Here is a 56,035-nt window from a genome sequence, read left to right as displayed (position 1 = left end):
ATGACATACCAACAGGAGAGTCTGCGACATGTCATTGCACTGCCCTAACTGTCACTCGCTCAGGATCGTATCTGCAAAAACTATCATGAAGGCCGGCATCATTGTCGGAACTCTCTGTGGTGCAGCCCGCGGTGCTTCTGCCGCGCTGACAGCAAATCGAACAAGCATGGCCGGTCCCGTTGCCACACCTTTAACCCTCTCCGTCAGGTCGCTGTCTGCGGTCATTCTCCGAGGTTTGACCGGCGCCCTCAATGCTTGCGCACTCGGCGCACAACTCGGTGAGCAAATCGACGGTCACTCACCTGCCGACCATATCTGCTTGAACTGCGGCATTAGCTTCAACCTTTCGGCCAATTCAGTCTCCACCACCTCCACACACCTCAATTAAACATCTCGCCGGTGCTGCGTGCGGCGCAACGCTCTATGCCGGCTAATGCTAAAAGGAACTTCATCATGGCTCATCTCGTAGAAAGCATGGCTTACGTTGGCGTAGCTCCCTGGCACGGCCTGGGTAGCCGCCTGTCTCAACGCCAACCTCTCGAGGTCTGGCAGCGTGAAGCAGGCATGAACTGGCAAATCCGGGAAAGCCCGGTTCACTTCAATTCGGACGCCGCTGGCCACCTCGGCAGCATCCACTCCTTCCCAGAACAGAAAGTGCTCTACCGCTCCGATACTAAGGTCCCTCTCTCCGTTGTCTCTCAACGCTATCAAGTCGTGCAACCACGAGAGGTGTTGGAGTTCTACCGAGACCTCACACAGGTCTCCGGCTACGAGCTTGAAACCGCCGGCGTAATCAAAGGCGGTCGTAAGTTCTGGGCACTGGCTCGCACCGGACAGAACACCTCGCTGAAGGGCAACGACCTGGTTAACGGTTACTTGCTGTTGGCTACGTCCTGCGACGGGACTCTGGCTACCACTGCAACTCCGACAACCGTGCGGGTCGTGTGCAACAACACCCTCACCATCGCCGTCGACGGCGCCACCCGGGCGATCAAAGTCCCGCACAGCACCCGCTTCGACGCTCAGGCTGTGAAGAAACAACTGGGCATCGCAGTCTCGCAATGGGACGAGTTCATGTACCGCATGCGCATCTTGGCTGACACCAAGGTGCACCCGCGCCAAGCAACGAGCTTTTTCATGAACGTCCTATGCGATGTGAGAACGAACCAGGAGATACCCGACAAACTCGTAAACGAGCGCGCACTGCGGAAGGTGCACGAACTATATGAGGGTGCGGGGCGCGGTTCGCATCTGGAAGCAGCCAAGGGAACCGCGTGGGGACTGCTCAATGCAGTCACTGAGTATGTGGATCACGAGCGGCGTGCGCGCAGCAATGAGTACCGCATTGACTCGGCGTGGTTTGGTCAGGGTGCTGCGATCAAGCAGAAAGCACTAGACGCCGCTCTAGAGCTGGCGGCGTAGAAAACTCGAGGCGGATAGAGCTGAAACAGGTGCCATCTGCCTATCCGCCGCGACACGCAATAGTGTTGAACATGAGCTATTGCAAGAACTCAAGCACCAGCCTGCTTGATTGCATCCTCTAGCTCTTGAGCCAAGCTAACTAGATCGGTCTTGAGGACCTTACTTAAATCGCGAATTTGAATGATGTCGAGCCGTCGAGAGCCTCGCTCAACATCACTCATAAACGACTGCGGATGACCTAGAGCTTTAGAACACTCCACCTGAGTCAGACCAGCCGCTATGCGATGGCGCTTCAAGATCGCTAGAAAATGCGCGTACTCAGGGCGATAAATTGCTTTAGCCATGGTGGCTGACCATCTGATGAGCAGCCTTGCAAGCTATATCTGGTTTTCGGATATCTGAATTTCAGATAATCTTACCAAGCGAAGTCTAGCGCGCCCCACACCCCACGTAGCCTGAACGCATCGATGCCGCCGAAGCGGGTAAGGCTCCAACGATGCAGGCGCGGAAACTACGCAATTGGGGAGCTGAGCCCCCTCAACAGATCCATCCAGTAGGGAAATTTCAGAGAGGGAATCCCATGAAAATCGCAGTACTCGTAGCCATGCTTTTGGCTACTGCAGCAACGGTCACTCAGGCGGGTAACAACGTCATGCCCTGCTCAAATCCGTGGAGCCTGAAAAGCTCGCCATTTGAGGGTCTATTCACTGCCGCCGAAGGGCCGGCCAGCACGTGTTTACCGCTCGATGCCCCTAAAGTCTCTCGCCTCGTCATGCCCAATGGTGAGGTGCGGTTCGTATCTGGCTTCAAGCCGGTCACCTGTGGTGATGATGGAATCTGCGCCCTGGGCAAGGATTTCTATGGCAATGCGCCCAAAGGAAACTATGTCGTCGCAGCAGGTTGGTACATGGGCGTCGACACAGCCGGCAACCCGGTTTCCTATGCCAATGGCACAGGCCCTGGCTTCAATGGGAAACGTCAGACCGCCAACTCTCTCGGCAAGCGAGAGCCTGGTGAAAAATTCCATGCCGTCTGCCCTATCAACGACAGCGACTACTGCACCGTCGATACGGCCTTGGGCCTTGTCACTGTGAAACTGGCCAGCCTGCCAGTCATTGGCATTCCGGCCGTCAACGAAGCGGATGTGGCAGCCAAAGGAGGGAACTGTGACTCCCTGCCCATGTGCTACGACAAGAACGGCAATCAGATCGGCGTAAATGCCGACATGCTCCCGAAAAAATAACCCCCTAAATCCCCCCAATGCCCTGTGGAAGCCAACTTCCGCAGCGGGCCGGCTCACCCTAAGGAAATGTCATGAGCACCAGTTTTGATAACGCCCAATCCAACGGCGCTGACGCAGTCGGCAATCAATGGCACTACGAGCAGAACGGCGAACGCAAAGGCGGCTTCGATCAACAGCAGATCATCGATTTGATCCGCAGTGGAACGCTGACCTACGGCTCGATGGTTTGGAAGAAAGGCATGACCGCATGGGCCAAGATTGAGCAAACAGAGCTTCGCCAGCACCTGGATGAGTTCGGGCCGCCCCCCCTCACCGGATCCGGCGTGAACAACAAAATTGTTTGGCTGATCGCGTTCGCTCCGATCATTGGCTACCTGCTGGAGTCTTTCGTCGCCGGCCTGTTCGGTGCGAATGAAGCGCAGTGGGAGCGAGCCATGTCGGAGAACCGCTACTGGTACGTCACCCTGGCATTGAACATCGGCCTCTCGGTCCTCGACTCCAAGCACCTCAAGCAAGCTGGCCACGATGTCAGCCGCTTCAAAGGCTGGGTATTCGTGGTACCGGTCTACCTGTATCAACGCTCCAAACTGCTTAACCAAAACCTTGCCTACTTCATCACCTGGATCGTCTGCTTCTTCATCAGCATTGGTGCTCATCAGGGCTAAACCCCACGCGCCAGCTACAACTCTCCCTTCTCGCCCGGCCGGTGGAAACCAGCCGGGCTTTTTTGTACCCGGAGGCCCACATGGCTCATGTTTATTTCACCCCCAGCACAGAACCGACACGCCCGGCTTTGCGCCTGGTTAGCACCAAAGATCTGTCTCGCGACGACTGGCTTGCAGTTCGTAAAAGAGGCATTGGCAGCTCCGATGCCGCTGCAGCCGTCGGCCTCAACCCCTACAAATCACAGTTGGAATTGTGGCTGGAGAAAACCGGCCGCGATTCGGGTTTACCCAAGAGCGATGTGAACGATGAGGAGAGTCCGACTTACTGGGGCAACATCCTGGAATCAATCGTCGCGCGGCATTACACCCAGCGCACCGGCAATCGAGTACGCCGCATCAATGCCGTGTTGCAGCACCCTGACACCAAGCTCGACTGGATGCTGGCCAACATCGATCGCGAAGTCACCGGTGCTGAGGACGTGCAGATCCTTGAGTGCAAAACCGCAGGTATCAACGGTGCTCGTCTCTGGAAGGAAGGCGTACCGGTCTACGTTCAACTGCAGGTAATGCACCAGTTAGCGGTTACTGGAAAGCAGGCTGCCGATGTGGCTGTACTGCTCTGTGGTCAACATCTAGAGATCCACCGAATTGAGCGCGATGACGAACTCATCCATTGGCTGATTGAACTGGAGAAAGAGTTCTGGGGCTACGTCGTTCGTGACACTCCACCACCGGCAGATGGGTCTGAATCGGCGGAGCGTGCATTGCGTTGTCTTTATCCCCTCGACCAGGGGCGCACATTGGATTTCTCTGAAGACGCCATCCTGTCATCGGCGTTCGATGAATTGAAATCTGTGCGCGCCACTCTCGAACGTCAGAGCAAGCGCGAGGCGGAGCTGAAGCAGCAGTTGCAGCAAGCCATGGGCGATGCCAGTCGGGCAGTTTTCGCCAATGGCATGGTGTCCTGGCGCAAGGCAAAAGACAGCGTAACGCTCGATGTTTCCCAGGCGCTCAAAGAAAAGCCCTATCTACTCGCACGCTACCCCACCACCAAAACCGGCAGCCGTCGTTTTTTGATTCTCTGAATTCGATTCCCCCATTGGCCACCCCCGTGCAATTGCGCACCTGGGTGGCCTTTTTTATTCATCCACTGGAGAACCACCAATGCTCAAAGGCTTGGCTATCACCCCGCCGGTGCTCGGGCGGATTTCCATCGGTAAGGTCGTTGAGAGAAATGGCAAACGTCTACCGGAGAAGGACGACCAATTCACCATCACTACACAGATCCAATTGCGCGATCACTGGCTAACGCATCCGCTCGACGAGGAGCTACGCAAAGCCCAAGGAGGCAAGATTCGTAGCATCCCGATTCGCCTGCTGTTCAATGCTCCTGATTTGAATTTTCGCGCTGAGTACTGCCTGTTCGATCGTCAAACCGGACGGCCGATCTGCGTGGGCAATGGCGACAGCTGCAAGCGCCGTAGCGATAAAGGAATCGAGTCACTCCCCTGCCCTTCACCTGACGGTTGCCCACTGGCTAAGGGAGGCGCCTGCAAGCCCTACGGACGTCTCAACGTAGCTATTGGTGATGAGGATTCGCTGGGCAGCTTTGTGTTTCGTACTACCGGCTTCAACAGCATTCGCACCTTGACGGCTCGGCTGCAATACCTCCAGGCAATCTCCGGCGATCGCTTGGCTTGTCTTCCACTGGAACTACGTCTTCGTGGGAAGTCGACACGGCAGAGCCATGGGCTACCGATTTTCTATGTCGACATCACCGTGCGTAACGGCATATCGATGGAAGAAGCCCTTCTGCAGGCTCGCGAGATCGACGAAGCACGGCAATCATCTGGATTTGATCAGAACGCTTTGGATGCAGCGGCACGCTCAGGCTTCGCTAACGGGGCGTTTGAAGACAGCGAAGAAGAAGGCGAAACCGTCGTGGAAGAGTTCTTTCCTGAGTTCCCGCCTGCTACGACAACTTCACCGGACTCCCCCACACCAACCGCCAACGCCACGGCACGCCCAGAGCTCTTGAGCGTACTGCGAGATCGCGCCCAAGCACCCAACCACTAACTCACCAAACGTCAGACAGGTACCGAGTTCCGCTTGGAACCGGCTAAGCCTTCAGGAGTAACGAGCAATGCTCAGCCTTACCCGCACCGTCGGCAAAACCATTCGCATCGGCGATAACATCGAGATCGTCATTCTTCGCATCAGAGGCAACCAGGTGCGAGTCGGGATTTCAGCGCCGCCCCACATCACGGTCCATCGCGATGAGGTTTATCAGCGTATTCAAGGGAACCAGAATCAGCCTTCCTAATCGCTCAACTCAATGGAGACACGCCATGGGGCTATTGCGATTTTTGGGCCTTCTGTTTCTGTTGATCAGCATTTTCGCGGGGACGGCAGTCATCGTTGCGCTGGTGATTCTGGCTGCGCGCTATTGGCCGCTGATGCTGGTCATCCTTCTAACCCTCGTCATTTTTCAGTTGGCTTCCAGGCGGGCACACGCGTCTGGGCATTAGCTCGTCATAAGCAGGAGCCCGTCGGGCTCCTGCTACGTTTTTTTTTGCTGACGGTCAGGCAGCCTCCGGCCAATCGCGGACTATGGCAGCAGCGAATCACCCATGCCTGCCGTTCGCTACTTCGGCTAACACCGGCTGCTTTGCCTCAAGTGACAAGTCCCCACCAGTCGACCAGGACATACTCCAAGGCTGAACCAGTTGAGTCATGCACCCAAGCGCTGTAAACCCATGGCGAAACAATGGCGCGCGCAGGTACTCTTTGAGCTGGTAACTTCACCCTCATCGGAGGTTGGCTGCACATCACTCTAAGGAAAGAAGATGATCTCGGTTTCAGTCTCAAGGTTTCTAGCAGTCGCAGCATTCGCGTTTTCGTTGGTGGGCTGCATGGACTCGACTCACTTCGTCAAAGACAGCAAGTCGACCGGCCTGCCCGCCCACTCCAGCTACTACGTGGCTCTCCCAGAAGATGGGCAGTACGGACCGAAACCCTACCCTGGCTCGGGCAAGATGACCTCCAACATCATTAAGTCCGCGCTTCAGAAAAACTCGCAGAAGGTGACGAGCTCAAGTCGCGTTGAAGACTTCGATCAAGCCCTCAATAGCGCCCGTATCGGCGGCTACAGCTACCTGGTTTTTCCGACCATCCTGCATTGGGAGGACCGCGCCACCGAGTGGAATTTCATGCGCGATAAGGTCGAAGTAAAGATCGACATCGTAGATGTCTTCTCCGGCGAAGCGGAGAGCTCCACTGTGATTGATGGTAAAAGTGGGATTGCCACTCTGGGTGGCGACCATCCTCAAGACCTCCTCCCGGATCCGATCAACGAGTATTTCCGCTCAGCGCTTTATGGCACCGCTCAGTAAATCGCTACCCGCAGGATCATTAGGTCACTCGCACGCTTTTAGTGGGGGGCAGCAACTGACTACCTGAAAGCTTAGCCTTACTCCATTCGCACACTAAAGATCACCGGCGGGCGGGTACCAATCTCCGCGGATCTCCGTCATTGCGCTTTTAACCGGATGATGGACTGGACTCTCCAGCGCTTCTGCTGGGCAGAAAGAATGGGCTCCCCGGGGGAGCGGAGCGACCCTATGATCCTCAGTACCGCAGCGTCGGCGGCGGTGTCTCCGGAACTTTCGAGCAAGGTTAGCCCGGGCGCCGAAGCTTCGTTCGAAAAGTCGATCTGGACCCGGATTGGCTTGCTCGCCTGAGTGGACCTGACGTCCTCCTCGGCTTTCGAGATCACGCGGTTGAGCACGCCTCTCATGCCGTATAACCAAGCCTGGTTATAGCGCAGGGCCTGTTGTGAGTCGAACCTGACTCCCAGGGAGCGCAGGCGCTGTGCCCCCTCCCAGGCTTCGCCCTGTGATCTCTTGAGATTCCCAGTGTACAAGCTCAAGGCTGTGTCGAGGTCCTGGGGGCCACCCTTGCCGTTCTCCAGGAGCCTTGCCAGTCGCAGAGCCGCTATCGGGTTTCCATCCTGTGCCCCAGCGCGTAAATACAACTGCCTGGCTTTCGCGTAGTCGACGTATTCGCCAATGCCTTCCTCGGCCAGCCGGCCAAGTTCGATATAGGCTGTGCTATCGGCGCGCGCCGCCGCCTGGTAGATATCCCGGGCCTTGGCGAGGTCCTGCGGCACACCGATGCCATTTTCATAGAGGCGGCCCAGGGCAATTTGGCAATCGAGGCTGCCGTTCTCGCTCTCGGCCTGGAAGGCCCGCAGGTTCCTTGAGGTGATCGTGCCGATATGACCAGTACGGTAGGAAAAACAGAGCAATGTCACCCAGTTTTCATGGTCGTCAAGTCCGCCCTGGCTGCGAGGTCCAGTTGTAGGCGCATCGGACTGGCATCCTGCGAGAAGGACTGCCAGTAATAGAACGGCGGAAACACTACGCATGTTTTACGTCCATGTAATTGCTCACCCTGAAGGGCAACGTGGCGGTGGATCGGAAGGCGGTACGTTGCTGGAACTCGGTGCGACGGTAAAGCGAAAGGTGGCGGCCACCGACACGAGTCCTGAGTCGGCTCACCGCAGAGATAGCGGAAACCGGTGCGCTTTCGTAGCTGCATGCATAACAGAACAGGCCTCGAAGGGGGCCCTCCTGCTGGTTCAGCGTTCGCCTTAGCCCCGTTGAGCCTGTCGCGGAAGTAGGAAATGACCTTCTCGCCGATGCTCTTCAGCGTCTCCCGAAGGGCAGCTATGGGTCGGCAACGGAATCATGGGGACGTCAGTTCGACACGCGGTAACGCTCTGTTTAAGCTGCCGCTTCCATTCAAGGATCGATGGCGGAATGACTGAAATTCTCCAAGGTAGCTGCTTGTGCAGATCGGTCAGGTATGAATTGGAGACGCCACCAAAGGCTGTCAGCCATTGCCATTGCAGCCAGTGTCGGAAAGGCCACGGCGCGGCGTTCGCCAGCTACGGTAGCGTGCCGCGTGGCAATCTGCGGGTTGTGGCCGGTAATGATGAGCTCAAGTCCTACTCATCCTCGACCGGCGTCACACGCCAGTTTTGCGCCAGCTGTGGTTCTTCTCTGTTCTGGTCAAAAAGCCAAGGGGATTTTTCCGATTGGGTTTCGATAGCCCTGGGCACCTTGGACACAGCCTTCACACCCCAGAAGCAAAAGCATGTTCATGTCGGCAGCAAAGCTTCCTGGTTCGTGTTTCAAGACTCCTGGCCCAAGAGCACCTAACCGGTTCTGCAGGCAGCTACCGGCCAGAAGCGGTCATTCAGTCCCGTCGTCGACGCGCAATGACAGGCCCGCAAAGGCCGACCTGTTTCTCCTACTCGGTCAGGCCCACGCGCCCCAGCCGCTTCAATAGCTGTACTTGACCGACAGCATCATGTTCCTTGGCTCCCCATACACATTGCTTGGCACCGTGACGGAGGAGCTCAGCGAGTTGTAGTACTTCTTGTCGAACGCGTTGTTCAGGTTCAGTTGCGCATCAATATGGGGAGTCGGCTTGAACCCCACCATGAAGTCCACCAGTGTGAAAGCGTCCTGCTCGACCATGTAGGTGGTGCCTTTGTTGTAAATGCGATTCTGCCGGTACAGGGAGCTACCGATGCGCCATTGATCGAGCATGCCGGGCAAGGTGTAGGTCGTGCTCATCTTGAACAGGTGCCGCGGTATGTCGGTATCGAACAGACGCCCTTCGTTGGCCTTGTTCGCATCCTTGCGATATTTGGCTTCGGTGAAGGTGTAACCGGCGCCCAGCTGCCAGTTGGGTGTGAGCTGCCCTTGCAGTTCCAGCTCGAGGCCTTTGCTGCGCACCTCGCCGGCCGCCTCGTAGCACGAGGTTGTCGGGTAGCTGGGGCAAATGCTCTGGTCGGTGATGGCCTTGGCGCGGTTTTCCTGGTCCAGCTGGAAGATGGCGGCCGAGGCGTTCAGGGCACCCTCGAAGTACTCGCCCTTGATGCCCAGTTCGTAGTTCTTGCCGGTGATGGGCTCGATGACCGAGCCTGAGGTATCGAAGTAACTCTGCGGCTTGAAGATGTCGGTGTAGCTGACGTACACCGAGTGATACGCATCCAGGTCATAGACCAAGCCGGCGTACTTGGTGACGTGACGGTTGACCTTGAGTTCAGTCTCGGTGCCTTTGTAAGGGGCGCTGGTATCGTTTTCGTACCAGTCCAGCCGGCTGCCCAGAATTAGCTTCAGCGGGTCGGCCAGGCTCAGGCGAGCAGTCGCATATGCGCTGTTGAGCTTGGCGTTGGTATTCTGCCAACCGTACTTGGTCTGGCTGGCAACTTTCGGGGTGTCGCCGTTCCAGTTGTAGATATCGATATTGCTGTGCAGCAGCACGTTCACTGGCACATCGCCATTGAACACCACGCGACGATGGCTGGCGCCGACCACCAGTTCGTGGTCGCGATCCAGCAGTCGGAACGGGCCGCTGGCGTAGGCATCGAAGCTGTTCTGGCTTTCCCGGTAGTGGCCGGCGCCGACGTACTGGTCATAGGTCTGGGTGGCGGTGCGCCCCAGTATGTAGGTGCCCAGCATGTCCAGGTCTGCCCAGGTTTTGGTGGCCGACAGATTGAGTTTCCAACCGTTGTCCAGGGCATGCTCGACGGCGGCATAAGCGGAGGTGCTGGTCTTGTTCCAATACTCCCAGTCATTGCTCAGGGAGGTGGAGCGCGACAGCTTCAGGTCGCTGCCGTCGAAGCCCACGGGAAGACCGGTCCAGCCGTTGCCGTTGTAGTCGTCCTGTTGGCGCGAAGCGCTGACGGTCAGGGTGGTGCTGTCGTTCAGGTCGGCTTCCACGATCCCATAGAACAGGTTGCGCTCGTTATCCAATGAATCGCGGAAGCTACCCTGGGTCTGATAAGCGCTGACCAGCCGACCGCGCACGGCGCCGTTGTCGGTCAGCGGACCGGACACGTCGAGGTCGGTGCGGTAGCGGTCCCAGGTGCCTGCGCTGCCCTGGATGCTGGCCTGGAAAGTTGCCGTCGGACGCTTGCGGATCAGGTTCATGGCTGCGGCCGGGTTTCCGGCCCCCTGCATCAGGCCAGTGGCCCCGCGCACCACCTCCACCCGGTCGTACATGGCCATGTCTGCGGAGAGCAGGTCCTGGGACAGCTGAGAACTGTCGAGGCTGGTGGGCAAGCCGTCGTACATGATGTTGTCGAGTGCAAAGCCGCGGGCGTAATAGGTGGAGCGCTCCGGCCCAGTGCGCCGAATGACCATGCCCGGGGTGTTCTGCACAACGTCATTGAGATCGGCCAGGGCCTGGTCGTCGATGCGCTGGCGAGTCATTACCGTGACCGACTGCGGTGTTTCGCGCAGCGATGACGGCAGCTTGGTAGCCGTACTGGTGCTACCGGTGGTGTAGGAGCCGGTGAGTTCGGTGGTTTCCCCCAGGCCCTGGCCGATCACTGAAGTGGCGTCCATCTCCAGCGCGCCTTCGGTCGACACCGCCACCAGGGTAAAGCGGCCATCACTTTCCCGCACGGCGCGAATGCCCGTTCCGGCCAGCAGGTTGCGCAGCCCCTCCTCCACCGGGAAGCTGCCATCCAGACCCTTGCTGTTCATACCGCGGGTCAATCGAGAGTCGAACGACAGCACGATTCCCGACTCGGCAGCAAAGCGCGTCAGCACCTGCCCCAGATCGCCTGCGGCAATCTGGTAGCGCTGTGCGGCGGCCGTATCGGCCAGCGCCGGCAGTGGCGCCAGCAAGGCGGAACAGAGGATGGCCAGCCGCACACGAGCGCGCAGCGGGTGCAGGGAATTTGCCTGGGGAGTATGCGGGGAATTCATCGTCGTCCTTCTCTCATGGTCACCGACCGTTCAAATCGGCCGTCTTTCATGGGTCGAACGAAGATGCGAATTGATATCACCCGGCATGAATTATTTTTCTGATCAGGCCGGTGTGACCGTGATCCAGAAACGTGTGCGACGCTCCACCCGCACCGGCAACGCGCTGGTCAGCGCACGGAAAGTCTGTTCGGGGTCGTCCAGCTCGAAGGTGCCGCTCAGGCGCAAGTCCGCCACCTGCGGGTCACAGCGCAGCAAACCGGGCCGGTAGCGACCCAGGTCGGCCAGGAAATCCGCCAGACGTTGGTCGTTGGCGATCAGCAGCCCGCGGGACCAGGCATCTGCGGCGTAATCCAGTGCCCGTATGGAGACCACCGCGACCGCATCGAACAGACAGGCCTGCCCCTGCCCCAACGCGCTGACAGCCAGTGCGCTCTTCGGCTGCACCTGCACTTGTCCGCTGAAGACCTCCACCTGGGAGGCAGCATCGAGCTGGCGCACCGAATAACGCCCGCCCACGGCGCGGACGTCGCCCTGCCTTGTCGCCACACGGAGGCGCGAACCCGCCAGAGCGTTTACCAGCACTTCGCCACTGCGCAATGTCACCCGGCATTGCCCGTCGGCATAAGCGACGTCCAGGGCGCTCTGGGTATTGAGCAGCAATTGGCTGCCATCGGCGAGGGTAACCGGCAGCCGCTCGCCAACGGCGCTGTGGTAATCGGCGAACAGCGCTCCCTGCTCGAACTCGCGGTAGCCGCCCAACCCAAGCGCGCCCGTCCCCAGGGCCAGCAACATGCCCTTGAGAACGGTACGACGGCTGCTGCGCCGGTCCTCGCGCGCCAGGCCAAAGACACGGCCGCTGAAATCGCCGGGCATCCCCTGCATGCGTCGCTGCAATTTCTCAGCCTGCTGCCAGGCCCAGTCGTTGTGTGGAGAGGCATCCAACCAGCGCTGCCAGGCTTCGCGGTCCGCGGCGACAGCGTCGCCACTGGCAAACAGGCTGAACCAGTCCGCCGCCTGCTCGATGGAGTCCAGTTGCGCAGCGCTGATGCCCGCGCCGCTCACAAGCCGTGCTCCAGGCTGTAGAGCATGCAATGACGCGAGGCCTTCGCGATGTAGCGGTTCACCGTGACGAGCGACACTCCAAGGGTCTGGGCAATGCAGCGGTAGGTCATGCCATCGAGCTGGGACAACAGAAAGGCCTGGCGCACCTTGTCGCCGAGCGCGGCAAGCATGGCGTCGAGCTGGACCAGGGTCTCCATGAGGATCAGGCGATCCTCGGCAGATATGTCCAGGGGCTCCGGCACCTCGGCCAGGGCTTGCAGCCACGCGCGCTCCAGGCGCTGACGGCGGTAGTGATCGATCATCAACCGGCGCGCGACCGTCGCCAGAAAGCTTCGCGGCTCACGCATGGCCTCGATACGCCCCTGCCGGTCGGTACTGCCGAGCAGGCGGACGAAGACGTCCTGCACCAGGTCAGCCGCCAGTTGGCTGCAATCCACACGGCTGCGCAACCAGCCACGCAACCAACGGTGCTGTTCCTTATAGAGGTCGCCCACCTCCAGCTGCCGAATCGGGCCCTGGCTCGTCATCGCCAATCGTCTTTCGAGTGCAAATAGGAATAATTATCATATCAATCCCATGGGAAGTAGGGCAATCGTCCTGAATGCGCGGCAAGGTTGATTGCTGCGGTATTCGTCTGAGAAGTGCTGGTGAGGGCTTCTGACCAGATTGTTTGCTCAGCCACAGGGCCATGGGAGTGCTTTGCTGAAGAAAGGCGCCATGGGATCGAAATGGCGCCTCACTGGTGTGAGCGCCACTATTCATGAGGAGGCTGCGATGCCACTGGACTACTCGACTCAACAATTGCGGGTGACCTTCGCTGAGCTAGCGTTTCACAGTGAATCGATCGCAATGGCTCTTGACCAGGCGATACAAGAGTTGCCGGCGGGTTACGCGGCGAATATCGCCGACGTGATAGCCCTGCTGAAAGATGACGCCGAGAACCTCCGGACGCTGGCTGAGCGAACCCAAGGAGGCAGCATTCAAGTACTGGATTGAATAGCACGGAGAAGCAGCAGATTACTGCGCTTCGCACTACTTCATTCAACAACGCCTCGGTAGCCGATCGGTTGAATGCGCTGGCCCTTCAAGTGCTCGAAGTTAGGACTGAGTTGCGCACCATGGCCAGTCAGCTGGAGCAAGATGCCGACACCCTGGAGGTGTTCTTCCAGGAGATTCATGAGGGGCGGATTGTCAGGTCTCCGTAGGGGCAGCCAGCAGCCAGAGGCGGACATATTACCCGCGCGGCCGTGGACGAGGGCTAATTTGCTCAGACTTACTGCGCGTGTAGCTTTCTCCATTCACTCCAACAGTCCTACGCAACAACATCCGCATAAAGCTCAACGAACTGAAGTTGTTCGAAACCTCACTGATCACTCATCTGGCTTGGCGCAATCCCTTGTCGAGGGCGGCGACGCGGCCCTTGCCATGGATGACTTCACGTTCTGAGCGGATATGCCCACCCGTCGGAAGTCTCGGCGGCGGGCGTCATCCGTAACGACAGCTTTACACCTGCCTTCGATCCTACCGGCCGTGGCAACAACAGGCCGCGCCCCTGGCGGGTGTACGCTTGGCTATTGCAGGGGGGCGCCGTTATGCAGGAATGCTCATTGACAGTCGTCCGCCGCTTAAGTGTGATGGCCTTTCGTTCAGGCAAATGGCATTGCTGGCCGACTGTGTGTGCGTTGTGTCCTGCAATGCCGCGATGACGAAACTTTGGCGATCCCGACTCGCTTACGAAAGTTTTCTCGTTTCATCGACACAGGAGATGCCGGCGATGTTGAACCAGGCACCCCGCGATACCCAGGACGTTGAATTCGACGAGCAATTCTTCCTCGCCTTCGAGATCCAGGTCCTGCAAAAGGCCCTGCCGGCCTTCGAAGAGGCTTCGCGCTTCGCCCGCGACCGAGGCCTGCGCTGCAGCGTGGAATTGATCACCAACGCAGACGGCCACCCCGAACTCAGCCTCAGCGCCACCCAGCGTGACGACCTGCCGGACAGCTGTTATCGCCTGATTGCGGACCCGGCGTCCCAGGGCATAGTCCACGAGGAGTTCACCGCGGTGAACCGCCGCACGCGCCGCCAGGGCGTACGCCTGGCGACGTTGACCTCGCGCTCGCTGGAGCTGCAACTGGAGGCTTTCTTCATGCACGCCTTTGGCATGCGGCTGGACTACAACGTCCTGCGCCTGGACTACTCTTACGAGCATGCTTCAGGGCTCTAGGCCCTTTCCGACGCCGCCGGTCGTCGGTTCGGCCGGTGGCGGAACGAGCGTTCCGTCGGACAGTTCCTGCAAAGGATGATTTATGGCAACGATGAACGCGTCGAAGTCGCTATTATTCGCGCCCTGTGCGCCACCTCGTGCGTGTTTCCTCGTTGTCGCTTCGCCATGAATGAATTCCTCGTGCATTTTCAGGACGGTCACTGCCTGGGCAAGACCGTACTGCGCTCGTTTTCCCGTCAGATGACCCTCTCCGAGGCGCGCGTGCGCCTGCAGGCCTGCTACCCGCTGCGCGTTCCGCACCTGCTGAACATCCTGCACCTGACGCCGATGCTGCCCGGCCGCTGATCCGGCCCCACCCGTACAGTTTTCCTGCGCCACTGTGCCTGCAACCGGGCATCGATCGTGGCTAGAGTCGTTCGTCTCGACTTCGAGCCGACGCCCAGGAACACGCCATGGCCGACCTGCAGATTCGCCCCGCCCACGCCGTAGATGTGCCGGGCATGCTGGAACTGATCTTCGAGCACGGCCCCAACGACTGGAACTTCCTGCCCGAAGGTCCGGTGCGCGAGCACTTCCAGGGCATTGCCGAGGGAGCAATATGGGCGTTGGTCGCAGTGGATGGTGACGAGCTGCGCGGCCTGGTGACTTTTCATGAAAGCGATGCCTTCGGCCGCTTCCAGCAGAATGGACGGTCACGCCATGCCTATATCGCCGAGGCCACGGTGCACCGTGGCGAAGCCGGACGTGGCCTGGGTACCCGCCTGCTGCGCGCCGCCATCGCCGATCTGGTCGCCCGCGACCTGCCCGACATCTACATCGAGCGACACGAAGAGAACCCCGGTTCCGCCGGCATGATGCGCAAGGCCGGTTTCCAGGAGCTGGAAACCTTCGCCGACCCGCAGCGCCGGCCCAATGGGTCACGGCGCACGACGATCTGCTACCTGGACGCGCGAGCCACCGCCGGCTGAGCCTCGCCCAGCCCGGCGAGGGCTTGCCGCGCCGCCTCGCCGGCCTGTTCCAGCACCCGGCACTTCCAGCCGTCCTCGTCCACATAGAAGGCATCACGCAGCTGGCGATGGATGCGCAGGGCCTTCTCCGCCGGCACGCCGGGATTGTTGGCCAGCCACTGGTCCGCACGCAGTGCCTTGAGCACCTTGAGCCCCGGCAGCGTGCCGTACTCCAGGGCGATGGCGGTCAGCTCGGCCTGCGGGCACTCGCTGACAGCGCTGAGGATCATCTGCCCCTGCAACTGCACCGACACCGATCCCCCTTCGTGCGCCGAGGTCACCTCCGCGCCCCACCAGCGGCGGGTTCGCGCCAGGGTCTGCGGATCGTGACCGCCTACATAGATGCGCTCGGCATGGCCCTTGGGGCCCAAACCGGTGTGCAAGTCGATCCAGCCCAGGCGAGCGCACTCGCGAGCGTGCTGGCGTAGCACCTTGCGCACGGCCTGGTTGCTCCAGGTCGGCTGGGCGCCGATGTAGAACAGGCCATTGGGATGACTGTCCTGACCACTGGAGATGGCTGCCTGCAATTGCTTGCGACCATGGCGCATGGCGTAGCGCAGCAGGCGCAAGTGGCTGGCGAAGGATGGCCAGCGCCGCGGAATCAGGATCGGATCGAGCGCGCCATAAGCCTGGTTGCGCGGGCGCGGTTGGGAGAAGTCGATGAAATTGCGGTTGAGATCGACGTTCTCGTGGGTCCAGCGCCGCCACCAGGAGAAACCATGCGGGTTGACCGCGTGCAGGTAGAGCACCGCGCAATCAGCCTTGGCGCACAGTTCCAGCCAGTCGGGATCGTTGAGCAGTGCGACTTGCACTGCCGAGCCGCAGAATCCTTCCACCCCATGGCAGCCGCTGCTGATGATCAGCAGGTTGCGCGCATCGCGCGGGCCGCTGCGCGCCACATCCAGGGCAAGGGGCTCACCATCGCGGCCGGCCAGCGGGTGGCGGTGGGATTCGACGACCAGGCCGGCGGACAGGCAGGCGGCCAGGAACTTGCCACGCGCTTCGGCGTAGCTCTGGGAAAAGCAGGCAGACGGCTTCATCACCACTCCGGATGATTGGATTCGAGTGAGGAAAACGGGCCCGACATGCGGGCCCTTTGAAGAAGATCAGGCGTGGCCGACAGCACCGGGCAGCGGCGCTTCGCTATGCTCGCCCTGCAGGGACTGGCGGGTGCGCTCGGGGGCGATGATCCGGCAGCCGAGGATGGCGCAGACCACGGTAAGCACGCCGAACAGGCCGAGTGCGGTCTCGAAGCCATGGGCGATGTCGCCACCGCGCAACTCGACCAGTTGGCCGACGATCCAGGGCGCGAGCATGCCGGCGCTGGTCATGCCGCCGATATGGATCGCCAGCATCGAGCCGCGCTGCGCGCTCGGGGCGATGTAGGCGACCAGGGTGTTGCAGAAGGTCGGCAGGACGTTCACCAGGATCGCACCCAGGGCATAAAGCACCAGGATCGCCAGACGATCGCCGTGCAGCAGCGTCAGCGCGCAGAAGGCGACTCCGGCGACCGCCGCGAAGAGCATCGGCGGCAGCACCATGGCGCGCTGCACCGAGGCACCACGCTTCATTGCCCGTTGCGACAAGGTCGAGAGCAGCAGGTTGGCGAGGATTACCCCGACCGTCACCACCATCACGGTGTAGCCCGACTGCATCGGTGTCATGCCCTGCCCCTTCTGCAGGTAGACCGGCACCCAGCTGTATACCAGCGCGGTGGGCAGGTAGCTGAGGAAGCCCATCAGGGTGATCCAGATGAAACTGCGGTTGAGCAGCAGCCGGCTGTACGGCAGGCGCAACGACGACCCCGGCCCCTCCTCCTCGGTCTGCTGTCCTTCACGGCCGAAGATGAGCCAGACGACCAGCCAGACCAGCCCAAGCAGCGCCAGCAGGAAATACGCGGTGCGCCAGCCGAAGTGCTGGATCGCCAGCGGCAGGCTCAGCGCGCCGAGCACGGCGCCAAGCATGATCGACACCTGGATCAGCGCCGACGGCAACACGCGCTCCTTCGGGCCGAACCATTTGAAGCAGGCGTGCTGGGTCACCGCCGTGCCCGGCCCGGTGCCGACACCCAGCAGCAAGCGCCCGGCGACCAGCGCGGCGAAGCCACTGGACAGCGCCACCAGCAGTTGCGAGGCCATCCACACCAGCGACATGCCGGCGAGAATCCAGCGCGTCGGGAAACGGTTGGCGAGGAAGCCCACCAGCACGCCGGAGACGGAATAGAGGAAGAAGAACGCACTGCCGACAAAGCCGAACTCGGTCGGCGAGAGCTTCAGCTCATCGATGATCTGCGCGCCGGCGAAGGCGAAGATGGTCTTGTCCAGCACGCTGATGACCATCACCAGCATCAGGAGCAGGAGAACTGCATTGCGACGATTCATGCCAGGGCTCCGTTACCGGGAGTAGTACTCAGGGAAGTTTCCACCAGGCTCACCCAGAGGGCCGCGCCGAAGGGAATGGCGCCGTCGTTGAAGTCGTAGCCGGGATTGTGGACCATGCAGCCGCTGGGGCCGCTGTTGCCGTTGCCCAGCGCGATGTAGCAACCGGGCCGGCGCTCCAGCATCCAGGCGAAATCCTCGCTGCCGAGGAAGCCCGAAGGTATCTCGGACAGCAGGCGCTGCGGGCCGACCAGTTCGGTCAGCACCTGGCGTGCGAGGCGGGTTTCTTCCGGTGTGTTGACCAGTACCGGCACCAGTTCCTCGTATTCGTACTGCAGCTCCATGCCGTGCACAGCGGCGACGCCACGGGTGATTTCGCCGATGCGCCGCTTGAGCAGCTCACGCACCTCAGGCTTGGTAGCACGCACGCTCAGACGCAGGTCGGCGTGGTCGGGAATGACGTTGGCCGCCTCCCCCGCCTTGAGCATGCCCACGGTCACCACCCCCACTTCGGTAGACGGCACGTTGCGCGCGACGATGCTTTGCAGCGCCAGCACCAGTTCGGCGGCGGCGACTATCGGGTCACGGGTCAGGTGTGGCATGGCGCCGTGGCCGCCGACACCGGTCAGGCGGATCGATACGCGGTCCGAAGACGCCGTCAGGGCGCCTTCGCGAGTCAGGAAGCAGCCCACCGGCAGGCCCGGCGCGTTGTGCAGCGCGTAAACCGCATCGCAGGGGAAGCGCTCGAACAGGCCATCGTCCATCATCGCCACGGCGCCGCCCAGGGTTTCCTCGGCAGGCTGGAAGATCAGGTTGAGGGTGCCGTCGAAGTTGCGCTGCTCGGAGAGGTCGCGGGCGGCACAGAGCAGGATGGCAGTGTGGCCGTCATGCCCGCAGGCGTGCATGCGCCCCGCGTGCTGGCTGGCATAGGGAACGCCACTGGCTTCCTCGATGGGCAGCGCATCCATGTCGGCGCGGATGCCGATGCTGCGGGCGCTGTTGCCCTGTCGCAGCACGCCGACCACGCCAGTGCCACCGACGCCCTCATGGACTTCATAGCCCCATTCGCGCAGGTAGCCGGCGACGATGGAGCTGGTGCGCGCCTCTTCGAAGCCCAGTTCGGGATGCTGGTGAAAGTCCCGGCGAATCCGGGCGAAGGCTTCCTGGGAAGCCAGTAACCTTTCTAGGGTGGGGTGCTGACTCATGCCGCATCCTGCTCATTGTTCTGATGTGGCCGGCAGGATGCCCCACGCGCGAAGCACTGAATAATGACCTTCGCGCATGCTTATCAAAGGTGGTTATCGACGCCGCTCATTCTGTCTTGCGCAGGTGCGGGCCCTTGAAGGCGTAGACCAGCTCGTCTACCAGGGTCTGCGCCTCGCGGGTCATCAACTCCGGCGGGCGGCAGACCAGGGAGATATCGGTGCCGGGTACCGTCTCGGCGATATCCAGCGCATCGAGGGTGCCCGAGACGATGGGCAGGTCGAACACCCGCCGCGACCAGAAGCTCACCGCATCGGTATTGGCCGCCAATTCCGCGTAAAGCACCACCGAGGCACACTCGATGACGCGCTCGGGATGACGAACCTGGTACTGCTCGAACATCTGCCCGGCGAGGGAGACGTCGAGCGAGTCGGGCACCAGCCATTCTTCGTCGAGCAGCTCGTGCAACGAACGCGCATTGCGCAGCGGATGACCCTTGCGCACCGCCAGCGTGGTGGGTTGGGCATACAGTTCCTGCCAATGGAAACCGTCGACGTTGCGCGAAGACGGTTGCGAGGTCAGCACCAGGTCCAGCTGACCTTCGCGCAAACCTTCGAGCAGCTTGGCCGGGCGCAGTTCGCTGATCTGCAATTGCACCTTGGGGTAGCGCTTTCGGTAACGCAGCAGGCAGCTGGCGAACTGCTGGCTGGGCGTCACCGGTGATACGCCGATGGCCACCCGACCGTCCATGGCGCCCTTGAGCGTTTCGATCTCGTCCCGCGCGCGGCGCACCTCTTCCACCACCAGCCGGGCGCGACGTACCAGACGCTCACCGTATTCGGTGGCGGTGATGCCGCGGTTGGAGCGTACCAGCAGCGGCACGCCCAGCTCGGCCTCCAGCTCCTTGATGCTCTTGGACAAGGCGGGCTGGGAGATGTGCAGCAGGCGCGAAGCTTCCTGGATGCTGCCGCTCTCGCAGATGGCGACGATGGCGCGGAGTTGATGCAACTTCATGGTTTGGACGACGGCTCGGGATCGGTAACAGGTCCGAACATAAAGCAAAAACGAGGCCGGCGTGAGTAACGGTTGGTAAACGGGCGCAGACCGGCGAGTCGCGCAGCGGGCCTTTCGTAGGATGGCGTGGAGCGCAGCGATACCCATCGATCCCGAGCGACGACGGCATGGGTATCGCTGCGCTCCACCCATCCTACAGTCGAGGTTTCCTGGCAGTTCGTAGGGCGCATAACGCGCCAGCGTTATCCGCCATTCAGGATCGAATGAAAAAAAGCGGCCCGAAGGCCGCTGAATGAACACAAGGAGCGCCGGTGAGCGCCAGTAAAGCCCGCCGTCAGCGGATGCCCGTGGCGCGCAAGGCGTTGGGGGTGAAGTCGTTGCTGCTCGACTGCACGGCGAAGTCGTAACTGCTCTTCTCCTCGTTGCGCAGGCCGGACACCGTGTAGCGGCCGGACAGCACGTCGTAGTGGGTTTCCGCCGTCAGCCAGGTGAACTGCTGGTCGTAGAACGGCCGCGCATGGCCCTCCGACACGCGCCAGAGGCTGCCACGGCCATCGTAGGCGTCGGCCTCGGCGATCTGCCAGCTGTCCTCGTCGATGTACAGATCACGCTTGCTGTAGATGTGGCGCTGGCCCGGCTTCAGGGTCGCCACCACATGCCAAACGCGGTGCAGTTCGTAGCGGGTGTGGTCCGGATTCAGGTGACCGGGCTTGACGATGTCGTCGTACTTCAGCGTCGGCGAGTCGAGCGCGAAGCTGTTGTAGGGGATGTACAGCTCCTTCTTCCCCACCAGTTTCCAGTCGTAGCGATCCGGCGCGCCGTTGAACATGTCGAAGTCGTCGTAGGTGCGCATGCCTTCCGCACCGGGGCTGTCGTAGCCCACTTGCGGGGCGCGGCGCACGCGGCGCTGGCCGGCGTTGTACATCCACGCCATGCGCGGTTCCTTGACCTGGTCGATGGTCTCCAGCACCAGCATCACGCTGCCCGCGCGGCGCGGCGGCGAAAGAATCTCCTGGCGGAAGTAGTAGAGGATGTTGTTCATCTTCGCCGGGTCGTAGTCCTTGAGCCCGAACGGGAAGGCGAACTGCTCCTTCATGTAGCTGATGGTGTAGGCGCCGTTGGTCTGCGGGTTCATCTGCGCCGTGGTGCGCAGCATGGCGTTGCTACGGTAGCGGGTGACGTGGTTCCAGATGACTTCCAGGCCGCTCTGCGGAATCGGGAACGGCACGGTCATGGTGAAGTTGTTCAGCCCATTGCCACCCTCGGCCAGCGAGGTGGCGGTAGCGTTCTTCTTCGCCGCGTCGATCACCGTCTGCGGGTAGCTGGCGCTGCGGTGGCTCGGGTAGACCGGGATGCGGTAGCTGTCGGGGAAACGCTGGAACATTGCCAGCTGGCCCGGCGTGAGCTTGTCCTGGTACTGGCTGGCGTTCTGCGCGGTGATGGTGAACAGCGGTTTGTCGGCCGCATACGGATCGGCGAGGAAACCACCGGCATCGACCTTGCCGGCGTTGGGCGCCAGGCCACCGGTCCAGGCCGGGATACTGCCGTCGGCGTTGCCTGCCTTCTCAGCGCCAATCGGGGTGAGTTGATTGCCCAGGCGCGCGGCCTGGTCGGCGCCCACCGCGGCCATCACGTGCCCGGCGAGCAGGCTCAGGGTCAGGCAGCCGGCCTGCAACCATTGCTTGTTGTTCATGCTGATACCTCTGGGACTGAGAGTGGAGCAGGCGGCGTCAGAAGCTGACGCCCAGGCTGACGGCAAGGAAATCGCGGTCGGTGTTGACGTTGTAATCACCGCCGAAATAGTCGGTGTAACTGATGCTCGCGGTGTAGCGGCTCAGGTACTCGGCATCGACGCCGACGCTCACCGACTTGTCGCCCTCGTTGAAGGTCGGGCCGTAGCCCTCCACGTCGTGGGAGAACGCCAGGTTCGGGCGCAACGAGATGCCGCCGATGAGGTCGTTGTACTCAAGGCCCGCGCGCAGGCGATAACCCCAGGAGTTCTGGGTGTAGAAGCCTTTGTCGTTGCACTGCCCAGGGTTGGCGGTGTTGACCACCTTCTCGCACAGCGCGTTACCCGACAGGCCCAGCAGCGACGAGCTACCGGCGCTGGCCAGCTCACCGTTGCCGTAAACGCTGCTGCGGCCGAAGCGCAGGTCGGAGCCATCGGTGGAGCCCAGGTCGTCGATATGGCCAAAGCCGATTTCACCCACCAACGTCAGGCGTTCGGCGCCGATCACCGGGATCTGGTCGAAGGTGTTGGTGAAGGTCATCTGGGCCTGGGTGTACGGCAGGCGCTTGTAGCCCTGGATCAGCGAGCCGTAGCTCGAATCCGCCCAGCCGCTGGCGAAGATCGGCAAGCCGGCGTTGACCATCGCGTTGGTGGACGCCGAGCCGAGGGTGGCAGCGCCGGAGACGTCGCTGGAGTTGATGCCCATCGGCATGTTCGGCCGGTAACTGATCTCGCCCTGCACCGCGGTGCTGCCCCAGGTGGTATTGAAGCCCAGGCCGTAGAGGCGAATGTCTTCCGGATAATCCAGGTACCAGCTGGCCGTGCTGCGCCCGCCCTGCCCGATCAGTCCGCCCACCGGGTCGGCCAGCGCGCCCTTGCCCACCACCCAGTTACTGGTCGGGGTGCGGCTGTGGTAGTTCATCGCATAGGCGGAGAACTCGGTGTCGTTGACCATCCAGCGCAACGCCACGCCGAACTGGCCACCGTCGCGGGCGTCATGGTCGCCGGTGCGCGGCACGTAGCCATAGCCACCCCTGATGCCGGTGCCATCGATGTCGCGGTCGAAGTCGCTGCCGTTCACCGCCATGTTGATGTCGCAGCCCTTGGCCGCCACGTCGCTGCCGAAGAAGGTGCCGCAGTTGTCCGGCACGGTCTTCTCCCATTCGAGCTGGTAGAAGGCCTCCATGGACAGGGTGTCCGTCAGCCCCTGGTTGAAATACAGCATGCTCACCGGGATCAGCGCTTCCTTCACCTCGGAGCCCGGGCGGCGCAGCGCAGCGACGTCCACCGGGTTGATCGAGTTGATGCCGTTCTGGATGAAGGTACTCTCACCCCAGCTCACCACCTGGCGGCCAAGGCGCACGGTGCCGGGCAGGTCGTGGAAGTCGTAGTTGTGGTAGATGAAGGCGTCGAGCAGCTCGGCACCAGAGGAGCGCGCCGCCATGTCGCGGCCGTTGTCGTCGATGTCGTAGAGCGGGCGGTGCTCGTCCTTCAGCTCGAAGTCGTACCAGTACTTGCCGCGCAGGAACAGGCCGCTATCGCCGTACTTCAGCTCCAGGTCGTGCAGGCCCTTGAAGATCTTGGAGAAGGTTTCGCCCTTCTTGAAGTTCAGCCGACCGTCATCGGAGGTCTGGCTGGAGGCCGTACCGCCGTTGCGGGAGCCGATGAACTTCTTGTCCGGGCTGTCCATCGCCCAGCTGGCGCCGATGGACAGGGTCGAGTCGAAGCGCCCTTCGATTTCCCCCACGTTGAAGCTCACTGCCTGAGCCGAAGATGCCCCACCAAGGGCCATGCTGGTTGCCAGCGCCAGCGCGTGCGGCCTGAAGCCTGCGGCGCCGGTTATTGTTTTTTTCATGCTGCTCTCCGCCTGGAACGTGCTGGTCACGGCAAGCCGTGCCACTCCTGCGTCCCGGCTCTCAAGCCGGGAGGCGGTCGCATGGTAAGAGCGCTGTCACAAGGCTGACTGCTGAAAAAAAGTGATGCCCATAGCCAGAATCGAAACGCCTGCGACCGGCAGCCCGTGAGGTTTCGCGGGTGATAACCGGCAGCTATCGCGATACCCAGGATTCAGCCGACCGCGCCTGCGCATTGGCCTAAAGTCCGCCGCCATCAGCGACTCCCAACGATGAGGTGGACCATGAAGATTGCGTTGACCGGCGACAGCATCCTGCAGCGCCGCCTGAACAGCCGCGACGATGAAACCCTGCGCCCGCTGTTCGACCTGCTGCGCGGCGCCGATGTCAGCTTCACCAACCTGGAAGTACTGCCCAACGACTTCCAGGGCGACGCAGTGCTGGAAAGCGGCGGCTCGCACTTCGGCGCGCCGTCGTGGATTCTCGATGAGCTGGTGGACGGCGGCTTCGATCTGTTCTCCACCGCCAACAACCACAGCCTGGACTACGGCATTGCCGGCCTGCACGCCGCCCACGCGCAGCTGGAAAAACGCGAACTGCTGTTCGCCGGCACCGGCCGCAACCTCGAGGAAGCGCGCCGCCCGGCGTACTGCACCAAGCCCGCCGGCACCGTCTCGCTGCTCGCCTGCACCTCCACCTTCGGCAAGGGCCAGGAAGCCAGCGAACAGACCCGCGACATGCCTGGCCGCCCCGGCCTAAACCCGCTGCGCTACGACACCGTGCACCAACTGGACGGCACGCAGATGGAAGCCATGCGCGGGATCATCGCCAGCCTCGGCCTGGACCGCCTCTACCAGGGCGCGGTGGACCTGGGCTTCGCCCACCCGATTCCCGATCCGTCGCTGGCCGTATTCGGTCCCTTCACCCCGCTGCTGTTCCGCCAGGGCGAGAGTTCGCGCCTGCGCACCCTGCCGCGCAAGAAGGACATGGACGACATCCTGCGCTGGGTCGAGGAGGCACGGACGTTGTCCGACATCGTCGTACTGAGCATCCACGCCCACGAACTGGGTCATGACGCCACCGGCGAATGGAACCTGGAAGCCGCCGCCGAATTCATCCAGCCGGTCGCGCGACGGATGATCGACGCCGGCGTCGACATCGTGGTCGGCCACGGCCCGCACCTGCTGCGCGGCATGGAGATCTACAACGGCAAGCCGATCTTCTACAGCCTGGGCAACTTCATCGGCCAGAACGAGCTGGTCGAGCGCCTGCCGGCGGACAGCTACGAGCAGTTCCGCGTCGACCGCAACCAGACGCCGTCCAGGGTCTTCCTGCAACGCACCCAGAACGACACCCGCAGCTTCCCCTCCGATGCGCGCTTCTGGGAAAGCCTGGTGCCGGTCTGCCAGTTCGATGGCCGCCGTCTCACCGGCATCGAACTGCATCCGGTGAGCCTGGGCCTGGGCGAAGCGGTCCACCGCCGTGGCCGCCCGCGCCTGGCCGAAGGCGAGCACGCACAAGCGATCCTGCAGCGCTTTGCCGCGCTGTCGGAGCCCTACGGGACGCACCTGGTGCTGGAGGGGAACGTCGCTCACGTGGCGCTCTGATCGCCGTCGCGCACTTCCACTTGTAGGAGCGAGCAAGCTCGCTCCTACTCCATCAATAGCTACGACGCTCTCCATGGCAAATCCCGGCCCTGGCTCTGGCTATTTCGACTTCCACAGAAATGCCAACACACTCGAACCGCCCCTTTCAGGAGGCCTCGTTGAATTGGAGTTTCAGGGGTTGAGCGGCATGGATGCCGCGAGAGCTGCGATGGGCCAGGGATGGCCCTTCGTAGCGTGCCCCTGAAACTTCGATTCAACGAGGGAATTTTTCGCCTAAGCGAAAAACCGGATGGAGCGGCAAGCCTTCTTGGTTACTTTCCGGGGGGCGGCCATCCGTCGTTTGGAAGAAGTGACTCGCCCGAGGGGGCGAAACCCAATACATCCGCACGCATCGAAGCGGCGCAGAAACACGAAAACCCAAAAGCTTCGCGGCGAAACTTCGCTCCTACGAAAAGCCTCCCGCATCCGGTACGCTTTGGGCTCGTTCCAAGCAGAGCCCCGAAACATGCCCGCCCTCACCTGCCCCCACCTCATCGGCCAGCACGTCGAACTCATTCCTCTGCGCGCGGAACACCGCGACGCACTGCTCAATGCAGCCACCGACGGCGAACTGTGGAACCTCAAGGTCACGGTCGTGCCCGGCCCGGACACCGTGGATAGCTACATCGCCAAGGCTGAAAAGGGCCTGGAGGAAGGCACCGTCCTGCCCTTCGCCATCCTCGATCGGCACAACGGAAAGATCGTCGGCAGCACGCGGTTCTGGAAGGTCGACCGCGCCAACCGCAAGCTGGAGATCGGCCACACCTGGCTCGCCCTGTCGGCGCAGCGCACGCCGATCAACACCGAAGCCAAGCTCCTGCTGCTCACCTACGCCTTCGAAGAACTCGACTGCGTGCGCGTGCAGTTCACCACCGACGAGCTGAACGAGAAGTCCCGCGCCGCCATCCTGCGTCTGGGCGCCGTGCAGGAAGGCATCGTCCGCCACGAACGCATCATGCCCGACGGCCGCAAGCGCAACTCGGTGCGCTTCAGCATCATCGACAGCGAGTGGCCCGAGGTGAAGGCGCGGCTGCAGCAAAGGCTGGGCCGCGCCCCGACCTGAGAGCCACTCAGCCCTGGTAGAACACCTCGTCGCTGTACGGATACCACCAGGAGTGGATCTGCGGCTGGTGATCGATGATCACCATCTTCGACCGGCGGAACGCATCCAGGCCCTGGCGACCGAGTTCGCGGCCCATGCCGGACATCTTCCAGCCGCCGAACGGCAGCGCGTCGTTGTCGATCAGCGGGTTGTTCACCCAGACCATGCCCGCTTCCAGGCGGTCCGCCGCCTCCATGGCTTCCGCCAGGTCCGTGGAGAACAGCGAGGCGCCCAGGCCGAAGGGTGAATCGTTGGCCAAGCGCACGGCCTCGTCGAAATCCTTCACCTTGCAGATCGCCGCCACCGGGCCGAAGCACTCCTCGTGGAAGATCGCCATCGCCGGGGTGACGTCGGTGAGGATGGTCGGCTCGTAGTACCAGCCCACCGGGAATTGCGGCGGAATACGCCCGCCGCAGACCAGCGTGGCACCCTTGGCGATGGCATCGTCCACCAGGCGAATCACCTTGGCGCGGGCCGCTTCGCTGACCATCGGGCCGATCTCTGAGCGCTCCAGCCCGTGACCGATGCGCAACGCGCGAGTCCGCTCGGCGAAACGCGCGACGAACTCGTCGTGCACTTCGTCGACCACATAGAAGCGCTCGGCCGAGGTGCAGATCTGCCCGCTCAGGTGGAAGGCTGCGGTCACCGCGCCGGCCGCCGCGACTTCCAGCGGTGCATGGCGGGAGATGATCATCGGGTCGCTGCCGCCGGCCTCGATTACCGCCGGTTTCATCCGTTCGGCGCAGGCTACTGCCACTGCCTTGCCGGCGGCGACGCTACCGGTAAAGGCCACGGCGTGGGTGCGTTCGGATTGCACCAGGCGCTGCGCGGTACTGGCATCGCCCGGCACGCAGCTGACCATCCCCGCCGGCAGCACCTTGAAGTGCTCCATGAATTTCAGCGTGCACAGCGTGGTGCTTTCCGCCGGCTTGACGATGCAGGCGTTGCCCGCCGCGAGCGAGGCTGCCAAGGTCCAGCACATCAGCAGGATGGGGAAGTTGAACGGCATGATGTGCACGCTGACGCCATAGGGTTCGTAGCGCACATGCTGGAACGAGCCGAGCTGGGTAGTGCCGGCTACCTTGCCCGCTTCATCGCGGGCCATCTCGGCGTAGTAGCGGAAGATCGGCGCGCAGTTGGCCAGCTCGCCCATGGCCTCTGGGAACGGCTTGCCCATCTCCAGCGTCATCAGCCGCGCCACTTCGCGCTGGGTCGCCTGGTCGGTCTCGATGGCGTTGGCCAACTGGTGAAGGATCGCCGCGCGGGATTTCGCATCGACACGCTTCCACTCGCGCTGGGCAGCGTTGGCGGCGTCGATGGTGGCGTCCACGTCCTCCGCATCGCACAGGGCAATGCGGCCCACGGGCGTGAGGTCAGCGGGATTGATGATGTCGCGCAGGCGCTGCGTGGCCACGCCCTGGTAGTGAGGGCCGATGAAGCGCAGGGGCACGTCGCTGTGGAAGTCGGTCATGGAATGCTCCGCAGGGATTCGGATGAAGCCAGGCGCCGGGCGATCACGTCGCTCTCCAGCGGCTGGCGCCAGTTCGGCAAGTGAGAGTCGAACAGCGCTGCCAGCGGGCGCAGCTGCTCGTTATCCAGCGCGCGCTGGAACAGCCGCAGTACGCGCGGCAGGTGCTTGAGATAGCCGTGCTTGCCATCGCGCTTGGCCAGGCGCACGAAGATGCCCAGCACCTTGGCGTGGCGCTGTGCAGCTAGCACCTGGAAGTCGGCCAGGAAGCGCCGGCCGTCCACTTCCGGGCGCTGGCTGAGGTAATGGGTGAGCAGGGCCACGCGCAGCGTTTCGGGAATGTCGCGCCGCGCGTCTTCGAGCAGTGACATGAGGTCATAGGCCGGTGCGCCGAACAGCGCGTCCTGGAAGTCCAGCAACCCGCAGGCCGCCACGTCCTCCCTGCCCTCCAGCAGCATCAGGTTGTCGACGTGATAGTCGCGCAGCACCAGTACTTCGCGGCGCATCGAGGCGTCTCGCCAGAGCGCGGCGAACTCGGCGAGATAGCGTTCGCGCAACTGCGCGGCGGCCTTCTCGCCGATGAGCAGCGGCGCGTACCAATCGATGAACAGCGCCGCTTCCTCGCCCAGCTTCTGCCCGTCGTAGGCCGGCACACCCTCTGCCGCTTGCGGGCCGGCACGGTGCAGGCGCACCAGGGCATCCACGGCGAGACGGTACAGCTCCGTCTCGCTGTGGCCGGCCGCGAACAGCCGGGTATAGGTGGCGTCACCGAAGTCCTCGATCAGCGCCAGGCCCAGCTCACGGTCGGCGGCCAGCACGTTCGGCGCCGACAGCCCGCAGTCGCGCAGCAGTTGTGCCACCCGCAGGTACGGCGCCAGCGGCTCGGCGCCGGGTGGCGAATCCATCAGCAGCAGGCCCTTGCCGTCGACGCGGAAGTAGCGCCGCGCCGAGGCGTCGGCCGGTAGCGCGGTGAGCGTCTCTCCGGCCAGGCCGCTGCCGGCGAGAAAGGTCTCGCGGGCGGCGGCGCGGGTGGTTTCACAAGGCAGGTTCATGGCATCACCGGATCATGTAGACCTTCTTGATGGTCTCGTGCACGGTGCACACGCCCTTCCAGTCCTTGGGGAAGAAGGCCGCGGTATCCGGCTCGATCTCGATCACCTCGCCGGATTCGTGCACATAGGTGCAACGGCCTTCGAGGAAATGGCAGAACTCGTCGCTGGTCACGTGGCAGAACCACTTGCCCGGCGTGCAGTGCCAGATGCCGCATTCGGACTGGCCTTCAGGCCCCTTGTGCAGCACCACGCCGCTGACGTGGGACTCGCCCTCGAGCATGGTCGGGATCACGCCCCAGTCCTTGAGTTCGGTGACTTGCAGCGGGCGATGGATAACGGGAGTCTTCATGTCTTTCTCCAGCAATGGCCACCCTCTCGGGCGGCCGGATAAGGCGTAGGGCGAATAACCGCTTGCGGTTATCCGCCGATGGGCTCGGCGCAAAACTCGACGGCGGATAACGCTTGGGGCGTTATGCGCCCTACGGGTTCAGGCGAGCATGTAGAGGTTGCGAAGTGTGCTGTGCACGGTGCATTCGCCAGTCCAGCCGGCGGGGAACAGCACCAGGGTGTCGGGTTCGACCTCGATCACCTCGCCCTCGTCCGAGCGGTAAGTGGCGCGCCCGGCAACGAAGTGACACAGCTCGTCGCGCGGGATCGACAGCCGCCAGCGGCCGGGCGTGCAGACCCACAGGCCGGTCTCGGGACTGTTATTCGGGCCCTTGAACAGCAGGCGGCCACTGGAATGCGAGACGCCTTCCAGCGCGTCGGACTGCACGCCCCAGTCCACCAGGTCGTCGTAGTCGCGGGCGCCACGGATGTGCGGCGCGCTGGCCGCTCCATTGAAGAAGGGGTCCTTGGACTCAGCCATGGTTCACCGCCTTGCCGCCCATCAGTTGGTCGAGGATGCGCGCGGCGTCTTCCGGGCCCTTGCGCGAGCGCATGTAGTCGCTGGTGCGCGCCAGGCGCTCCTGCATCAGGTCGTCGCCGAGCAGCTGGGCGATGTTGCGCGCCAGGTCCTGCTCGCTCCAGTCGTAGCGATCCATGCGCAGGCCATGGCCACTCTCCTGGGCACGCATGGCGTTGTCGTGGCCGTCCCAGACATAGGGCATGACGATGGCCGGTTTGCCGAAGAACAGGCACTCGGTGAAGCTGTTGTTGCCGCCGTGGTGGATCACCCCGTCGACCTGGGCGATCACCGAGGGCTGCGGGTACCAGTTGGAAACGATCACGTTGTCCGGCAGGTCGTCGTATTTCTCCACGTGCTCGCCGACATTGAACAGCGCGCGGTACGGCAGCTTGCCGATAGCGGTGACCAGGCGCTTGAGCAGGTCGACATCGCCCGAGCCGAGGCTGCCGAAGCTGACGTACAGCAGCGGCTTGTCGTTGTGCGCCTTGAACTGCGGAATCTCGTAGGGCTTGTCGCTGCGCACGCACCCCTGCAGGTAGTGGAACTGCCGCGCCGGCAGCGCGTGGCGGCGCTGGAACTTCACCGGGTCCGGGTACAGCAGCAGGTTCATGTAGGGCGACTCTTCGAAGAAGGTGCCCAGCGGATACGGGCGCTCGCCACACTCGGCGAGGAAGTCGTTGAAGTCGGCGTGGATCGGCGCGATCACTTCCTCGAAGCGTTTCTGGAAGCGCGCGTGGCCCTCCTTGTCTTCCACGCTCATGCCCGACAGGTACGGCGGAATGTCCGGGTCATGCACCTCGTTCTCCGAGCAGGAGATGATCCGCACCCACGGCTTGCCGTAGTGCTTGATGGCCGGGAAGAGGATCACGTTGTCGACGCAGATCAGGTCCGGCTTGATCCGGTCGAGGATCGCCGGCAGCTCCTTCTGCGCCCACTTGGAGGTGGAGACGATGGCCTCCCAGCACTCCTTCACGTAGTTGTCGAGCTGGTCGATCGGTGCCTTGCGGAAGTTGGGGATGTGGCCGTTGATGAAGTCGGTCCAGTAGCGCGCCATCTCCTCCGCCGGCATCGGCTCGGACATGTTCACGTAGTGCTCCTCGAAGCCGTAGGCCGAATACACCCCGGTCATGCCCGGATCGGTGAGGAACACCGCCTTGTGCCCCAGCGCCTCGCAGGCCTGGGCGATGCCGACGGAGTTGAGGGCCGGGCCGTAGGCGGCCTCGGGGAAGAAGGCGATGACCTTGCGTTCACTACTCATGGTGCTCTCCTGTAAGTCTTGTTCTTGAAGCAATCAGTGAGTCAGCACGCGGCCGTGCCGCGCATCCCAGCCCAGGCGCACCGGCATGCCGGCGGCGAGGCGCAAGAAGTCGTAGTCCGAGGACGGCACGCGGACGATCAGCGGCTTGCTGGACAGCGCCGTGTTCACGTGCAGGTTGGTGTCCAGGCCGTGGTAGGCGACTTCCGCCACCTGGCCGTGGATCTGGTTGTCAGTGGCGGGCGTGGCATCGGTCAGCACGCGCAGGCGCTCCGGGCGCAGCGCGAGGGTCACGCTCTCGGGGCAGGACTGGGCGGTGGTCTCGATGTTCAGCACCTGATCGCCGGCCTGCAGGCGGTTGGTGCCCACGCGGCGGCCCTCGATCAGGTTGCTGACGCCGATGAAGTCGGCGACGAAGCGGCTGCCCGGGTTCTCGTAGAGTTCGCTGGGGCTGCCGCACTGGCAGACCTTGCCGTCACGCAGCACGGCCATGCGGTCGGACATCACCAGGGCTTCTTCCTGGTCGTGGGTGACCATGATGAAAGTGATGCCGCTCTCGTGCTGCAGGCGCTTGAGTTCCAGCTGCATCTTCTCGCGCAGCTTCTTGTCCAGCGCGCCGAGCGGTTCGTCCAGCAGCAGCACGCGCGGGCGCTTGACCAGCGCGCGGGCCAGGGCGACGCGCTGGCGCTGGCCGCCGGAAAGCTGGTCCGGGCGGCGGTTGGCCAGAGCGCCGAGCTGCGCGGTTTCCAGCACTGCATCGACGCGCTGGCGAATCTCGCCGGCGGGCAGCTTCTCCATCTCCAGGCCGTAGGCGATGTTGCTGCGTACGGTCATGTTGGGGAAAAGCGCGTAGGACTGGAACATCAGGTTCAGCGGGCGCTTGTTCGGCGGCAGCGGCGAGATGTCCTGGCCATTGAGGTAGATGGCGCCGGAGCTGGGCGTCTCGAAGCCGGCGATCATCCGCATCAGCGTGGTCTTGCCGCAGCCGGACGGGCCGAGCAGCGCGAAGAACTCGTTCTCGCGGATCGCCAGGGACACCTGGTCCACCGCCGTCAGGCCCTCGCCATAGGATTTGCTGACCTGGTCCAGCACCAGCAGGTCGGAAGACTTAGTCATGGGCTTTGGGCACCTTGTTCAGACGTTGGGAGGCGAACAGCGCGGTGAAGCTGACCAGCATCACCAGGGTGGCGAGGGCGTTGATTTCCGGGGTCACACCGAAGCGGATCATCGAGTAGATCTGCATCGGCAGCGTGGTGGAGGCGCTGCCGGAGCCGGAGTTGAAGAAAGCGATGATGAATTCGTCGACCGACAGGGTGAACGCCAGCAATCCGCCGGCCAGCACGCCGGGGAAGATCGCCGGCAGCAGCACCCGGCGCGCGGTGGTGAACCAGCCGGCGCCCAGGTCGATGGACGCTTCGAGGATCGAATAGTCGAAGTGCTTGAGGCGCGTGCGCACCACCGCGCAGACGAAGGCGATGTTGAACACCACGTGGCTGAGGATGATCGAGTGCAGCCCCAGGCTCATCTTCAGCAGGTTGAAGAAACTCAGCAGCGCAATGGCCAGGACGATGTCGGGGATGATCATCGGTGCCATCAGCAGGGTGTCGGCGATGTTGCTGCCTTTCTTGCCGCTGCTGCGCGCGCGCATTTCCACGCCCAGCGCGAGCAAGGTGCCAAGCACGCAGGCGATGAAGGTAGAGGTCAGTGCGACGATCAGGGTGTTCAGCGCAGCGTGCTGGATCGAGGCATTGGCCAGCAGCTTGGCGTACCACTTCAGCGATGCGCCGCCCCACGCGGTGGGCAGGCCGCTGGCGTTGAACGACAGCAGGATCAGCACCAGGATCGGCACATAGAGGAAGGCGTACACCAGCCACAGGTGTGTGCCGAGGGCGATGCCGGAGGAGTTACGCATGGCGTTCGCCCTCCGCGCCCTGGGCCCGGCGCGAGACCATGGCCTGGATGAACAGGAGCAGCAGCATGATGCCGATCAGGAAGAAGCTCAGCGCCGCGCCGAACGGCCAGTCCCGCGCGGTGAGGAACTGCGCGTAGATCAGGTTGCCGACCATCTGCACCTGCTTGCCGCCCAGCAGGTCGGCGGTGATGAAGTTGCCGATGGAGAGCACGAAGACGAACACCGCGCCGGCCGCCACGCCGGGCACCGACAGCGGCAGGATCACTCGGCGGAAAGTGGTCCAGCCGGACGCGCCAAGGTCCCGCGAGGCTTCCCAGAGCTCGTTGTCGATGCGCGACAGCGAGCTGTAGATGGCGAGGATGACGAAGGGGATGTAGTTGTAGACCAGCCCGAGCACCACGGTGGCGTCGGTGTACAACAGGTTGATCGGCTCGCCGCTGTAGCCCAGCAGGTTGAACAGCCGATTGAGCAGGCCTTCGCGGTTGAGCAGGACGATCCAGGCATAGGTGCGGATCAGGTAGTTGCTCCAGAACGGCAGCATCACCAGGAACAGGTACACCGCCTGCCGGCGAGGCGTGGTGCGGGTGATGGCGTAGGCCGCCGGGTAACCGATGATCACCGCGAAGAGCATGGCCAGGCCGGCGATCTTCGCCGAGCGCAGGAGGATGTCGAGGTACAGCGGGTCCACCGCGCGGCGGTAGTTTTCCCAGGTGAACACGTAGTCGATGCCGCCGTAGGCACCGCGCTCGAGGAAGCTGTAGACCAGCACCAGCAGGCACGGCAGCAGCAGGAACAGGGCCAGCCAGCCCAGACCGGGCGCGAGCAGCCAGGCCGACAATTTGCGGTCGGCGGATAAAGCGGTCATGCGTAGTTCCCCCAACCCCACGCCAGGCGGGGTGCTTCAGGGTTATTAAATGCAGTGAACTTCTGGGGCGAGCGAGCTAGAGCGAGGCAAGGCGAGAACAAGCGCGGGCGCGGAGTTTAGGCCGCTAAATGAGCAAGCCCGCGCTTGTTCTCAACGCAGCATCGCCGACGCGCAGCCGGCCCTACTACTGGGCCGCCATGATCTCGGTCACGGCGCGGGTGTACGCCTTCTGCGTCGAGCCGCCCACGTCACGCAACTGTTGCTGCTTGACCAACTCGGCCGGCGTGGTGGTGAGGTTGGGGTACTTGGCCAGCAGGTCCGGCTTGAGGGTCGCCATCGCCGCCTGGTTGGGCACCTTGTAGAGGATGTTCTCCGCGACCCAGGCGTGGTTCGCCGGCTCCAGCATGTAGTTGATGAAGCGGTAGGCGGCGTCGGGGTTCTTCGAGCTCTTCAGCACGACCATGGTGTCCACCCAGAGGTCGGAACCCTCCTTGGGCACGACGAACTTGATCGACTCGTTGGCCTGGGTGCCGTAGTTGCACCAGCCATCCCAGGCATGGGCCATCAGCGCCTCGCCCGAAGCCAGCTTGGAGTAGAAAGTGGTGTCGTCGAAGGACAGCAGGCGCTTCTTGGTGGCGATCAGCTGGTCGCGCACCGCGTTGATCTGGTCCGGGTTGCCGTCGTTGACCGACCAGCCGTTGGCCAGGAAGCCGGCGCCGAGCAGCCAGCGGTCGGTGGCGAGCATAGTGGTCTTGCCCTTGAGGGCGTCGGAAGGCTTGAGCAGGTCGCTCCAGCTCGACGGTGCCGGGTTGACCTTGTCCGAGCGGTAGCAGATGCCGGTGGTGCCCCAGGTGTAGGGCACGGAGAAGTGGTTGCCCGGGTCGTACTCGAGCTTCTGCGCTTCGGGGTAGAGGTTCTTGAGGTTCGGCACCTTGGCCGGATCGATGTCGGCGAGCAGGCCCTGCTTGTGCAGGATCTCGGCGAAGGGCGAAGAGACGAACACCACGTCGTAGCCTTCGCCGCCGGAGGCCATGAGCTTGCCCATGATCTCTTCGTTGGTGGCGTGGAGCGACTTGTCGGCTTCCAGGCCGGTGGCCTTCTGGAACTTCTCCAGGTTGTCCGGGGCCATGTAGCCGTCCCAGATGGAGATCACCAGATCCTTGGCACTGGCCGTGGTGGCGGACAGCGTGAGCGCGAGGGTTGCCCCTGCGTAGAGCATGGTCTTCAGCTTCATCTTGCGCACCTGACGATGATTGTTGTTGTGTCGACGGCAGCGGAACGAAAAGCGTACTACATGTCTTTTTTTCAAAATAAAAACCGAACCGCTGGCGAAGTCAACAATTTCCTACAACCATTTCCCACATTCTTGTTGGACCACCCTCGCTGTGGCATAAGGGTTCGCCCCGCGACGACAAGCCCGCCGGGACCGCTGGAGATGAGCCGCTTGAGCAAGGACACCGAGAAAAGACCGCGCACCAACCACCTGGAACTGGCCCGGCGGATCATCGAGCACGCCCAGGACACAGGTCTCGCCGATGGCGATGCGCTGTCCGAGCAACAGCTGGCGCGCACCTTCGGCGTCTCGCGCACGCTGATCCGCGCCGGCCTGGACCTGCTGCTGGAACAGCAACTGGTGGCCCACGAGCCGGGCAAGGGGTATCGCCTCACTGCCGACCCGTCCGCCCAGGTGCTCGGCTCCGCCCTGCCCCAGGCCGAGGAGGAAGCGCTGGCCGCCTCGGTATTGCGCGACCGCATGGCCGGCCGCCTGGGCAACAGCCTGAGCGCCAGCGAGCTGATGCGCCGCTACGACATCAGCCGCGTCGCCGCGCAGAAGGTCCTGGCGCAGCTCAGCGAGGACCAGGTGCTGGAGCGCGGCGCCGGACAGAGCTGGTCGTTCCGCCCGCTGCTGAACAACCTCGCAGCACTGGAAGACAGCCTGCGCTATCGGCTGATTCTCGAGCCCGAAGCCCTCCTCGCCCCCGGCTTCGAGCCGGACCTGGCGCGCCTCGCCCTGCTGCGCGGGGCCATGGAAGAGCTGCTGGCGGCGCCCATCGAGCGCTTCGACGTGGCCCAGTTCCGCGAACTGGACATCGGCTTCCACGAGCTGATCGCCCAGGGCTGCGGCAACCGTTTCGTCGGCGACGCCCTGCTGCAGCACCAGCGCCTGCGCCGCCTGCCCAACCTGCTGCCGATGGTCAGCGTGCACCGCCTGCAGGAAGCCCTGCGCGAGCACCTGCGGATCATCGAGCAGATCGAACGCGGCCAACTTGAAGTCGCCGCCGACCTGATGCGCCTGCACCTGCGGCTGTCCTTCGCGCAGCGCCCGCAGACCGCCAACCGCGGGATTCCGCAGTCGTTCGCCCTGGGCCGTCGCTGATTATTTTTCTCACACGGTGTTTTTTTTAACGAAAAAATGCAGTATCAGTTTCACGCAGTGCCCGTGAGCAACACCCGGATGTGCCCATGACGCAAAGAACAAGAACCATCGCCTTCTTCCCCGAGGCCAGCTTCGGCGCCGCGCTGAACTGCATCGGCATCGCCCAGGCCCTGCGCGAACTCGGCGCCCGCCCGGTGTTCATCTGCCATGCGCATTTCCAGGGCATCTTCGCCGAGTACGGCTTCGCCGAGTACCCGTTGCAACTGGACTCGCCGCTCTCCGCCGCCGACCACCAGCATTACTGGGAGCGCTTCATCGAGCGCAACGTGCCCTACTTCGACCAGCCGCCCCTGGCGCAGATCGACAGCTACGTAGCGCCGGCCTGGGAAGCCATCATCGACACTGCCATCGAGTCGGAAAAACCGCTGCAGCAGTTGCTCGCCCGGCTCAAGCCCGATGCCATCGTGCTGGACAACGTGGTCAGCTTCCCGGCCATCTCCGCCGCCGGCTGTCCCTGGGTGCGGATGATCTCCTGCGCGGAAACCGAACTGCCCGACGCTGCCGTGCCGCCCTACCTGTCCGGCGCCAGCAGCAGCGACCCGCAAGCCTGCGCAACCTATCGCGCGCACTACCTGCAGGCCACCCGGCCGGCCCATGAGCGCTTCGCGCAGTTCCTCGCCGAGTGCGGCCACCCCGCCCTGCCCGCCGGCCAGTTCCTCGAGGATTCGCCCTGGCTCAACCTGCTGCTCTCGCCCACCCCCGTGCGCTACGAGCGCCAGAATCCGCTGCCGGCCGAGCGCTATCTGTACCTCGATGGCTGCGTGCGCAGCGAGGCGCCGTATATCCCGCCGCAGTTCCCGCGGCACGACGATGCTGCGCTGATCTATGTGAGTTTCGGCAGCCTCGGCGCCGCCGATATCGAGATGATGCGCAAGCTGATCGATGCCGCCGCGCAACTGCCCTATCGCTTCCTGATCAACGTCGGCGCCTACCGCGAGCACTACGACAGCGTGCCCGACAACGTCTACCTCGACAGCTGGTATCCGCAGCCGGCGGTGCTGCGCGAATGCCAGTTGTTCATCCATCACGGCGGCAACAACAGCTTCTGCGAGGCGCTCTACTTCGGCCTGCCGTCGGTGATCATCCCCTACTGCTGGGACGGCCACGACAATGCCCGGCGCGCCGAGGAAGTCGGCGTGGCGCGCTACCTGCCACGCTTCGAGAACCCGCTGGCGGCGCTGCCCGGCACGCTGGCCGAACTGCTCGCCGACAAGGCCATGCAGCAACGGCTGGCCGGTGTGCGCGAACAGATGCAGGCCTCACGCGGCACAGCGTCGGCCGCGCAGGCAATTCTCGGCATCTGCAGCGACTAAGCAGCCAATGGCACCGCGCAAGTACGTGCCATTGGCTCTCTGCAAGGTTCCGATCCGCCCTTAAGCTGAGCTCCATTACCCCTGGAGCCCAGCATGACCACCTTCGATGACCAGCCGACCCTGCTCGGCGATTCCCTGCAACTTCGCCCGCTGCGCGGCGAGGATTTCGACGCCCTCTACGACGCCGCCAACTCGCCCGAAACCTGGGCCGGGCACCCGGCAAAGGATCGTTACCGCCGCGAGGTCTTCGAGCCCTACTTCCAGTTCCTGGTGAATGCCGGTGGCTGCCTGCTGATCCTCGACCGGGCAACCGGCCGGGCCATCGGCTGCTCGCGCTACTACCCGGTGCCGGACCAGCCGGAAGACATCGGCATCGGCTTCACCTTCATCAACCACCGCTACTGGGGCGGCGCGACCAACCGCGAACTGAAGGCCCTGATGCTCGGCCATGCCTTCCAGTGCTTCGAGCGCGTGTGGTTCCACATCGCGCCGAGCAACATCCGCTCGCAGAAAGGTACGGCAAAGCTGGGCGCCAGGCTGGCGTACGACGCTGAACTGGATCTCTCGGGCACTCCCGCGCAATGGCTTTGCTTCGAGCTTTCGCGCGAGCAGTGGGCCAGCCAAGGCGCCGAATAGGCGAGACACTCGCGGCCTGCCTGGCCGCCGTCCTGCGGCCGGGCGATCCGCAGCGGATCGGCGGCCGAGGTATCGTCAGGCCTTGCGCAGCGGAACTTCCTGCAGCAGCCACGACAGCGCGAAGGCCACGGCGCTGACCATGCACGCCACCAGGAAGACCCAGTGCATCGATCCGGAAAAGGCTTCCAGGTAAGCCTGTTGAAACGCTGCGGGCAAGGCATGCACAGCGGCCGGCGACAGGTTGGCCGGTGAGCCGACACTGGCCGGAAGGCACTCACGAGCCGACTCATCAGCTCGTGGGAGAACAATGCGCCGAACACCGAAACGCCAATCGAGCCGCCGATGGAGCGGAACAGGGTCGCCCCGGAGGTCGCCACGCCCATGTGGCGGAATTCGACGCTGTTCTGCACCGCCAGGATCAGCACCTGCATCACCATGCCCAGCCCGGCGCCGAGCAAGGCCATGTAGAGATTCATCTGCAACATCGACGATTGCAGGTCCAGACGGCTCAGCAACGCCAGGGCGATGACCTGCAGCAGCGTGCCAAGGATGGGGAATACCCGGTAACGTCCCCAGCGGCTGATCAGGCGACCGGTAATAGCCGAGACGACCAGCATTGCACCCATCAGGGGCAGCATCTGCAGGCCCGCACTGGTCGGCGTGGCGTCCTTGACCACCTGCATGTAGAGCGGTAGGAAGGTCACCGAGCCGAACAGCGAAACACCGACGGTGAACCCGATCAGCCCGGCGAGCACGAAGGTTCGGTGGCGGAACAGGTGCAGCGGCATGATCGGTTCCGCCGCGATGCGCTGCTCGTGGACAAAGCCGATCACACCGACAACGGCGAAGAGCGACAGGCACAGGATGTCGATCGAGGTCCATTTGAGCGTGCTGCCGCCCAGGCTGGTGATCAGCACCAGCGAGGCCAGGGCCAGGGTCAGGAAGAAGGCGCCAAAGTAGTCGATGACGTGTTTCACCCGTGCGACGTGGGGCTTGAACGCGCTGCCGATCACCAGCAGGGCGAGCAAGCCCAGCGGCAGGTTGATGTAGAAGATCCAGCGCCAGGACAACTGCTCGACCAGGAAGCCGCCCACCAGCGGACCGACCACCGTGGCGAGGCCGAATACGCCACCGAACAGCCCCTGGTAGCGGCCACGCTCGGCCGGCGGAATGACGTCGCCGATGGCCGCCATCGCCACCACCATCAAGCCGCCGCCGCCCAGGCCCTGGAGCGCGCGCAGGAGGATCAGCTCGGTCATGTTCTGCGCCAGCCCGCAGAGCGCCGAGCCCGCCAGGAACAGCACGATGGCGGTCTGCAGCACCAGCTTGCGGCCGTACAGGTCGCCGAACTTCCCATACAGCGGGACCACGACCGTGGAGGCCAGCAGGTAGGAGGTCACCACCCAGGACAACAGGTGCAGGCCGCCCAGTTCGCCGACGATGGTCGGCAACGCGGTGGACACGATGGTCTGGTCCAGCGCCGCGAGGAACATCACCAGCAGCAACGCCGCCAGCAACAGGGGAATGGATGGCTGCGTCGCCTGAGCGTCGTCCGAGGGGCTCAGGTTCGTGGCCAGGGGTTGTTCGGAAGCCGTTTGCATGGAGCGGACCTGATGAGATGAGGTGTCGTGGGAAGTAGAAGGAATGGAAGCCGGGCTCATTCGCCCGTGGAGGGCGCGCGCAGACGGTGCTGCCGCCCCACTTCCTGCAGGCCGGCCAGGGTGAAGCTGTAGAGCTGGGCGACGACCACAGGGCCTGGCATGTCGAGAATGTCGCGCAGGGCGCCATGCCCGCCACGAGGTCCGATCAGCAGCATCGCCCAGGGCGCCGTGACGCTGAGGATGCAGGGCACCAACGCGGGGTCGTCGGGCGGAATCCCGGTGATCTCGCTGAACAGCTGCTTGAGCAACGTCAGCTTCAGCGCCTTTTCGGGGTGCAGCACTTCCTGGCCGTGGCTGCTGGGCGCCAGGGCTTCGGCAGCCAGCACCCGCAGGTGCCAGCTTTCCCGCCCGCGCACCGCCTTGCGCACGACCAGTTCGGTCAGCGCGAGCAGCTTGTCCGGCGCCGACTGCCCGCCCTGGATGATCAGCTGCAGGTCGGCGATGTCGAGAAAGCGTCGACGGGCCTCACCCAGCACGGCCTGGTAGAGACCGTTGCGGCTGCCGAAGTGGTAGTTGATCGACGCCAGGTCGACCTCCGCCTTGGCGGCGACGGCCTTGTTGCTGGTTTCACCGAAGCCGAGCGTGGCGCACAGCTCACCGGCGGCTTCAAGAATGCGCAGGCGGGTCGCTTCACCATCTTTTCGAGCTTCGCGGGAGGCCATGGTTTTTCCTCAATAACGGAACAGTGCCGACAAGCCTGAAGCAGGTTAAATCTAAATTCAATTTAAATTTAAGGATTACGACGAACTGCTCTCTCGGTTGGGATCAGCCTCCGGACGTTGGTCGGCGCCCTCCTGAGCGGATCATTGGAGGCGCGCTCCATCTAGACCTTCGATGGACAGGAACGCTTGCGACAACGGCGGTCGGCCAGCCGCAACTGCTCGTTTGCCGAAGCGGCTGGGCACTCGCCGACTACTCCATTTTCCTTGCCTGCCTGATGGCACGCACATTAAGATGAGATTACTTCGCAACTGCAAGACGTTATCACGCAAGGATTCGCGTTGCCCCCACCCGCTGCTTCCAGCCCTCGACACGCTGACGTACAGGCCTTGTATCTCGATCACCATGCCTGGTTGCTGGGCTGGCTGCGCAAGCGGTTGCGCCATCGCGATAACGCGGCCGATGTGGCCCATGACACCTTTGTGCGCATATTGGCCTCCCGGGACCTTCTGGGACTGCAGGAACCGCGCGCCTTCATCTGCACCATCGCGCGGCGGCTGCTCATTGACCGCGCGCGCCGTCAAGCCATCGAGCAGGCCTACCTGGACGAACTGGCACGCGTCCTCGACGAAGCAGATGGTCACCCTTCCGCCGAGCAGGTTGCCGAGGCAATCGACGCGCTGGAACAGATCGCCCATGCCCTGCTCGGGCTCAACGCCAAGGCGCGCATGGCATTTCTGCTGCGCCATCTCGACGGCCTGACTCACGAGCAGATCGCGGAACGCCTCGGCGTCTCCACGCGCATGGTGCAGAAGTACCTGGTGCAGGCTCTGCTGCACTGCCACCGGCAACTGGGCGGAGCATGATGAGCCGGCACGAAGACGCCCTGCTCCAGCAGGTTGCCGAGTGGCTGGTGCGCCTGGAAGCCGAGCCGCAACGGCAGGCCGAGTTCGATGCATGGTGCGCGAGCGATGCTCGTCGCGCAGCGGCGGTAGCCAGCCTGACGAGCACCTTGCGGCGCTTCGACAGGCTGTCTGCGGCACCCGCGCATGCAGCACTGGATGCAGCACACAGCCTGGACCGGCAACGCCAGAGGCGTCGCACCGGCGGGGTCGCACTGGCCCTGGCGGCGCTATTGCCACTGGGCTTGTTCCTGCACGCCAATCCGCCGGCCTACCTGCTCGCCGACCTGCGTACCGGAACCAGCCAGTGGCAGGAAACACGTCTCGACGATGGCAGCCAGGTCATCCTCGACGGCCGCTCGGCAGCAGACCTCGACTTCGACACCCATCGCCGCACCGTGCACCTTATCCAGGGCGACATCCTGGTGCAGGTGGCCCATGACTCCGCCCGCCCCTTCGTCGTCGAAACCGCCCACGGCAGCATCCGCGCACTGGGTACGCGCTTCATCGTCGAACGCCGCGACGACGCCACCTGGCTGACGATGCTCGAATCCCGCGTCGAAGTGCGCAGCGTCTCCGGCGCCAGCGTGGAAGTGGCGGCCGGCCAGCGCCTGCGCCTGGACGATCAGGGCCTCGGCCAGCCGCAGCGGGTGGACAGCAACACCTTCGAGCGATCCTGGCGCAACCACCAGTTGGTGGTCTGGGACCGGCCGATACCCGAAGTGCTCAAGGAACTGGATCGCAACTTCAGCGGCTACCTGGCCTACGACGCCAAGGCGCTGGCCGGCCTGCGGGTTTCCGCGGTGTTGCCGATGGATGACCCGCAGCGCGCACTGCGCCTGCTGGCGCGCAGCTTCCCGCTGCAGGTGAAGTCCTACGGACCGTGGCTGCTGCAGGTGAACCGGGAAAATCCACGCGAATAATTATTTTTCAATGTCGGTTCCAGTTTGGCCGAGTGGCCCGTCCTGAATGACATAAGCCAACCCAACAGGAACCTTCATGAACCGCTCCTCGCGTCGCCTCTCTCCGCTGGCCCTGGCCCTGGCCCTGCAACTGGGCCTGGCCGCCTCCCTGGGCCTGCCAGCACTGTCGCTGGCAGCCCAGGCGGACAGCCGCAGCTTCGATATCCCCGCCGGCCCCCTGGGCACCGCCCTGAACCGCTATGCCAGCCAGGCTGGCGTGGCGCTGTCCTTCGATGCCGGACAGGTACGCGGCCTCCAGGCGTCAGCGTTGCACGGCAGCTATTCGCTGGAGGAAGGCTTCGCCCAGCTGCTGCACGGCAGCGGCCTGCAGGCCCGGGCGGTGGCCGACGGATACGTGCTGGCTCCCGCCGATGACGCACTGGAGATGTCACCGACCACCATCAATGGCGCCAACCTTGAATCGGCCTGGGGACCGGTGCAAGGCTACGTGGCGACCCGCACCGGCACCGCCACCAAGACCGACACACCGATCCTGGAGGTCCCGCAGACCATCAATGTGATCACCGCCGACCAGATCCAGGCCCAGGGCGCGCAGAACCTCACCCAGGCGCTGCGCTACACCCCCGGCCTGGGCGTCAACGGCTACACGGACCGCAACTCCATCGCCGACGAGATCACCAGCCGTGGTTTTGCGCCGACGCCGCTGTACCTCGACGGCGCCTACCTTCCCTACGCCGGCAGTCTGGGCGGCGCCCCGCAGATCGATCCCTACACGCTGGAACGTGTCGAGGTACTCAAGGGCCCGTCCTCGGTGCTGTACGGCCAGAACCAGCCCGGCGGGCTGGTCAACATGGTCTCCAAGCGTCCCACCACCGAGCAGCGCAGCCAGGTCAGGTTCGGTCTGGGCAGCTACCACCGGGTCAATGGCGCGTTCGATACCAGCGGTCCGCTGGATGAGCAGAAAGCCTTCTCCTACCGCGTCATCGGGGTCGCCAAGAAGGGCAATGAGCAGGTCGACCACACTCACAGCGAGCGAATGCTGCTGGCTCCCAGCCTGACCTGGGCGCCCACCGAGGACACCGCCCTTACCCTGCTCGCCCAGGTCCAGCGCGACGATGGGCTGGAGGACTACCAGTCGCTGCCGCGCATCGGCAGCCTGGTGCGCGGCCCCACCGGCCAGCGCATCGACCGGGACTTCTTCTCCGGCGACTCGCGCTACAACGACTACAAGCGCGACCAGTACATCCTCGGCTACGACTTCAGCCACCGCTTCGACGAAGACCTGCAGTTCCGCTCCACCGCCCGCTACACCGACGTGGATGATCGCTACCGGGGCTTCTACCTGCGCAGTTTCGTTACCGACGCCGACGGCGTCACCGACTACACCCGCGCCAACCGGACCAAGGTCGACTGGCGGCAGCACAACAGCGCCTACACCCTCGATAACAACCTGGAATACCGCTTCAACACTGGCGCCCTGCAGCACACCACGCTGGCCGGCGTCGACTATCGGCATTTCAACCGCAAGTACGACGGCTACAACGCCTACAACGCGGAACCCGTGAACCTCTATGGGAAGAACAACACCGACACCGGCAACGTGCGCCCGGAGCTGACCACCAAGTGGGATAACACCGTTCGCCAGACCGGGCTCTACCTGCAGGACCAGATCAAGCTGGACCAGTGGATCCTCACCATCGGCGGGCGCCAGGACTGGGCCGAGGTCGAGAACAAGGACCTGCTCGCGCGCAGCATCACCGAGCAGCGCGACAACAAGTTCACCGGGCGCATCGGCCTGACCTACGTCACCGACTTCGGCCTGGCGCCCTACGTCAGCTATTCCGAGTCCTTCCTGCCAACGGCGGGCACCGCCGCGCCGGAGCGCGGCGGCAATGCGTTCAAGCCCACCGAGGGCGAGCAGTACGAAGTGGGTGTGAAGTACCAGCCGTTCGACAAGACCCTGCTGACCGCCGCGGTGTTCCAGATCAAGCAGAAGAACGTCCTTACCGGCGACGTCGACTATCCGCAGTACGAAAGCCAGTCCGGCGAGGTACGTTCGCGCGGTGTCGAACTGGAGCTCAAGTCCAGCATCGAGCAATTCGACGTGCTCGCCGCAGCGACCTACATCGACTCGTTCTACACCAGGGAAACCTACGGCAACGAGGACAACCGCAGCGAAGCCCAGGCGCCTGTCTCGGCCACTGCGTGGGTGGATTACCACTTCAGCCAGGCCACCGTCGACGGCCTCACCTGGGGCGTCGGCGCACGCTACACGGGCAGGAAGCCGGGTGACGCGGCCAACAGCTTCCATACCCCCGCCTATGTCGTCTACGACACCACCCTCGGCTACGACTTCAGCCGCTTCTCGCCAAGCATGGCGGGCCTGCAAGCGCGCCTGAACGTGCAGAACCTGTTCGACCGGGAGTACGTCTCCGACTGCAACTACGCATTCGGCTGCTACTACGGCCAGGAGCGGGTGGCCTCGCTGGAAATGAGCTACGACTGGTAGCCACGACGCGGAACCGCAGCGATGCCCGGGGCCGGCCTCATCGACGGCCGGCTCCAGTCATCCATGCCTCACCGCATTGCTGGGGAACGCGCGCTCACCGGGAGCCCAGGCCTTGGCCATGTCTGCCAGACTGGCGCACCGGAATGCCGTCGTCACGCGCAACTCGTGACGACGGCCGAGGGGTGAGGCTCCGCCTTATCGCAACGGGATGTAGACATCCGTCTGCCACTGCTCCAGCGGCGTGTGCGGATAGACACTCAGGTAGTGGAAGAACAGGGGATGGTCGCGGAGCTCTTCGTTGCTTGCGGGTAACCAGTCTCGATAAACCGGGTAGATGCTCTCGCCAATGTGATCGGGTGAGCCGACGTGGCGCACGACGACGCAGCGGCCGCCGGGAATGACCAGTTCGCGAACACCGTAGTCGTTCGGCGCCACCTCCCCGTCGATCTCACCGCAGATGGCGAAGCGAAACTCCTCCGCCGGTGTCGTGTCGGGGTTGCCGTAGGGGATGCCAAAGGTGCGACTCGATGCGACGGGCGAGCAGCCGCTGCCCATGCGCCATTCGATGAACCGATTCACGCTCTCGTCGAGCTGTGCGGGAGGACCGCAGTGCTCGAGGGCTGCGACCCGGACTTCGGCGAAATCGACGATACGTACTTGCATGGTAATGCTCCTGGAGAAGTGGGGAATGGCGAAGACCGCATGCCAGGACCGCCAGTCCGGCTGCTGCCGGAAGGCCCTGGGAGCCATGCCAAAGTCCCGGCGAAAGGCTCGGCTGAAGGCCTCGGGACTGTCGAAGCCGGCGTCGAACGAGGCCTCCAGGACCGAGTACTGCGCGCCGGCCACCAGGCGATGCGCCGCTCGCCGCAACCGCATCAACTGCACATAGCGGGCAACGGGCACACCCACATAGGCGGTGAACTGCCGGTGGAAGTGGTACACCGAGAAATGGGCCACCTCACTCAACGCCTTTACCGAAAGATCACCTTCAAGGTGGCCATCGATATAGGCGAGCACCGCGTCGAAGCGTTTGGCGTAAGCAATCGGGATATCGGACACCGGACGGCAGCTCCTGGATATACGGTCGACGACAGGATCCCCCAATCCTGCAGGGGCGCACCTAGCCGGGCTTGCTCAGATCAAGCCCGGAGCATGCCAGCTTTGTGCGATAGCGGAAGCCTCACCGCCTTGGCGCTCGCTCCACGCAAGGTGGATAAGGGCGAGAACAACCACGCCCCTGCCCGCCTGCCGGGAAGCATTGATCTTCATCGAAGGACTTTCGGAAGCCCGGCCGCAGGGCCGTTGGTCAGCGCAGCCGTGCGAGGAGTCGGCAATTGGCGGGATGTCGCGCAGGCCGCCATCGTCCGCGATGTAACCCACCTAGGCCGGCGTAACGCCGGTCAACAGCTGCGCCGTCTGCAGGCAGCACTTCTCCGCCTTGCGCGCGCTGAAGGCCTTGTGGTCCAGCGCCCACTCCAGCCAGAAGCCATCGATCAGCGCGGTGATGATCAGTGCGCCGCAGGAGAAACGGATGTCCCGCCAGCAGGCGTGCGCGACAGACTGCTCGAAAGGTGCCTCGCGCCTGCGGTGCGCAACTGTCCGTTGCAGATGTTCGGGCTCCGGAAGCTTGCGCAGGACATATGGAAACCCGTATATTCGTTTTTCCATATATCCAGATAAAGCCATGATCACTCCACCCGAAGTCTTCAAGAGCCTGGCCGACGAGACCCGCGCTCGCGCCACCCTGCTCATCGCCAGCCTGGGCGAGCTGTGTGTCTGCGAGCTGATGTGCGCGCTGGACGATAGCCAGCCGAAGATCAGCCGCCACCTGGCACAACTGCGCAGCAGCGGCCTGCTGCTGGATCGCCGCCAGGGGCAGTGGGTGTATTACCGCCTCAACCCCGAACTGCCCGCCTGGGTGCACGACATGCTGCAGGTCACGCTGCTGGCCAACGGGCAGTGGCTGGCCGACAACACCCTGCGCCTGCAGAACATGGACGGCCGCCCCGTCCGTGACGCCGCCTGCTGCTGATCCCCGTCGAGCGAGTCTTCCATGCTGGTCGCCATTGCAGTCTTCATCTTCACTCTCGTTCTGGTCATCTGGCAGCCCAGGGGCCTTGGCGTCGGCTGGAGCGCCGCCCTGGGCGCGATCATCGCCCTGGCCGCCGGCGCGGTTTCGCTGCACGACATCCCGGTCGTCTGGGCCATCGTCTGGAACGCCACCGCCACCTTCATCGCGGTCATCGTCATCAGCCTGCTGCTGGATGAGGCCGGTTTCTTCGAGTGGGCCGCACTGCACGTGGCGCGCTGGGCGAACGGCAGCGGCCAGCGCCTGTTCGCCTTCTGTGTGCTGCTCGGCGCGGCCGTTTCGGCGCTGTTCGCCAATGATGGTGCGGCACTGATCCTCACGCCCATCGTCATGTCGATGCTGCTCGCCCTGCGCTTCTCGCCCGCCGCGACCCTGGCCTTCGTCATGGCTGCCGGCTTCATCGCCGACACCGCAAGCCTGCCGCTGGTGGTGTCCAACCTGGTGAACATCGTTTCGGCGGATTACTTCGGCCTGGGCTTCGCCGAGTATGCCTCGGTGATGCTGCCGGTGAGCCTTGCCAGCATTGCCGCCACCCTGCTGGTGCTGTTCCTGTACTTCCGCCGTGACATCCCTAGGCAGTACGCGCTCCATGCGCTGAAGGAACCCAAGGCCGCCATCCATGACCGCGCCACCTTCATCGTCGGCTGGTGGACGCTGCTGGCGTTGCTGGTCGGCCTGTTCGCCCTGGAGCCGCTGGGCATCCCGGTCAGCGCCGTGGCCGCCGCCTGTGCCGCGCTCCTCTTCGCTGTCGCCGCCCGCGGCCAGCGCATCTCCACCCGCCGTGTACTGCGCGAAGCGCCCTGGCAGGTAGTGATCTTCTCCCTCGGCATGTACCTGGTGGTCTACGGCCTGAAGAACGCCGGCCTCACGGACTTCCTTGCCCAGTTGCTCGACCGCCTTGCCGGACAGGGGCTGTGGGTCGCCGCCCTCGGCACCGGCCTGCTCTCGGCGCTGCTGTCCTCGGTGATGAACAACATGCCCAGCGTGCTGGTCGGCGCCTTGTCGATCCAGGCCAGCGGCGCGGAAGGCCTGGTGCGCGAGGCGATGATCTACGCCAACGTCATCGGCTGCGACCTCGGCCCGAAGATCACCCCCATCGGCAGTCTCGCCACGCTGCTCTGGCTGCATGTGCTGGAACGCAAGGGCGTGCGGATTACCTGGGGTTACTACTTCAAGGTCGGCATCCTCCTGACCTTGCCAGTTCTGCTGATCACCCTTTCGGCCCTGGCGTTGCGCCTGAGCCTCTGACGTCCCGCCCAGAAGCGGAGGAGCCTTCCATGCGAGTCCTGTTCATGTGCACGGCCAACAGTTGCCGCAGCATCCTCTCCGAGGCGCTGTTCAATCACCTGGCGCCCGAGGGCTTCGAGGCGGTCAGCTCCGGCAGCTTCCCCAAGGGCCAGGTGTTGCCCCGCAGCCTCGTTACCCTGGAGCAGGCCGGCATCTCTACCGAAGGCCTGAGCAGCAAGGGCAACGACGCCTTCGAAGGCAACCCGCCGGATATCGTCGTCACTGTCTGCGACAAGGCCGCGGGCGAGGTCTGCCCGGTCTACTTCGGCCCGGCAGTGAAATCCCACTGGGGGCTGGAAGATCCTTCGGATGCCGAGGGTGACGAGGCCGCGATCGACGCCGCCTTCCGCGCCACGCTGGCGCGCATCGAACTGCGCTGCCGTGCCTTCTTCGCCCTGCCCTTCGCCACCCTCGGCCGCGACGAACTCAAGCGCGAGCTGGATCGTATTGGCGCCCTTTGATCAGGAGGACACATGTCCGAACAACTGCCCAACCTCGACCTGTCGCTGATCGATCCGCTACCAGCCGCCGCCGATGCCAGCGAGCACAAACCGCGCATCCTGCTGCTTTACGGATCGACGCGCGAACGCTCCTTCAGCCGCCTGCTGGTGGAGGAAGCCGCACGGCTGCTGCAGCACTTCGGTGCCGAGACGCGCATCTTCAATCCTTCAGGCCTGCCGCTACCGGACGATGTGCCGGTGGAGCATCCGAAGGTGCAGGAACTGCGTGACCTGGTGCAGTGGTCGGAGGGCCAGGTCTGGTGCTCGCCGGAGCGCCACGGCGCACTCTCGGCGGTGTTCAAGGCACAGATCGACTGGATTCCCCTGGCCCTCGGCGCCGTGCGCCCCACCCAGGGCAAGACGCTCGCGGTGATGCAGGTCTGTGGCGGCTCGCAGTCGTTCAACGTGGTCAACCAGTTGCGCGTCCTTGGCCGCTGGATGCGCATGTTCACCATCCCCAACCAGTCCTCGGTACCCAAGGCCTACCTGGAGTTCGACGAGGCGGGCCGGATGAAGCCCTCGGCGTACTACGATCGCGTGGTCGACGTCATGGAGGAACTGGTGAAGTTCACCCTGCTGCTGCGGGATCGCCAGGAGTTCCTGGTGGATCGTTATTCGGAGCGCAAGGAGAACGCCGAGCAGCTGTCCGCCCGTGTGAATCAGCGCTCGATCTGAGGTGACCATGCCCATCGAAATCAGGGAGGCGCGACCCGAGGATGCGCCAGCAATCCAGGCCATCTACGCGCCGATCGTGAATGGAACGGCGATCTCCTTCGAAGAGGTGCCGCCGAGTGTCGCAGAGGTTAGACAGAGGATCTGCACGACCCTGCAGACTTACCCGTACCTGGTTGCCTCACGCGATGGGCACGTAGCCGGCTACGCCTATGCGAGCCAACACCGGGCGCGCGCTGCTTATCGGTGGGCAGTGGATGTCACGGTCTACATCGCGGAGAGCGAGCGGCGCTCGGGTGTGGGTCGCAGCCTCTATGCCGCGCTGCTCCCCATCCTGACCAGGCAGGGATTCACCGCCGCCTATGCCGGCATAGCCCTGCCCAATGCAGCCAGTGTCGGCCTGCATGAGCGGTTGGGTTTCCAGCATGTCGGCACCTTCCCGCAGGTCGGTTTCAAGCTCGGCCAATGGCACGACGTGGGCTACTGGCGCCTTGAGCTTGGCCCGCCGAGCCAGTGCCCCGGCGAGCCACGTCCGTATCGGGACATCGCGGGCTGAGCCTCCCGCACACGGGCAAGGCGTGGCGCAAGTACCCGGACGATCTCACTGCAGGTCCGGGCTCTCGTATCGACGCTGAATGCGCGCCAGCTCGCCCGATTCGCGCAACCGCTCCAGCGCGCGACTCCAGGCGGCGACTCGCTCATCGTCGCTATCGCGGCTGAAGGCGATGTAGAGCGTGGAGCGATACAGTTCGACCGGCACCTGGCGCAATGTGCCGGGCGACAGGCCCAACTGACGGCTGTAATACGCGACGCCGGCATCGGTGTCGCCGACGATGATGTCGGTACGCCCGGCCAGCAACATGAGATAGAGCTGCGGGCTGCCGGTGGCGCGCTTGTCGAGATTGTCGAAGCCCATGGCCTCCAGCGTCTCCGGAACCAGCCCGGCATGCCGGGTGGTAATGCGCGGAGCGCCCCGCAGGTCGCTCAGGGTATTCGCCGGCTGGCGCGCTTTGGCCAACTGATAGGGATGGATCGACTCTTCGACGATCGGGCCTACCCATTTGTACAACGGCTCGCGCGCCGGCGTGCGGAACATGGAGAACATGATGGTCTTCGGCTGCGACTGCAGGGCCAGGCTGGTGCGCATGCTGGGCAACAGCTCGATCGCGAAATCATCGCCGGTCAGCCCCATGATGGCCTTGACGATATCCGTCGCCATGCCGGTGAGCTGGCCGTTCTCGACGTAGTTGTACGGCGCCCACTCTTCGGTGACGACCCGATAGTCCCCTGCCCAGGCCCCGACATTGAGCAATGAACAGAGCAAGGCTGCACAGATGGTCGAAGGCTTCACAAGGCTCGCTTGGCGGGAGTGGCAGGACAGCGACGTGCTGAAGTGGGGAGCTGAAAATCATAGTACCACCCTCCTGGCGCCGCCACCGCCAGCCCAGGGCGGCAAAAACCTCGGCGTGCTGCCTTCCCAAGCGTCAAGCGCGACCGGCAAGATAGCGGCATTCGCTGCCACGCTTTGGCGGCCCCTGCTGCCTTGTGCCACCGGAGTCGTATGCAACCGCGCGACCTTGCCGCCTACCTGTTCCTCGCCGTCGGCTGGGGGCTGTCCTTCCTTGTGCTGCTCAAGGCCATCGCCGGCTTCGGCTGGGTTGGCGCGGTCAGCTTCCGCGCGCTGATCGCCAGCTTCACGCTGTTCGCCGTGGCACGGCTGGCCGGGCGCCAGCTGAACTTCGCAGGGCTGTGGAAGCCGCTGTGCGTGGTTGGCGCCACCACGGTGGCCGGGCAATTGATCGGCATGACCTACGCTACCCCACGCATCGGCACCGCCATGGCGGCGATCTTCGTCGCCGGGATTCCGCTGTTCTCGATGCTCATCGGCCGCCTCTGGGGCCTGGAACGCATCACCTGGAGCGGCCTCGGCGGGCTGGTGCTGGGCTTCTTCGGCATGGTGCTGCTGGTGGGCTTCCCGGCGGTGCCGATCACCCACGAGTTCATGCTCGGCAGCGCAGCCTCCGTGTTCGGCGCCGTCTGCGCGGCCTTCGGCAGCAATTACGCCAGCCTGAAGCTGCGCACCGCCGGCCCCTGGGAAGTGACCTGCGGCGCGTTCGGGATCGGCGGGCTGCTGACCCTGCCATTGCTGATCTGGGTGCCGGTGCCCGGCACGCCGCAACCGATCGATGTGTTCTTCCTGCTGATCTGCGGCTGCATATTCAGCGCGGTGAACTACGTCGTCTACTTCCAGCTCGTCTCGCGAATCGGCGCGACCAGAACCATCAGCGTGGAGTTCGTCGTCACCGTGGTCGCCGTCCTGATCGGCGCCCTGGTGCTGGGCGAGAGCCTGTCGCTGGTGCAGGGTGTGGGCGCGCTGATCATCCTGATCGGCTGCGCCCTGGTGCTCGGCCTGGTGCCCGGCACCAAAGCCCGCGCCGTGACTTAACCGACCTGAGCCTGGGCAACGCCCGGCGAGGCGTCGTCGCGGTCGATCAGTTCCATCGGCAGATGCGAGGTTTCGCGCAGCAGCCAGGAACAGATCGCCACCAGCAATAGCGCTGCCGCGCCGTAAAGCGCGACGCCGAACGGGTTGCGCCCGGTGGCGATGAGAATGGCGGTAGCGATGCTCGAGGCCGTGCCGCCACCCAGTGCCGCGCCAATCTGGTAGCTGAAGGAAATCCCCGAGTAGCGCATCTCCCGCGGGAACTGCTCGGCGAGGAAAGCCGGGATCGGCCCCTGGGTCGCCCCCATGAAGAAGCCCACGGCGATATACGCCAGCAACGCCAGCGGCAGGTTGTGCAAGCCGATCAGCGGGAAGAAGGCGAACAGCCCGAGCGCCATGATCGCCGCGCCGAAGATCATCACTGCACGCCTGCCGAAACGGTCGGACAAGTAACCGAAGAACGGCGCGGACGCGACGATGGCCACCGACAGCGAGAAGTCGAACAGCAGGGCGTGGCTGCTGCTGTAGCCGATGTCGGTCGCGTAGGCGAGGAAGAAGGTGCTGCCGATGTAGGCGATGGTGACGTAGCCGAAGGCGATGCCGATGCACAGCAACAGCTCGCGCGGCCGACGGCGGAAAGCCTCCATCAGCGGCATGCGCGCCTCGGCTTTCGGCGCGGCCTTGGGCTGCGGCGCGGTGTTCTGCAGGCGTGCGTAGAGGCCGATCAGCACCAGCAGGCCACCGAGCCAGAACGGAATGCGCCAGGCAATACCGCTCAGGTCATCGTCGAAGGCGAAGCTGACGATGGCGAATACCGCCGAACCGAAGATGCCGCCGATGCCGATACCCATGCTGGTGAAGCTGCCCCACAGGCCGCGGCGGCCTTCAGGCGCTACCTCAATGCCGAACAGCGCCGCCCCGCCCCACTCGCCACCGGCGGCGAAACCCTGCACCAGGCGCAGCAACACCAACAGGACGGGCGCGGCGGCACCGATGCTGGCGTGGGTCGGCAGGAAGCCGATCAGCAAGGTGCTCAGGCCCATCAGCACCAGGGTGGCGACCAGCGCCTTCTGTCGGCCATAACGATCACCCAGGTGCCCGAACACCACACCGCCCAGCGGGCGGGCGAAGAAGCCGGCGCCAAAAGCGGCGAAGACCACCAGCACGGCGGTCAGCCGGTCCATGCCGGGGAAGAACAGTTGCGGGAAGATCAGCGCGGCGGCGTAGCCGTAGATGACGAAGTCGTAGAACTCCAGCGCGGTGCCCATGCCGGAGACGCAGAAGGTGCGAAAGGCCGAGCGCGAGCCCGGCGCGGCGGGCGTGTGGTCGATCATGGCGGTTCACTCTTGTTTTTGTGGCAATACGAAACCCGCGCGGCGGCCGTCGGGCTGCCACGGAGGCGTAAGTTCTGAAATTGAGTAGTTGCGTTGTGACGTTTTACGAACTGCGGTGAAGCCAACTTCAGCGCTCGGACATAGCCCTCACCCCAGCCCTCTCCCTTTGGGAGAGGGCTGGGGTGAGGGGCTCCCACCCGGTTGCCTCTAGAACCGCAGGAAGCCCTCATCGGCCATTTTCTTCGGCGTACCAGCCACGTATTCCAGCGCGCAACCGGCGGTGTCCAGGCCGATGCTCAGCAGGGTTTCCCAGCGCTCGGTGTCCGGCTCGGACATATCCGGATGGAAGCACACCACCGCCTGGTCGCCGTCGGCGCCACAGAAGGCGTCGGCACGCTCGCGCAGGGCCTTGCCGGTCATGCCGGTGGTGGCCGCCTTGAGGTGCTCCAGGCGCGCGTAGGTGGTGGAGACATCCGCGGTGCGCTCCCCCCAGCTCAGCTCGCCGTCGAGGAAGTGGTTGGTATGCAGCAGCCAGCCATCTTCGCGCGGCACCACCACGGCGGTGTGCGCCGGGCTCATCTCGATACTCGCGGCACGCGCTCGCACATCGTTGCGGGTGAACACACTGAGCACGGTGGACGCACTGACCCGCGCCGAGCGTGCCATGTCGATGGCCTCGGTGACGCTGGTGGCTTCTTCCAGCACGCGGCGGGCGATGGCGTGTACCGGCACACCGGCGCTACCGTTGTCGCTCTGGTGGTGCAGGATGTTGAAGTGCACGCCCAGACCCGCGCTGTTCACGCCGATCTTGCCGAGCATGCCGAACTCGGTGAACAGCTTGGCGGTCAGGCCGGTGCTGCCGGTAAAGCCCAGCAGCAGGCCGTGGGGCACCAGGCTGTCGTGCCAGTCCCAGGTCTGCAGGCTGCGCGGTGCGATGGCGCCGGCGGGCGCATGGACGGAAGTGGAGCACTCGCCCTCCACCGGCTGTTCGGGCATCACCGCCAGCACTTCGGTGCGCGCATTCAGCGCTGCCAGCTGCCACAGCGGCAGGCCGGCGCCCAGGGCCAGGCCCTCCACTTCCTTCGCCAGCGCCGGGCACCAGTCGGCCAGCGCGGACAGGCTGCCCTCGCCGATGGCCCGTGCCTTGTCGATCTTCACCCCGACGCGCGGGAAGAAGTCCAGGTACAGCGCCACGGTCTGGCGGATCTGCTCGGCGAAGGTTTCGCCGATCTGCCGACCACGCTGCAGCGGGTCGCGGATGTCGGTGGTGAAGGTGTGAAGAATCACGGCAAGGCTCCTGCAATTGCTTTATTTCAAGAAGCCAGAGCGCCGCGGCGCTCTGGCTGGATCAGAGTTTGTCGCTCGAACGACTATAGACTTCGCGGCCGGCGAACCAGGTCTTGAGCACCCGGGTGTCGCGCAGCGCTTCCGGCTTGACCGTGAACACATCGCGGTCGAGCAGGATCAGGTCAGCCTGCTTGCCCGGCTTCAGCGAGCCGATGCGGTCCTCCAGGCGGAGGGTGCGCGCGGCGTTGAGGGTATAGGCCTGGAACATGGTCTGCCGGTCGATGTCCTCGGCGGCGTTGAGCACGCCTTTCGGGCCGACACGCTGGATCGCCTGGTAGATGGCCTTCCACGGATCGGGCGTGGTGATCGGCCAGTCGCTCGCGCCGGAGATGGTCGCGCCGTGCTTCAGCAGCGAGCGTGCCGGGTACATGTGCAGGAAGGCCATGGCGCTGACGTAGGGCTTGACCAGATCGACGCTGTTCTCGTCGGCGGCCGCCCAATAGAGCTGCATGGCGGCGATCACGTCGAGCGCCTTGAAGCGCGGGAAATCCTTCGGGTTGACCATCTGCAGGTGGGTGATCGAGTGCGGGATGCCGCTATGGCGATCCTTGCGCGCCTGCTCGATGCCATTGAGCGATTCGCGCACCGCCCGGTCGCCGATGGCGTGGATGTGCACCAGCCAGCCGCGGGCGTCGGCGGCGCTGACCAGTTCGCCGAAGTGCTTGGGGTCGATCAGCAGTTCGCCGTACTTCTTCGAGTTGCTGTAGGGCTCGAGCATCGCCGCGCTCTGCGCCGGCACCTCGGCCACGCCGTCAGCGAAGATCTTGATGCCCGGCAGCGTCAGGTTGGGGACATCGATGAACTGTTGGCGCACCTTGTCCAGCTCGTCGAGGTCAGCCGGGGTCGCCTTCGAATCGGCCATCAGCAGCGCAGCGACATGCGCGGTCAGCCCGCCCTGCTCGGCCAGCAGCTTATAGGCCGGCAGCACGCCAACAGAGTCGTTGTGGATGTCACCGCCCGGATTCTCGTTCGCCAGGGGCTCCATCCAGCCGGTGATGCCCAGCTCGTGATAGTAGCTCTGCGCGCCTTTCAGCGCCTTGAGCAGCTCGTCATCGGTCGGCAGCGGCAGCAGTGCCTGCACCGGATAGAGACCGGCGTCCACCAGGAAACCATTGGGCGCGCCATCGGCACCGTGGCCGATGGTGGCCTGCTCCTCGCCCTGCAACGACTTGACCTTGGCGGCGTCGATGCCGGCCAGTTTCAGCAACGCCTGGTTGGCCCAGCCAGTGTGATAGTCGCCACCGGCCAGGAGAATCGGCTGATCAGCCCATTCGCCCTGGTTGAAGCGCCGCTGCAGCTCACCGATTTCGTCCCAGTACGCCGTGGGCACGCCGCCGACATAGAGGAACTGGCCACGTCGCGCGCGGCCGTCCTCGCGCCACTGGCGCAGCTTGCCCTCGAACTCGGCGAGCGGCAGGTCCTGGTTGTCCAGGTTGGCCTGGAGCATCTGCAGGCCGCCCTTGACCAGGTGGGTATGAGCGTCAATGAAACCGGGCATCAGCACCTGGCCATGCAGGTCGATGACGGTCGT

The 56,035-nt window shown here is 63.8% G+C and carries 53 protein-coding genes and 1 pseudogene (1 of these 54 cut by a window edge); 26 read left to right on the top strand and 28 right to left on the bottom strand.

What is annotated here, in order from left to right:
* Positions 1-453 precede the first annotated feature (453 nt).
* Positions 454-1,422 (top strand): DUF932 domain-containing protein, encoded by a 969-nt coding sequence (locus tag RS899_RS09840; RefSeq protein ID WP_315809768.1) that lies wholly within the window; start codon positions 454-456, stop codon positions 1,420-1,422.
* Between the two features lie 89 nt (positions 1,423-1,511).
* Here the strand turns inward: RS899_RS09840 and RS899_RS09835 are convergent, their stop codons facing one another.
* The gene (locus tag RS899_RS09835) at positions 1,512-1,766 is read right to left on the bottom strand and encodes a helix-turn-helix transcriptional regulator (RefSeq protein ID WP_315809767.1); all 255 of its coding nucleotides are present in this window, start codon (positions 1,764-1,766) and stop codon (positions 1,512-1,514) included.
* 236 nt (positions 1,767-2,002) lie between these two features.
* Between RS899_RS09835 and RS899_RS09830 the strand changes: the two genes are divergently transcribed.
* From RS899_RS09830 to RS899_RS09805, 6 genes are all read left to right on the top strand, one after another.
* Positions 2,003-2,665: a hypothetical protein gene (locus RS899_RS09830; protein WP_315809766.1), complete on the top strand. Its 663-nt coding sequence runs from the start codon at positions 2,003-2,005 to the stop codon at positions 2,663-2,665.
* Positions 2,666-2,736: 71 nt separating this feature from the next.
* Positions 2,737-3,330: a DUF4339 domain-containing protein gene (locus tag RS899_RS09825; protein ID WP_315809765.1), complete on the top strand. Its 594-nt coding sequence runs from the start codon at positions 2,737-2,739 to the stop codon at positions 3,328-3,330.
* A gap of 80 nt (positions 3,331-3,410) precedes the next feature.
* Complete coding sequence (locus RS899_RS09820; protein ID WP_315809764.1) at positions 3,411-4,415, top strand: lambda-exonuclease family protein; 1,005 nt, start codon at positions 3,411-3,413, stop codon at positions 4,413-4,415.
* Between the two features lie 79 nt (positions 4,416-4,494).
* Positions 4,495-5,406 carry a hydrolase or metal-binding protein gene (locus RS899_RS09815; protein WP_315809763.1) on the top strand — a complete coding sequence of 304 codons (912 nt, stop codon included), beginning with the start codon at positions 4,495-4,497 and terminating at the stop codon, positions 5,404-5,406.
* Between the two features lie 67 nt (positions 5,407-5,473).
* Positions 5,474-5,653, top strand: a complete 180-nt coding sequence (gene csrA, locus RS899_RS09810; RefSeq protein ID WP_315809762.1) for a carbon storage regulator CsrA — start codon at positions 5,474-5,476, stop codon at positions 5,651-5,653.
* A gap of 589 nt (positions 5,654-6,242) precedes the next feature.
* Complete coding sequence (locus tag RS899_RS09805) at positions 6,243-6,722, top strand: DUF4823 domain-containing protein (RefSeq protein ID WP_315809761.1); 480 nt, start codon at positions 6,243-6,245, stop codon at positions 6,720-6,722.
* A gap of 137 nt (positions 6,723-6,859) precedes the next feature.
* Here the strand turns inward: RS899_RS09805 and RS899_RS09800 are convergent, their stop codons facing one another.
* Entirely contained in the window at positions 6,860-7,756 is an 897-nt protein-coding gene (locus tag RS899_RS09800) for a tetratricopeptide repeat protein (protein ID WP_315809760.1), read from the bottom strand.
* A gap of 394 nt (positions 7,757-8,150) precedes the next feature.
* Between RS899_RS09800 and RS899_RS09795 the strand changes: the two genes are divergently transcribed.
* A complete protein-coding gene (locus tag RS899_RS09795; RefSeq protein ID WP_315809759.1) occupies positions 8,151-8,552 on the top strand; it encodes a GFA family protein in 402 nt (133 codons plus the stop codon).
* Between the two features lie 123 nt (positions 8,553-8,675).
* Here the strand turns inward: RS899_RS09795 and RS899_RS09790 are convergent, their stop codons facing one another.
* The 3 genes from RS899_RS09790 to RS899_RS09780 all read right to left on the bottom strand — a co-directional run bounded on the left by RS899_RS09790 (position 8,676) and on the right by RS899_RS09780 (position 12,706).
* Positions 8,676-11,117: a TonB-dependent siderophore receptor gene (locus RS899_RS09790; protein ID WP_315809758.1), complete on the bottom strand. Its 2,442-nt coding sequence runs from the start codon at positions 11,115-11,117 to the stop codon at positions 8,676-8,678.
* A gap of 102 nt (positions 11,118-11,219) precedes the next feature.
* Positions 11,220-12,179: a FecR domain-containing protein gene (locus RS899_RS09785; protein WP_315809757.1), complete on the bottom strand. Its 960-nt coding sequence runs from the start codon at positions 12,177-12,179 to the stop codon at positions 11,220-11,222.
* A complete protein-coding gene (locus RS899_RS09780; protein WP_315809756.1) occupies positions 12,176-12,706 on the bottom strand; it encodes a sigma-70 family RNA polymerase sigma factor in 531 nt (176 codons plus the stop codon). Before RS899_RS09780 ends, RS899_RS09785 begins: the two co-directional genes overlap by 4 nt.
* 247 nt (positions 12,707-12,953) lie before the next feature.
* On the opposite strand from RS899_RS09780, the gene RS899_RS09775 reads away from it, so the two are divergent.
* The 4 genes from RS899_RS09775 (at position 12,954) to RS899_RS09760 (ending at position 15,368) form a co-directional block, all read left to right on the top strand.
* Positions 12,954-13,175 carry a hypothetical protein gene (locus RS899_RS09775; RefSeq protein ID WP_315809755.1) on the top strand — a complete coding sequence of 74 codons (222 nt, stop codon included), beginning with the start codon at positions 12,954-12,956 and terminating at the stop codon, positions 13,173-13,175.
* A gap of 778 nt (positions 13,176-13,953) precedes the next feature.
* Positions 13,954-14,400: a hypothetical protein gene (locus tag RS899_RS09770; protein WP_315809754.1), complete on the top strand. Its 447-nt coding sequence runs from the start codon at positions 13,954-13,956 to the stop codon at positions 14,398-14,400.
* A gap of 165 nt (positions 14,401-14,565) precedes the next feature.
* On the top strand, positions 14,566-14,745 hold the full coding sequence (locus RS899_RS09765) for a hypothetical protein (protein ID WP_024762799.1): 180 nt from the start codon (positions 14,566-14,568) through the stop codon (positions 14,743-14,745).
* A 107-nt stretch (positions 14,746-14,852) separates the two neighbouring features.
* Entirely contained in the window at positions 14,853-15,368 is a 516-nt protein-coding gene (locus tag RS899_RS09760; RefSeq protein WP_315809753.1) for a GNAT family N-acetyltransferase, read from the top strand.
* Here the strand turns inward: RS899_RS09760 and RS899_RS09755 are convergent.
* From RS899_RS09755 to RS899_RS09730, 6 genes are all read right to left on the bottom strand, one after another.
* A complete protein-coding gene (locus tag RS899_RS09755; protein WP_315809752.1) occupies positions 15,338-16,447 on the bottom strand; it encodes a M14 family metallopeptidase in 1,110 nt (369 codons plus the stop codon). The genes RS899_RS09760 and RS899_RS09755 overlap by 31 nt on opposite strands.
* 66 nt (positions 16,448-16,513) lie before the next feature.
* Complete coding sequence (locus RS899_RS09750; protein ID WP_315809751.1) at positions 16,514-17,788, bottom strand: MFS transporter; 1,275 nt, start codon at positions 17,786-17,788, stop codon at positions 16,514-16,516.
* The gene (locus RS899_RS09745) at positions 17,785-18,990 is read right to left on the bottom strand and encodes a M20 aminoacylase family protein (RefSeq protein ID WP_315809750.1); all 1,206 of its coding nucleotides are present in this window, start codon (positions 18,988-18,990) and stop codon (positions 17,785-17,787) included. Before RS899_RS09745 ends, RS899_RS09750 begins: the two co-directional genes overlap by 4 nt.
* Positions 18,991-19,096: 106 nt before the next feature.
* Entirely contained in the window at positions 19,097-20,002 is a 906-nt protein-coding gene (locus RS899_RS09740) for a LysR family transcriptional regulator (protein ID WP_138525696.1), read from the bottom strand.
* Between the two features lie 334 nt (positions 20,003-20,336).
* Positions 20,337-21,695 carry a DUF1329 domain-containing protein gene (locus RS899_RS09735; protein ID WP_315809749.1) on the bottom strand — a complete coding sequence of 453 codons (1,359 nt, stop codon included), beginning with the start codon at positions 21,693-21,695 and terminating at the stop codon, positions 20,337-20,339.
* 37 nt (positions 21,696-21,732) lie between these two features.
* On the bottom strand, positions 21,733-23,586 hold the full coding sequence (locus tag RS899_RS09730) for a DUF1302 domain-containing protein (RefSeq protein ID WP_233298536.1): 1,854 nt from the start codon (positions 23,584-23,586) through the stop codon (positions 21,733-21,735).
* 282 nt (positions 23,587-23,868) lie between these two features.
* Here RS899_RS09730 and RS899_RS09725 point away from each other — a divergent pair, with 282 nt between their 5' ends.
* Both RS899_RS09725 and RS899_RS09720 read left to right on the top strand, forming a co-directional pair.
* Complete coding sequence (locus RS899_RS09725; protein ID WP_315809748.1) at positions 23,869-25,191, top strand: CapA family protein; 1,323 nt, start codon at positions 23,869-23,871, stop codon at positions 25,189-25,191.
* Between the two features lie 505 nt (positions 25,192-25,696).
* The gene (locus RS899_RS09720) at positions 25,697-26,293 is read left to right on the top strand and encodes a GNAT family protein (protein ID WP_315809747.1); all 597 of its coding nucleotides are present in this window, start codon (positions 25,697-25,699) and stop codon (positions 26,291-26,293) included.
* A gap of 7 nt (positions 26,294-26,300) precedes the next feature.
* On the opposite strand, the gene RS899_RS09715 is transcribed toward RS899_RS09720, so the two are convergent.
* The 9 genes from RS899_RS09715 to RS899_RS09675 form a co-directional block, all read right to left on the bottom strand.
* Complete coding sequence (locus RS899_RS09715; protein WP_038803180.1) at positions 26,301-27,803, bottom strand: aldehyde dehydrogenase family protein; 1,503 nt, start codon at positions 27,801-27,803, stop codon at positions 26,301-26,303.
* Positions 27,800-28,852 (bottom strand): aminoglycoside phosphotransferase family protein, encoded by a 1,053-nt coding sequence (locus RS899_RS09710; RefSeq protein WP_315809746.1) that lies wholly within the window; start codon positions 28,850-28,852, stop codon positions 27,800-27,802. The genes RS899_RS09715 and RS899_RS09710 overlap by 4 nt, the downstream gene beginning before the upstream one ends.
* A gap of 4 nt (positions 28,853-28,856) precedes the next feature.
* On the bottom strand, positions 28,857-29,201 hold the full coding sequence (locus RS899_RS09705) for a cupin domain-containing protein (RefSeq protein ID WP_017519228.1): 345 nt from the start codon (positions 29,199-29,201) through the stop codon (positions 28,857-28,859).
* Positions 29,202-29,339: 138 nt separating this feature from the next.
* On the bottom strand, positions 29,340-29,720 hold the full coding sequence (locus RS899_RS09700; protein ID WP_315809745.1) for a cupin domain-containing protein: 381 nt from the start codon (positions 29,718-29,720) through the stop codon (positions 29,340-29,342).
* Positions 29,713-31,017 (bottom strand): glycosyltransferase, encoded by a 1,305-nt coding sequence (locus RS899_RS09695; protein WP_315809744.1) that lies wholly within the window; start codon positions 31,015-31,017, stop codon positions 29,713-29,715. Before RS899_RS09695 ends, RS899_RS09700 begins: the two co-directional genes overlap by 8 nt.
* Positions 31,018-31,050: 33 nt before the next feature.
* A complete protein-coding gene (locus RS899_RS09690; RefSeq protein ID WP_315809743.1) occupies positions 31,051-32,130 on the bottom strand; it encodes an ABC transporter ATP-binding protein in 1,080 nt (359 codons plus the stop codon).
* Positions 32,123-32,926 (bottom strand): ABC transporter permease, encoded by an 804-nt coding sequence (locus tag RS899_RS09685; protein ID WP_315809742.1) that lies wholly within the window; start codon positions 32,924-32,926, stop codon positions 32,123-32,125. Before RS899_RS09685 ends, RS899_RS09690 begins: the two co-directional genes overlap by 8 nt.
* Complete coding sequence (locus RS899_RS09680; protein WP_054909749.1) at positions 32,919-33,791, bottom strand: ABC transporter permease; 873 nt, start codon at positions 33,789-33,791, stop codon at positions 32,919-32,921. Before RS899_RS09680 ends, RS899_RS09685 begins: the two co-directional genes overlap by 8 nt.
* Positions 33,792-33,975: 184 nt before the next feature.
* A complete protein-coding gene (locus RS899_RS09675) occupies positions 33,976-35,025 on the bottom strand; it encodes a polyamine ABC transporter substrate-binding protein (RefSeq protein ID WP_054909750.1) in 1,050 nt (349 codons plus the stop codon).
* Between the two features lie 201 nt (positions 35,026-35,226).
* On the opposite strand from RS899_RS09675, the gene RS899_RS09670 reads away from it, so the two are divergent.
* The 3 genes from RS899_RS09670 (at position 35,227) to RS899_RS09660 (ending at position 38,177) form a co-directional block, all read left to right on the top strand.
* Positions 35,227-36,168 (top strand): GntR family transcriptional regulator, encoded by a 942-nt coding sequence (locus tag RS899_RS09670; protein ID WP_054909751.1) that lies wholly within the window; start codon positions 35,227-35,229, stop codon positions 36,166-36,168.
* Between the two features lie 86 nt (positions 36,169-36,254).
* On the top strand, positions 36,255-37,541 hold the full coding sequence (locus RS899_RS09665; protein WP_315809741.1) for a glycosyltransferase: 1,287 nt from the start codon (positions 36,255-36,257) through the stop codon (positions 37,539-37,541).
* Positions 37,542-37,634: 93 nt separating this feature from the next.
* Entirely contained in the window at positions 37,635-38,177 is a 543-nt protein-coding gene (locus RS899_RS09660) for a GNAT family N-acetyltransferase (RefSeq protein WP_315809740.1), read from the top strand.
* Positions 38,178-38,497: 320 nt separating this feature from the next.
* On the opposite strand, the pseudogene RS899_RS09655 reads toward RS899_RS09660, so the two are convergent.
* Positions 38,498-39,778, bottom strand: a pseudogene (locus RS899_RS09655) (MDR family MFS transporter); the annotation flags it as partial.
* A gap of 56 nt (positions 39,779-39,834) precedes the next feature.
* The gene (locus tag RS899_RS09650; protein WP_315809739.1) at positions 39,835-40,500 is read right to left on the bottom strand and encodes a TetR/AcrR family transcriptional regulator; all 666 of its coding nucleotides are present in this window, start codon (positions 40,498-40,500) and stop codon (positions 39,835-39,837) included.
* Positions 40,501-40,887: 387 nt separating this feature from the next.
* Between RS899_RS09650 and RS899_RS09645 the strand changes: the two genes are divergently transcribed.
* From RS899_RS09645 to RS899_RS09635, 3 genes are all read left to right on the top strand, one after another.
* Positions 40,888-41,364: a sigma-70 family RNA polymerase sigma factor gene (locus RS899_RS09645; protein WP_233298557.1), complete on the top strand. Its 477-nt coding sequence runs from the start codon at positions 40,888-40,890 to the stop codon at positions 41,362-41,364.
* Positions 41,361-42,323, top strand: a complete 963-nt coding sequence (locus RS899_RS09640; RefSeq protein WP_315809738.1) for a FecR family protein — start codon at positions 41,361-41,363, stop codon at positions 42,321-42,323. The genes RS899_RS09645 and RS899_RS09640 overlap by 4 nt, the downstream gene beginning before the upstream one ends.
* A 76-nt stretch (positions 42,324-42,399) precedes the next feature.
* Positions 42,400-44,832, top strand: a complete 2,433-nt coding sequence (locus tag RS899_RS09635; RefSeq protein ID WP_315809737.1) for a TonB-dependent siderophore receptor — start codon at positions 42,400-42,402, stop codon at positions 44,830-44,832.
* Between the two features lie 195 nt (positions 44,833-45,027).
* On the opposite strand, the gene RS899_RS09630 is transcribed toward RS899_RS09635, so the two are convergent.
* Both RS899_RS09630 and RS899_RS09625 read right to left on the bottom strand, forming a co-directional pair.
* The gene (locus tag RS899_RS09630; protein ID WP_315809736.1) at positions 45,028-45,891 is read right to left on the bottom strand and encodes an AraC family transcriptional regulator; all 864 of its coding nucleotides are present in this window, start codon (positions 45,889-45,891) and stop codon (positions 45,028-45,030) included.
* Between the two features lie 321 nt (positions 45,892-46,212).
* On the bottom strand, positions 46,213-46,518 hold the full coding sequence (locus RS899_RS09625) for a hypothetical protein (RefSeq protein WP_315809735.1): 306 nt from the start codon (positions 46,516-46,518) through the stop codon (positions 46,213-46,215).
* On the opposite strand from RS899_RS09625, the gene RS899_RS09620 reads away from it, so the two are divergent.
* From RS899_RS09620 to RS899_RS09600, 5 genes are read left to right on the top strand one after another with little or no spacing between them, the layout of a single operon-like run.
* Positions 46,517-46,864, top strand: coding sequence for a metalloregulator ArsR/SmtB family transcription factor (locus RS899_RS09620; protein ID WP_054909759.1), 348 nt, complete (start codon positions 46,517-46,519; stop codon positions 46,862-46,864). The two genes, RS899_RS09625 and RS899_RS09620, sit on opposite strands and share 2 nt — an antisense overlap.
* Positions 46,865-46,885: 21 nt before the next feature.
* A complete protein-coding gene (locus RS899_RS09615; RefSeq protein WP_054909760.1) occupies positions 46,886-48,169 on the top strand; it encodes an arsenic transporter in 1,284 nt (427 codons plus the stop codon).
* Positions 48,170-48,198: 29 nt separating this feature from the next.
* The gene (locus RS899_RS09610) at positions 48,199-48,669 is read left to right on the top strand and encodes an arsenate reductase ArsC (RefSeq protein WP_315809734.1); all 471 of its coding nucleotides are present in this window, start codon (positions 48,199-48,201) and stop codon (positions 48,667-48,669) included.
* Between the two features lie 12 nt (positions 48,670-48,681).
* Positions 48,682-49,383 (top strand): arsenical resistance protein ArsH, encoded by a 702-nt coding sequence (gene arsH, locus RS899_RS09605; RefSeq protein ID WP_054909762.1) that lies wholly within the window; start codon positions 48,682-48,684, stop codon positions 49,381-49,383.
* Positions 49,384-49,390: 7 nt separating this feature from the next.
* On the top strand, positions 49,391-49,936 hold the full coding sequence (locus RS899_RS09600; protein WP_315809733.1) for an arsinothricin resistance N-acetyltransferase ArsN1 family B: 546 nt from the start codon (positions 49,391-49,393) through the stop codon (positions 49,934-49,936).
* 45 nt (positions 49,937-49,981) lie between these two features.
* Here the strand turns inward: RS899_RS09600 and RS899_RS09595 are convergent, their stop codons facing one another.
* Positions 49,982-50,731: an ABC transporter substrate-binding protein gene (locus tag RS899_RS09595; RefSeq protein ID WP_315809732.1), complete on the bottom strand. Its 750-nt coding sequence runs from the start codon at positions 50,729-50,731 to the stop codon at positions 49,982-49,984.
* Positions 50,732-50,941: 210 nt separating this feature from the next.
* On the opposite strand from RS899_RS09595, the gene RS899_RS09590 reads away from it, so the two are divergent.
* Entirely contained in the window at positions 50,942-51,826 is an 885-nt protein-coding gene (locus RS899_RS09590) for a DMT family transporter (protein ID WP_038803179.1), read from the top strand.
* On the opposite strand, the gene RS899_RS09585 is transcribed toward RS899_RS09590, so the two are convergent.
* From RS899_RS09585 to RS899_RS09575, 3 genes are all read right to left on the bottom strand, one after another.
* The gene (locus RS899_RS09585) at positions 51,823-53,157 is read right to left on the bottom strand and encodes an MFS transporter (RefSeq protein WP_315809731.1); all 1,335 of its coding nucleotides are present in this window, start codon (positions 53,155-53,157) and stop codon (positions 51,823-51,825) included. The genes RS899_RS09590 and RS899_RS09585 overlap by 4 nt on opposite strands.
* Before the next feature lie 207 nt (positions 53,158-53,364).
* Positions 53,365-54,444: a C45 family peptidase gene (locus RS899_RS09580; protein WP_315809730.1), complete on the bottom strand. Its 1,080-nt coding sequence runs from the start codon at positions 54,442-54,444 to the stop codon at positions 53,365-53,367.
* Between the two features lie 61 nt (positions 54,445-54,505).
* Positions 54,506-56,035, bottom strand: partial view of an amidohydrolase gene (locus RS899_RS09575; protein WP_315809729.1) — the 3' portion only. The gene runs 207 nt beyond the window's last position; 1,530 of the gene's 1,737 nt are visible here — the last part of the coding sequence; the start codon falls outside the window, past its right edge; its stop codon occupies positions 54,506-54,508.

Origin of the sequence: Pseudomonas sp. C9-3 (assembly GCF_032392015.1) — a bacterium.
GTDB lineage: Bacteria > Pseudomonadota > Gammaproteobacteria > Pseudomonadales > Pseudomonadaceae > Pseudomonas > Pseudomonas nitroreducens.
The sequence above is the reverse complement of the archived record's forward strand: the minus strand, read 5'-3'. Positions and strand labels throughout refer to the sequence as shown.

Coding starts and splice junctions, on each gene's coding strand:
- RS899_RS09840 (WP_315809768.1), top strand. CDS start 454: ATGGCTCATCTCGTAGAAAGCATGGCTTACGTTGGCGTAGCTCCCTGG.
- RS899_RS09835 (WP_315809767.1), bottom strand. CDS start 1,766: ATGGCTAAAGCAATTTATCGCCCTGAGTACGCGCATTTTCTAGCGATC.
- RS899_RS09830 (WP_315809766.1), top strand. CDS start 2,003: ATGAAAATCGCAGTACTCGTAGCCATGCTTTTGGCTACTGCAGCAACG.
- RS899_RS09825 (WP_315809765.1), top strand. CDS start 2,737: ATGAGCACCAGTTTTGATAACGCCCAATCCAACGGCGCTGACGCAGTC.
- RS899_RS09820 (WP_315809764.1), top strand. CDS start 3,411: ATGGCTCATGTTTATTTCACCCCCAGCACAGAACCGACACGCCCGGCT.
- RS899_RS09815 (WP_315809763.1), top strand. CDS start 4,495: ATGCTCAAAGGCTTGGCTATCACCCCGCCGGTGCTCGGGCGGATTTCC.
- csrA (WP_315809762.1), top strand. CDS start 5,474: ATGCTCAGCCTTACCCGCACCGTCGGCAAAACCATTCGCATCGGCGAT.
- RS899_RS09805 (WP_315809761.1), top strand. CDS start 6,243: ATGGACTCGACTCACTTCGTCAAAGACAGCAAGTCGACCGGCCTGCCC.
- RS899_RS09800 (WP_315809760.1), bottom strand. CDS start 7,756: ATGCGTAGTGTTTCCGCCGTTCTATTACTGGCAGTCCTTCTCGCAGGA.
- RS899_RS09795 (WP_315809759.1), top strand. CDS start 8,151: ATGACTGAAATTCTCCAAGGTAGCTGCTTGTGCAGATCGGTCAGGTAT.
- RS899_RS09790 (WP_315809758.1), bottom strand. CDS start 11,117: ATGAATTCCCCGCATACTCCCCAGGCAAATTCCCTGCACCCGCTGCGC.
- RS899_RS09780 (WP_315809756.1), bottom strand. CDS start 12,706: ATGACGAGCCAGGGCCCGATTCGGCAGCTGGAGGTGGGCGACCTCTAT.
- RS899_RS09775 (WP_315809755.1), top strand. CDS start 12,954: ATGCCACTGGACTACTCGACTCAACAATTGCGGGTGACCTTCGCTGAG.
- RS899_RS09770 (WP_315809754.1), top strand. CDS start 13,954: ATGTTGAACCAGGCACCCCGCGATACCCAGGACGTTGAATTCGACGAG.
- RS899_RS09765 (WP_024762799.1), top strand. CDS start 14,566: ATGAATGAATTCCTCGTGCATTTTCAGGACGGTCACTGCCTGGGCAAG.
- RS899_RS09760 (WP_315809753.1), top strand. CDS start 14,853: ATGGCCGACCTGCAGATTCGCCCCGCCCACGCCGTAGATGTGCCGGGC.
- RS899_RS09755 (WP_315809752.1), bottom strand. CDS start 16,447: ATGAAGCCGTCTGCCTGCTTTTCCCAGAGCTACGCCGAAGCGCGTGGC.
- RS899_RS09750 (WP_315809751.1), bottom strand. CDS start 17,788: ATGAATCGTCGCAATGCAGTTCTCCTGCTCCTGATGCTGGTGATGGTC.
- RS899_RS09745 (WP_315809750.1), bottom strand. CDS start 18,990: ATGAGTCAGCACCCCACCCTAGAAAGGTTACTGGCTTCCCAGGAAGCC.
- RS899_RS09740 (WP_138525696.1), bottom strand. CDS start 20,002: ATGAAGTTGCATCAACTCCGCGCCATCGTCGCCATCTGCGAGAGCGGC.
- RS899_RS09735 (WP_315809749.1), bottom strand. CDS start 21,695: ATGAACAACAAGCAATGGTTGCAGGCCGGCTGCCTGACCCTGAGCCTG.
- RS899_RS09730 (WP_233298536.1), bottom strand. CDS start 23,586: ATGAAAAAAACAATAACCGGCGCCGCAGGCTTCAGGCCGCACGCGCTG.
- RS899_RS09725 (WP_315809748.1), top strand. CDS start 23,869: ATGAAGATTGCGTTGACCGGCGACAGCATCCTGCAGCGCCGCCTGAAC.
- RS899_RS09720 (WP_315809747.1), top strand. CDS start 25,697: ATGCCCGCCCTCACCTGCCCCCACCTCATCGGCCAGCACGTCGAACTC.
- RS899_RS09715 (WP_038803180.1), bottom strand. CDS start 27,803: ATGACCGACTTCCACAGCGACGTGCCCCTGCGCTTCATCGGCCCTCAC.
- RS899_RS09710 (WP_315809746.1), bottom strand. CDS start 28,852: ATGAACCTGCCTTGTGAAACCACCCGCGCCGCCGCCCGCGAGACCTTT.
- RS899_RS09705 (WP_017519228.1), bottom strand. CDS start 29,201: ATGAAGACTCCCGTTATCCATCGCCCGCTGCAAGTCACCGAACTCAAG.
- RS899_RS09700 (WP_315809745.1), bottom strand. CDS start 29,720: ATGGCTGAGTCCAAGGACCCCTTCTTCAATGGAGCGGCCAGCGCGCCG.
- RS899_RS09695 (WP_315809744.1), bottom strand. CDS start 31,017: ATGAGTAGTGAACGCAAGGTCATCGCCTTCTTCCCCGAGGCCGCCTAC.
- RS899_RS09690 (WP_315809743.1), bottom strand. CDS start 32,130: ATGACTAAGTCTTCCGACCTGCTGGTGCTGGACCAGGTCAGCAAATCC.
- RS899_RS09685 (WP_315809742.1), bottom strand. CDS start 32,926: ATGCGTAACTCCTCCGGCATCGCCCTCGGCACACACCTGTGGCTGGTG.
- RS899_RS09680 (WP_054909749.1), bottom strand. CDS start 33,791: ATGACCGCTTTATCCGCCGACCGCAAATTGTCGGCCTGGCTGCTCGCG.
- RS899_RS09675 (WP_054909750.1), bottom strand. CDS start 35,025: ATGAAGCTGAAGACCATGCTCTACGCAGGGGCAACCCTCGCGCTCACG.
- RS899_RS09670 (WP_054909751.1), top strand. CDS start 35,227: ATGAGCCGCTTGAGCAAGGACACCGAGAAAAGACCGCGCACCAACCAC.
- RS899_RS09665 (WP_315809741.1), top strand. CDS start 36,255: ATGACGCAAAGAACAAGAACCATCGCCTTCTTCCCCGAGGCCAGCTTC.
- RS899_RS09660 (WP_315809740.1), top strand. CDS start 37,635: ATGACCACCTTCGATGACCAGCCGACCCTGCTCGGCGATTCCCTGCAA.
- RS899_RS09650 (WP_315809739.1), bottom strand. CDS start 40,500: ATGGCCTCCCGCGAAGCTCGAAAAGATGGTGAAGCGACCCGCCTGCGC.
- RS899_RS09640 (WP_315809738.1), top strand. CDS start 41,361: ATGATGAGCCGGCACGAAGACGCCCTGCTCCAGCAGGTTGCCGAGTGG.
- RS899_RS09635 (WP_315809737.1), top strand. CDS start 42,400: ATGAACCGCTCCTCGCGTCGCCTCTCTCCGCTGGCCCTGGCCCTGGCC.
- RS899_RS09620 (WP_054909759.1), top strand. CDS start 46,517: ATGATCACTCCACCCGAAGTCTTCAAGAGCCTGGCCGACGAGACCCGC.
- RS899_RS09625 (WP_315809735.1), bottom strand. CDS start 46,518: ATGGCTTTATCTGGATATATGGAAAAACGAATATACGGGTTTCCATAT.
- RS899_RS09615 (WP_054909760.1), top strand. CDS start 46,886: ATGCTGGTCGCCATTGCAGTCTTCATCTTCACTCTCGTTCTGGTCATC.
- RS899_RS09610 (WP_315809734.1), top strand. CDS start 48,199: ATGCGAGTCCTGTTCATGTGCACGGCCAACAGTTGCCGCAGCATCCTC.
- arsH (WP_054909762.1), top strand. CDS start 48,682: ATGTCCGAACAACTGCCCAACCTCGACCTGTCGCTGATCGATCCGCTA.
- RS899_RS09600 (WP_315809733.1), top strand. CDS start 49,391: ATGCCCATCGAAATCAGGGAGGCGCGACCCGAGGATGCGCCAGCAATC.
- RS899_RS09590 (WP_038803179.1), top strand. CDS start 50,942: ATGCAACCGCGCGACCTTGCCGCCTACCTGTTCCTCGCCGTCGGCTGG.
- RS899_RS09585 (WP_315809731.1), bottom strand. CDS start 53,157: ATGATCGACCACACGCCCGCCGCGCCGGGCTCGCGCTCGGCCTTTCGC.